This is a genomic window from Kineosphaera limosa NBRC 100340 (assembly GCF_000298215.1).
GTDB classification, from domain to species: domain Bacteria; phylum Actinomycetota; class Actinomycetes; order Actinomycetales; family Dermatophilaceae; genus Kineosphaera; species Kineosphaera limosa.
The window spans coordinates 1-51,150 of sequence record NZ_BAHD01000052.1 but is presented as its reverse complement, the minus strand read 5'-3'; the positions used below and the strand labels follow the sequence as shown (position 1 = coordinate 51,150).

At 70.4% G+C, this 51,150-nt stretch carries 48 protein-coding genes and 1 riboswitch; of the genes, 16 read left to right on the top strand and 32 right to left on the bottom strand.

Features of this window, described 5'->3' with window-relative positions:
• Positions 1-539: 539 nt before the first annotated feature.
• Positions 540-1,502 carry a methylenetetrahydrofolate reductase [NAD(P)H] gene (metF, locus tag KILIM_RS14580; RefSeq protein WP_051988807.1) on the bottom strand — a complete coding sequence of 321 codons (963 nt, stop codon included), beginning with the start codon at positions 1,500-1,502 and terminating at the stop codon, positions 540-542.
• Between the two features lie 64 nt (positions 1,503-1,566).
• On the opposite strand from metF, the gene KILIM_RS14575 reads away from it, so the two are divergent.
• Positions 1,567-2,649, top strand: a complete 1,083-nt coding sequence (locus tag KILIM_RS14575) for a polyprenyl synthetase family protein (protein ID WP_006593480.1) — start codon at positions 1,567-1,569, stop codon at positions 2,647-2,649.
• A gap of 406 nt (positions 2,650-3,055) precedes the next feature.
• Here the strand turns inward: KILIM_RS14575 and KILIM_RS14570 are convergent, their stop codons facing one another.
• Positions 3,056-3,484 (bottom strand): Rv2175c family DNA-binding protein, encoded by a 429-nt coding sequence (locus tag KILIM_RS14570; protein WP_006593479.1) that lies wholly within the window; start codon positions 3,482-3,484, stop codon positions 3,056-3,058.
• A gap of 252 nt (positions 3,485-3,736) precedes the next feature.
• On the opposite strand from KILIM_RS14570, the gene KILIM_RS14565 reads away from it, so the two are divergent.
• On the top strand, positions 3,737-4,897 hold the full coding sequence (locus KILIM_RS14565) for a LysM peptidoglycan-binding domain-containing protein (RefSeq protein WP_006593478.1): 1,161 nt from the start codon (positions 3,737-3,739) through the stop codon (positions 4,895-4,897).
• Positions 4,898-5,026: 129 nt separating this feature from the next.
• Positions 5,027-7,249, top strand: a complete 2,223-nt coding sequence (locus tag KILIM_RS14560) for a Stk1 family PASTA domain-containing Ser/Thr kinase (protein ID WP_051988805.1) — start codon at positions 5,027-5,029, stop codon at positions 7,247-7,249.
• Positions 7,250-7,313: 64 nt separating this feature from the next.
• Here KILIM_RS14560 and KILIM_RS14555 read toward each other — a convergent pair whose 3' ends face one another.
• The 5 genes from KILIM_RS14555 to KILIM_RS23380 all read right to left on the bottom strand — a co-directional run bounded on the left by KILIM_RS14555 (position 7,314) and on the right by KILIM_RS23380 (position 12,565).
• A complete protein-coding gene (locus KILIM_RS14555; protein WP_255247666.1) occupies positions 7,314-7,946 on the bottom strand; it encodes a molybdopterin-dependent oxidoreductase in 633 nt (210 codons plus the stop codon).
• A gap of 55 nt (positions 7,947-8,001) precedes the next feature.
• Positions 8,002-9,342 (bottom strand): class II 3-deoxy-7-phosphoheptulonate synthase, encoded by a 1,341-nt coding sequence (locus KILIM_RS14550; RefSeq protein WP_006593475.1) that lies wholly within the window; start codon positions 9,340-9,342, stop codon positions 8,002-8,004.
• Positions 9,343-9,475: 133 nt separating this feature from the next.
• Positions 9,476-10,165 carry a response regulator gene (locus KILIM_RS14545; RefSeq protein WP_006593474.1) on the bottom strand — a complete coding sequence of 230 codons (690 nt, stop codon included), beginning with the start codon at positions 10,163-10,165 and terminating at the stop codon, positions 9,476-9,478.
• A gap of 33 nt (positions 10,166-10,198) precedes the next feature.
• The gene (gene macS, locus KILIM_RS14540) at positions 10,199-11,389 is read right to left on the bottom strand and encodes a MacS family sensor histidine kinase (RefSeq protein WP_006593473.1); all 1,191 of its coding nucleotides are present in this window, start codon (positions 11,387-11,389) and stop codon (positions 10,199-10,201) included.
• Between the two features lie 9 nt (positions 11,390-11,398).
• Positions 11,399-12,565: a lysophospholipid acyltransferase family protein gene (locus KILIM_RS23380; RefSeq protein WP_006593472.1), complete on the bottom strand. Its 1,167-nt coding sequence runs from the start codon at positions 12,563-12,565 to the stop codon at positions 11,399-11,401.
• A 178-nt stretch (positions 12,566-12,743) separates the two neighbouring features.
• Here KILIM_RS23380 and KILIM_RS14530 point away from each other — a divergent pair, with 178 nt between their 5' ends.
• Together KILIM_RS14530 and KILIM_RS22510 are read left to right on the top strand one after the other, a co-directional pair.
• Positions 12,744-13,556 (top strand): alpha/beta hydrolase, encoded by an 813-nt coding sequence (locus tag KILIM_RS14530; RefSeq protein ID WP_006593471.1) that lies wholly within the window; start codon positions 12,744-12,746, stop codon positions 13,554-13,556.
• Entirely contained in the window at positions 13,549-14,148 is a 600-nt protein-coding gene (locus KILIM_RS22510; protein WP_006593470.1) for a hypothetical protein, read from the top strand. Before KILIM_RS14530 ends, KILIM_RS22510 begins: the two co-directional genes overlap by 8 nt.
• 57 nt (positions 14,149-14,205) lie before the next feature.
• On the opposite strand, the gene KILIM_RS14520 is transcribed toward KILIM_RS22510, so the two are convergent.
• From KILIM_RS14520 to KILIM_RS14505, 4 genes are read right to left on the bottom strand one after another with little or no spacing between them, the layout of a single operon-like run.
• Positions 14,206-15,291, bottom strand: coding sequence for an ROK family glucokinase (locus KILIM_RS14520; protein ID WP_006593469.1), 1,086 nt, complete (start codon positions 15,289-15,291; stop codon positions 14,206-14,208).
• Positions 15,291-16,241, bottom strand: a complete 951-nt coding sequence (locus KILIM_RS14515; RefSeq protein ID WP_006593468.1) for an ROK family glucokinase — start codon at positions 16,239-16,241, stop codon at positions 15,291-15,293. Before KILIM_RS14515 ends, KILIM_RS14520 begins: the two co-directional genes overlap by 1 nt.
• A gap of 7 nt (positions 16,242-16,248) precedes the next feature.
• Complete coding sequence (locus KILIM_RS14510) at positions 16,249-16,740, bottom strand: hypothetical protein (RefSeq protein WP_006593467.1); 492 nt, start codon at positions 16,738-16,740, stop codon at positions 16,249-16,251.
• Entirely contained in the window at positions 16,737-17,186 is a 450-nt protein-coding gene (locus KILIM_RS14505) for an SRPBCC family protein (protein WP_006593466.1), read from the bottom strand. The genes KILIM_RS14510 and KILIM_RS14505 overlap by 4 nt, the downstream gene beginning before the upstream one ends.
• Before the next feature lie 256 nt (positions 17,187-17,442).
• On the opposite strand from KILIM_RS14505, the gene KILIM_RS14500 reads away from it, so the two are divergent.
• Positions 17,443-19,251 carry an AMP-dependent synthetase/ligase gene (locus KILIM_RS14500; protein ID WP_006593465.1) on the top strand — a complete coding sequence of 603 codons (1,809 nt, stop codon included), beginning with the start codon at positions 17,443-17,445 and terminating at the stop codon, positions 19,249-19,251.
• Positions 19,252-19,328: 77 nt separating this feature from the next.
• On the opposite strand, the gene KILIM_RS14495 is transcribed toward KILIM_RS14500, so the two are convergent.
• Complete coding sequence (locus KILIM_RS14495) at positions 19,329-20,453, bottom strand: hypothetical protein (protein WP_006593464.1); 1,125 nt, start codon at positions 20,451-20,453, stop codon at positions 19,329-19,331.
• Between the two features lie 106 nt (positions 20,454-20,559).
• Entirely contained in the window at positions 20,560-20,796 is a 237-nt protein-coding gene (locus tag KILIM_RS14490; RefSeq protein ID WP_006593463.1) for a hypothetical protein, read from the bottom strand.
• 169 nt (positions 20,797-20,965) lie between these two features.
• On the opposite strand from KILIM_RS14490, the gene KILIM_RS14485 reads away from it, so the two are divergent.
• Positions 20,966-22,738: a DEDD exonuclease domain-containing protein gene (locus KILIM_RS14485; RefSeq protein WP_157551730.1), complete on the top strand. Its 1,773-nt coding sequence runs from the start codon at positions 20,966-20,968 to the stop codon at positions 22,736-22,738.
• A 19-nt stretch (positions 22,739-22,757) separates the two neighbouring features.
• Positions 22,758-23,036 (top strand): Lrp/AsnC family transcriptional regulator, encoded by a 279-nt coding sequence (locus KILIM_RS14480; RefSeq protein ID WP_006593461.1) that lies wholly within the window; start codon positions 22,758-22,760, stop codon positions 23,034-23,036.
• A gap of 33 nt (positions 23,037-23,069) precedes the next feature.
• Here KILIM_RS14480 and trpD read toward each other — a convergent pair whose 3' ends face one another.
• A complete protein-coding gene (gene trpD / locus KILIM_RS14475) occupies positions 23,070-24,152 on the bottom strand; it encodes an anthranilate phosphoribosyltransferase (protein ID WP_006593460.1) in 1,083 nt (360 codons plus the stop codon).
• Positions 24,153-24,165: 13 nt separating this feature from the next.
• On the bottom strand, positions 24,166-24,642 hold the full coding sequence (locus KILIM_RS14470) for a response regulator transcription factor (protein WP_006593459.1): 477 nt from the start codon (positions 24,640-24,642) through the stop codon (positions 24,166-24,168).
• A 341-nt stretch (positions 24,643-24,983) separates the two neighbouring features.
• Between KILIM_RS14470 and ctaE the strand changes: the two genes are divergently transcribed.
• From ctaE to KILIM_RS14445, 5 genes are all read left to right on the top strand, one after another.
• Positions 24,984-25,577 (top strand): aa3-type cytochrome oxidase subunit III, encoded by a 594-nt coding sequence (gene ctaE, locus KILIM_RS14465; protein WP_444542771.1) that lies wholly within the window; start codon positions 24,984-24,986, stop codon positions 25,575-25,577.
• 65 nt (positions 25,578-25,642) lie between these two features.
• Entirely contained in the window at positions 25,643-26,431 is a 789-nt protein-coding gene (gene qcrC / locus KILIM_RS14460) for a cytochrome bc1 complex diheme cytochrome c subunit (RefSeq protein ID WP_006593457.1), read from the top strand.
• 42 nt (positions 26,432-26,473) lie between these two features.
• The gene (qcrA, locus tag KILIM_RS14455) at positions 26,474-27,622 is read left to right on the top strand and encodes a cytochrome bc1 complex Rieske iron-sulfur subunit (protein ID WP_006593456.1); all 1,149 of its coding nucleotides are present in this window, start codon (positions 26,474-26,476) and stop codon (positions 27,620-27,622) included.
• Positions 27,619-29,331, top strand: coding sequence for a cytochrome bc1 complex cytochrome b subunit (qcrB, locus tag KILIM_RS14450; RefSeq protein ID WP_006593455.1), 1,713 nt, complete (start codon positions 27,619-27,621; stop codon positions 29,329-29,331). Before qcrA ends, qcrB begins: the two co-directional genes overlap by 4 nt.
• 142 nt (positions 29,332-29,473) lie before the next feature.
• Positions 29,474-29,821, top strand: coding sequence for a metallopeptidase family protein (locus tag KILIM_RS14445; protein ID WP_006593454.1), 348 nt, complete (start codon positions 29,474-29,476; stop codon positions 29,819-29,821).
• A gap of 19 nt (positions 29,822-29,840) precedes the next feature.
• On the opposite strand, the gene KILIM_RS14440 is transcribed toward KILIM_RS14445, so the two are convergent.
• The 9 genes from KILIM_RS14440 to KILIM_RS14400 form a co-directional block, all read right to left on the bottom strand.
• Positions 29,841-31,157, bottom strand: a complete 1,317-nt coding sequence (locus KILIM_RS14440) for a L,D-transpeptidase (protein WP_255247665.1) — start codon at positions 31,155-31,157, stop codon at positions 29,841-29,843.
• Between the two features lie 329 nt (positions 31,158-31,486).
• Entirely contained in the window at positions 31,487-31,909 is a 423-nt protein-coding gene (locus tag KILIM_RS14435; protein WP_006593452.1) for a cytochrome c oxidase subunit 4, read from the bottom strand.
• Positions 31,906-33,651 (bottom strand): aa3-type cytochrome oxidase subunit I, encoded by a 1,746-nt coding sequence (gene ctaD, locus KILIM_RS14430; RefSeq protein WP_006593451.1) that lies wholly within the window; start codon positions 33,649-33,651, stop codon positions 31,906-31,908. Before ctaD ends, KILIM_RS14435 begins: the two co-directional genes overlap by 4 nt.
• On the bottom strand, positions 33,651-34,547 hold the full coding sequence (gene ctaC, locus KILIM_RS14425; RefSeq protein ID WP_006593450.1) for an aa3-type cytochrome oxidase subunit II: 897 nt from the start codon (positions 34,545-34,547) through the stop codon (positions 33,651-33,653). The genes ctaD and ctaC overlap by 1 nt, the downstream gene beginning before the upstream one ends.
• Positions 34,548-34,824: 277 nt before the next feature.
• Positions 34,825-35,523 (bottom strand): leucyl/phenylalanyl-tRNA--protein transferase, encoded by a 699-nt coding sequence (gene aat, locus KILIM_RS14420; RefSeq protein ID WP_255247664.1) that lies wholly within the window; start codon positions 35,521-35,523, stop codon positions 34,825-34,827.
• A gap of 42 nt (positions 35,524-35,565) precedes the next feature.
• The gene (locus KILIM_RS14415) at positions 35,566-36,552 is read right to left on the bottom strand and encodes a carbohydrate kinase family protein (RefSeq protein ID WP_006593448.1); all 987 of its coding nucleotides are present in this window, start codon (positions 36,550-36,552) and stop codon (positions 35,566-35,568) included.
• A 99-nt stretch (positions 36,553-36,651) separates the two neighbouring features.
• Complete coding sequence (erpA, locus tag KILIM_RS14410; RefSeq protein ID WP_006593447.1) at positions 36,652-36,999, bottom strand: iron-sulfur cluster insertion protein ErpA; 348 nt, start codon at positions 36,997-36,999, stop codon at positions 36,652-36,654.
• 126 nt (positions 37,000-37,125) lie between these two features.
• The gene (locus KILIM_RS14405; protein WP_006593446.1) at positions 37,126-38,340 is read right to left on the bottom strand and encodes a glycerate kinase family protein; all 1,215 of its coding nucleotides are present in this window, start codon (positions 38,338-38,340) and stop codon (positions 37,126-37,128) included.
• Between the two features lie 102 nt (positions 38,341-38,442).
• Complete coding sequence (locus tag KILIM_RS14400) at positions 38,443-39,843, bottom strand: dipeptidase (RefSeq protein ID WP_006593445.1); 1,401 nt, start codon at positions 39,841-39,843, stop codon at positions 38,443-38,445.
• A gap of 74 nt (positions 39,844-39,917) precedes the next feature.
• Here KILIM_RS14400 and KILIM_RS14395 point away from each other — a divergent pair, with 74 nt between their 5' ends.
• Positions 39,918-40,496 carry a DUF3043 domain-containing protein gene (locus tag KILIM_RS14395; protein ID WP_006593444.1) on the top strand — a complete coding sequence of 193 codons (579 nt, stop codon included), beginning with the start codon at positions 39,918-39,920 and terminating at the stop codon, positions 40,494-40,496.
• Between the two features lie 60 nt (positions 40,497-40,556).
• On the opposite strand, the gene KILIM_RS14390 is transcribed toward KILIM_RS14395, so the two are convergent.
• The 7 genes from KILIM_RS14390 to cobO form a co-directional block, all read right to left on the bottom strand.
• Positions 40,557-40,760, bottom strand: a complete 204-nt coding sequence (locus KILIM_RS14390) for a hypothetical protein (protein ID WP_040563494.1) — start codon at positions 40,758-40,760, stop codon at positions 40,557-40,559.
• 19 nt (positions 40,761-40,779) lie between these two features.
• On the bottom strand, positions 40,780-40,986 hold the full coding sequence (locus tag KILIM_RS24065) for a hypothetical protein (RefSeq protein WP_157551729.1): 207 nt from the start codon (positions 40,984-40,986) through the stop codon (positions 40,780-40,782).
• A 138-nt stretch (positions 40,987-41,124) separates the two neighbouring features.
• Positions 41,125-42,228 (bottom strand): uroporphyrinogen-III C-methyltransferase, encoded by a 1,104-nt coding sequence (gene cobA / locus KILIM_RS14385; protein ID WP_006593442.1) that lies wholly within the window; start codon positions 42,226-42,228, stop codon positions 41,125-41,127.
• Complete coding sequence (cobT, locus tag KILIM_RS14380) at positions 42,221-43,984, bottom strand: nicotinate-nucleotide--dimethylbenzimidazole phosphoribosyltransferase (protein WP_006593441.1); 1,764 nt, start codon at positions 43,982-43,984, stop codon at positions 42,221-42,223. The genes cobA and cobT overlap by 8 nt, the downstream gene beginning before the upstream one ends.
• On the bottom strand, positions 43,981-45,522 hold the full coding sequence (gene cobC / locus KILIM_RS23375; RefSeq protein WP_006593440.1) for an Rv2231c family histidinol phosphate aminotransferase CobC: 1,542 nt from the start codon (positions 45,520-45,522) through the stop codon (positions 43,981-43,983). The genes cobT and cobC overlap by 4 nt, the downstream gene beginning before the upstream one ends.
• Positions 45,519-46,943 (bottom strand): cobyrinic acid a,c-diamide synthase CobB, encoded by a 1,425-nt coding sequence (locus tag KILIM_RS14370; protein ID WP_006593439.1) that lies wholly within the window; start codon positions 46,941-46,943, stop codon positions 45,519-45,521. Before KILIM_RS14370 ends, cobC begins: the two co-directional genes overlap by 4 nt.
• On the bottom strand, positions 46,937-47,560 hold the full coding sequence (gene cobO / locus KILIM_RS14365; RefSeq protein ID WP_006593438.1) for a cob(I)yrinic acid a,c-diamide adenosyltransferase: 624 nt from the start codon (positions 47,558-47,560) through the stop codon (positions 46,937-46,939). The genes KILIM_RS14370 and cobO overlap by 7 nt, the downstream gene beginning before the upstream one ends.
• 35 nt (positions 47,561-47,595) lie before the next feature.
• Positions 47,596-47,718: riboswitch (cobalamin riboswitch) on the bottom strand.
• A 390-nt stretch (positions 47,719-48,108) separates the two neighbouring features.
• Here cobO and KILIM_RS14360 point away from each other — a divergent pair.
• Entirely contained in the window at positions 48,109-48,498 is a 390-nt protein-coding gene (locus KILIM_RS14360; protein ID WP_157551728.1) for a hypothetical protein, read from the top strand.
• 177 nt (positions 48,499-48,675) lie between these two features.
• Here the strand turns inward: KILIM_RS14360 and KILIM_RS14355 are convergent, their stop codons facing one another.
• The gene (locus KILIM_RS14355; RefSeq protein ID WP_040563493.1) at positions 48,676-50,502 is read right to left on the bottom strand and encodes an ABC transporter ATP-binding protein; all 1,827 of its coding nucleotides are present in this window, start codon (positions 50,500-50,502) and stop codon (positions 48,676-48,678) included.
• A 75-nt stretch (positions 50,503-50,577) separates the two neighbouring features.
• Here KILIM_RS14355 and KILIM_RS14350 point away from each other — a divergent pair, with 75 nt between their 5' ends.
• Positions 50,578-51,018, top strand: a complete 441-nt coding sequence (locus tag KILIM_RS14350; protein ID WP_006593435.1) for a MarR family winged helix-turn-helix transcriptional regulator — start codon at positions 50,578-50,580, stop codon at positions 51,016-51,018.
• The last annotated feature ends 132 nt before the right edge of the window (positions 51,019-51,150 follow it).

Sequence of the window (51,150 nt, the reverse complement as noted above, 5' to 3'; positions counted from 1 at the left end):
CGGGAAACACTATCGAACATAATTTGTAGTAGCAACGCTACTAATCGCTGAATCCCGGTGCGGCACAATAAAATTCAAATTGACTCGACCGGCCATGAGTTCCATTGGGCCGCAAGCGAACCCAGGGTGCAACACAGCACCTTTGCGACATGATCTACGTCACATCTGAACGCTATTGATCCTTTTATCGATCCCCTGTCACGCGCCCCCAGACTCCCTGCCCTCGACGGGCACGACCGAGAACCACGGGAGTTGGCGAAAGCCACCGTCAATAGGGTCGGATTACCGGAGTTTGCGACGTCACGACGGTCATCGGCACTGACCCGGCAATGCGCCTGAGTTCCTTTTCAGCCTGCGCCACGTCGCTACTGACCTCCACGAGCACCGAGTTCGTTTCCTCGTCGGCGTCGACCAGGGTGACCTTTACGCCCTGCGCTGCAAGCGCCGGGATATGGTCAACGATGAGGCCGAGCAGGCCTCGCTGAGCGTCCTATCGACCGTTCCTGAACGAGGATGATCGCTCGCCGCGATCGCCCACCTCAGGCCGCGCCAACCGGGCTGGCAGCGGCGGCCACCGGGCGGCTGGCGCGGGCACCCGCGCGGATGCGCCGCTGGCAATCGGTCGGGATGCCGCCGAGCCGGCCCAGCACCTCCAGGGTCGCGGTCGAGCGGTTCATGGTGATGAAGTGCAGGCCGGGGGCGCCCTCGGCGAGCATCCGCTCCCCCAGCTCGGTGGCGATCGCGACACCCTCGGCGCGCAGCGCGGCCCGGTCGTCGGCCAGCGGCTGGAGCCGAGCGATGACCGCCGCAGGCAGCGGCGTACCCATGAGCTGCGACATGCGCGCGATCTGCGCGAAGTTGGTCACCGGCATGAGACCCGGCACGATCGGCAGCTCCCGACGGGCCGCCACCTCGTCACGTAGACGCAGGTAGGTGTCGGCGTCGAAGACCATCTGCGTCACGGCGAACTGGGCGCCGGCGTCGGCCTTGCGGACGAGCACCTCGACGTCGTGACCCAGGTCCGGCGACTCCGGGTGCACATCGGGAAAGGCCGCCACCCCGACCGTGAACGAGCCCAGCGAGCTGATCAGCCGCACGAGGTCGTCGGCGTGGCTCAGGCCCTGCGGGTGCGGCGCCCAGGTGGCGCGGGCGTCACCGGGCGGGTCGCCGCGCAACGCCAGAACGTTGTGGATGCCGGCCGCCGCGTACGCGCCGATCACCTCACGTAATTGCGCGACCGAGGCCCCGACGCAAGTCAGGTGAGCCATCGGCTCCAACGTCGTGACCTGCGCGATCTGCTCCGTGATGCGGACCGTGCGGTCCTGAGTGCTGCCCCCGGCGCCATAGGTCACCGAGACGAACGCGGGGTCGACCTGCTCGATGCGACGGATCGCCTCCCACAGCGTCGCCTCCGCGGCGTCGTCCTTGGGCGGAAAGAACTCGAAGCTGAACGCGGGGCGATCCGAGCGCAGCAGATCGGGGATGGATGGGCGATGGAGCATGCGGTCAGCGTAGGCGAGGCCGCACACCGTAGGCTGCGGGCACCAGCATCCGGAAGGACCCACCGTGAGCCGTGTACGCGACCTGCACGACCTGCGTCGTCGCGTCCAGACCGAAATCGAGACCGAGCTGGCACACCAGCGGGAGGTACTCGCCGAGCTCGGGGACGACGGACTTGGCCTGCTCGAGGTCATCACCCAACTCCTGCAAGGCGGCAAACGCCTGCGGGCCGCGTTCTGCTACTGGGGATACCGCGCGATGGGCGGGCAGCACGACGCAGCAGCCCTGCGGGCGGCCAGTGCGATGGAGTTCTTTCAGGCGGCCGCGCTGCTGCACGACGACGTCATGGACGACAGCGCCGTCCGCCGCGGCGCCCCCACCGCCCACGTGCACCTGCGCGACGCGCACGCCAAGCACGGCTGGCTCGGCGACTCCGGCCGCTTCGGCCAGGCCGGGGCGATCCTGGCCGGCGACCTGTGCCTGGTCTGGAGCGAGGAGATCATGGCAACCAGCGGGCTGGGTGGCGACGAACTCGCTCGCTCCCGGCCCGTCTTCGACCGCATGCGCACCCAGCTCATGGCGGGCCAGTACCTCGACATCCTGCATTCCGTGCGCGGCTGGTCGTCGCTGGGTCACGAGCAGCGCATCGCCGCCGCCCGGCAGGTGGTGCGCTACAAGAGCGCCAAGTACTCCGTCGAACAACCTCTGCTCATCGGTGCCGACGCGGGGGGTGTCGGCCCCGCGGACCGCGAGCACCTGTCGCGTTTCGGGCTCGACATCGGCGAGGCCTTTCAGCTGCGCGACGACATCCTCGGTGTCTACGGCGACCCGCAGGAGACCGGCAAACCGGCCGGCGACGACCTGCGCGAAGGCAAACACACGGTGCTGCTGGCGCTCACCCTGGAGCGCGCCACACCGGCCCAATCGCAGCAGCTGAGCGCCGGGCTGGGCGCGGATCTGACCGACGAGGAGGTGGCGCAGCTACGCGAGGTCATCAGTGACTCCGGCGGGCTGGACGCCCTCGAAGAGATGATCGAGGCCCGTACCACCAGGGCCCTCACAGCCCTGGATTCAGTGCGCGGCCTCAGCGACGAAGGTCGCGACGCGCTGCTGGAACTGGCCCGCCTCTCGACGGCCCGCACCACCTGACCCCTGGCGCGACCAGGGCACCGCGATGTTTCAGCGGCTTCTCCCGCATGCCGCGCGACGACACCCCGGCGCTCGAGGCGTATCCAAGTGCGCCGTCAGCGCGGCCGGGTCGTGGGTCAGGGGGCCCACCCACAGGGTCTTGGCAGACGTAGCGGCTTCTCGACGTACTCGTGACGCGACACCCATCACACCATTCGCATCGCTGCAGGTCAGCGCCCTGGCGAAATCGGTCGGCTTTCCCGGGTACGTCGAGAAGTCGCTACGACCAGACGGAAGCGCCCAGCTCGGGCCTTGTGGTGGGCTCAGGACTGGCTCAGAACACGGCCCGCCTGCGGGCCGGGCTTGTCTGGTGCATTCTCCCGCGAAGCAGCGTCGGCAGGCTCCTCGGGAGGGTGTCTGAATCCCCTTAGAAGGCGGTCTCCATGGCGCGGCGGCGGATCTCGGTCTTGTGCCCGGCCAGCAGGCAGCCGATCGGGGTGCCGTCCTCGGGCAGCGTGTCGTCCCGGGTGAACAGCCAGCGCACCAGCTCGGCGTCGCTCATGCCGCCGTCGGCGAGCACCATGACCGTGCCGCGCAGCTGGGGGCGGGGCCCCTCGTCGGTGACGAAGGCCGCCGGGATCGCCACCGCGTTGTTCGGACCGCGGCGCACCCCGACGAGTTGGCGCTCCTTGAGTTGACCGCGCACATCCGAGAGCGAGATCCCTTGCAGTTGAGCAGCCTCCGGCACGGACAGCCACTGCGACACGAGTGCGTCGAGGGAGTCGTCGGCCGCGGCGTCGGCGGCGAGAGCGGCCGGGGGGCCGGCGGGATCGGTGGCGGAGTCGTGGCTGGACACGCCCCTACAGTGCCACACCGGTCGCCAGCGACAGTCGGATCGACAGTTAGATCGACCGTTGGATCCGGGTGCGGAGCGGGAGCGGATCAGCGGTCGGACGAGGCAGGGCGGGGCGCGCCGGGCGAGGCCGACATCCCCGACCCCGACGGCGCCTTTCGCTAGATTCGCGCGCGAAGACCTCGCACCCGCAACGGCGCTCACGCCCCCCGCCCCGGCTCCTCCTACGGACCGTCCACTTCGGAAGGAACCCCCGTGCCGATCCCGTTCGCCGGCGCCGTCGTCGCCCCGACTCTGCCTTTTCCCGAGACCTACGCAGCGATGCAGCGGCCGCCGGCGGTGACCGCACCCGCCGCGACGCAGCGCTGGGGCCGCTATGTGGTGCGTCCCGGCGACACCCTGCTCGCTTTGGCCCTGTCCCGCGGCACCACCGTGGAAGAGATCGTCGCCCGCAACATGCTGGCCAACGCGGAGGCGACGCTGCGGCCCGGCCAGGTGCTCGCCCTCCCCGGCGGGACCCTGCTCGGACCGACCGGGCAACCGGCCCCCACAGGGGGCGGCAGCACCGCGACCAGTACGGCCCGCTCCGGCGACGGCAGTCACGTCGTACGCCCCGGACAGACGCTCTCGGGCATCGCCGCCCGGTACGGGCAGACAGTCGGTTCGCTACGGTCGGCCAACGGCCTGAGCTCCGACATCATTCGCCCCGGGCAGCGCCTGACCATCCCGCAGGGCCGCGCCGCGGCACGCGTGGCGGCCACCGCGTCTCGTGCGGGCGCCGCGGGCACCCGCACGATCGTCGTACAGGTGCGCCCCGGCGACGGCCTCGGGCTCATCGCGCAGCGGTACGGCGTGTCGCGCGCGAGCATTCTCAAGGCCAACAACCTCTCCGCCGACACGACCCTGCACCCGGGACAGCAACTCCGGATCGTGGGCACGCGGGTGCAGGGCACGGCTCCGGCCTCCCAACGCCTCTCCGACTCGGCGGCAGCCAATCGCGCCCACCTCAACCGCAAGGACGTGCCGAGCCGCACGCAGACTCGCCGACTCGTGGCGGCCGAGGCGCGCCGCCAGGGGGTCGACCCGGTGCTCGCGGTGGCCATCGCCTACCAGGAGTCCGGTTGGACCCAGCGGGCCGTGTCGCACAAGAACGCCATCGGGGTCATGCAATGCCTGCCGAGCACCGGCGGCTGGGTCTCCGGGCACGTCGACCGCGACCTCGACCTGCTCGACACCCACGACAACATCACCTGCGGCGTAGCCTTGCTGCGCAGCCTGGGCCGCAGCGCCCACAACCTCGACGAGGTGATCGGCGCCTACTACCAGGGCCTGACGTCGGTGCGACAGAACGGCTACTACCGCGATACCACGCGCTACATCCTCAACGTCAAGGCCCACATGGAGCGGCTCGGCTGAGTCGGCTCTCGAGTGAGGGGCCCCTGCTCCCTGGGAGCTTCCAGTGTTCTTGCTGAACAGAGCCGGGGATGCGGGTGGCTCCCGCGGGTCGCACCATGGGAGCAAGCGGAGCCCGCCTACACTGCCAAGGTGGCCCTGGCCGAGCGCACTCTCATCGACCGCGTAATCGACGGTCGATACCGTGTCGTGCGCCATATCGCCGACGGCGGCATGGGATCGGTGTACGCAGCCGTCGATCTGCGCCTCGAGCGCGACGTCGCACTCAAGGTCATGCGCGCCGACCTGAGCCGCGACCCCACCTTCGTCGAGCGATTCCGCAAGGAGGCCCGCTCGGCCGCGCGGCTGAATCACCCGCACGTCGTCTCCGTTCACGACCAGGGGGAGGACGAGGGCGTCGTCTTTCTCACGATGGAGCTCGTCGAGGGCCCCACCCTGCGGGCCTGGCTGCGGCAGGCCACCGCGCTGACCCCGCGCGAGGCGCTGGGGACGATGGAGGAGGTGCTCTCGGCGCTCGCGGCGGCCCATCGGGCCGGCATCGTGCACCGCGACATCAAACCGGAGAACGTGCTGCTCTCCACCGAGGGCGTCGTCAAGGTCGCCGACTTCGGCTTGGCTCGCGCCGTCGCCAGCACGACCGCGACCGCGCTGACCGGCACCCTCATGGGCACCGTCGCCTATCTGGCGCCCGAGCAGGTCGAACGCGGAGTCGCCGACGCCCGCAGCGACGTGTACGCCGCGGGCCTGATGCTGCACGAGATGCTGACCGGCCGGCAGGCCGTGCACGGCGACTCCCCCATCCACGTGGCCTTCCAGCATGTGCACGGCCGCCTACCCGCACCCTCCGAGCACGCCCCGGGGCTCCCGTCCGCCCTCGACGACCTCGTCGGGGTCGCTACGCGCCGCGACCCTGACGCCCGGCCCGTCGACGCCGGCGAATGGTTGGAGATGCTGCGGGCCTCCCGCGACGGCCTCACCGCCGAGCAGCTCGACACCCGACCCACCACGGCCACCAGTTCGACCTCCGATACGAAAGAGGCCGCTGCGACCAAGACGAAGGCCATGACCCGGCGAAGTGGCGGCACAAGGAGGCGCACTGCCAAGACGACCGGTGCCCCAGGTGCGGCAGGTGCGGCGGCAGGTGCGGCGGCAGCCTCCGGCGGCGCTGTCGGTGCCTCACAGAGTGGGCCGGGTCCGTCGTTGTCAGCCACGAATGACACAGACCCCGGGGGCAACCTCAACAAAACAGGGATCCTGGCGCGCGCCACGCAGGTCATCAAGGTCGACCGCGGCGACCGTCCTGCCTCGCCCACTGCGGCTGCCTCAGCTTCCCCTGACAAAACGACCGGCAAGTCCACCGACAAAGGCACCGACTCGGCCGCCTCGGCCACGTCGATCGGCGAGGCCATGGTCGCGATCGGGGCCGCGGGGCACGACCCGGGCAAGGACGGGCGCAGCGCTCGTCGCGCACCCTCTCGTCGTCGTCGGATCGCGATCGTCGCAGCGCTGATCGTCGCTTTGTCCGGCGGCGGCACCTGGTACGCGATGGCCGGCCCCGGATCAGAACGCCCGGTCCCCCCAGTCGCGGGCACGACGCAGTACGCAGCCTTGGCTGCCCTCGAGGGCGTCGACCTGCGCACGCAAATCGTCGAGGAGTACTCCGAGACGGTACCCAAGGGCGAAGTGATCTCCACCGAACCCGAGGGCGGTCAGCCGGCGTGGCGCTACTCCACGGTCACGCTCGCGATGTCGCTGGGCCCGGAGCGATATGCGGTGCCCGATGTCACCGGCAAGACCCCGGAGGAGGCCGCGCAGCTCATCAGCGACACGCGCCTGACGGTCGGCCCGACTCGGGAGGCGTACCACGACACGGTCGAGGTGGGGCGCGTCTACCAGACGACCCCGAAGATCGGCACCGAGCTCAAGCCGGGCACCGAGGTGCGGCTGGCGGTCAGCCGCGGCCCGGAGCCGATCGAGCTCGTGGACTGGCGTGGCAAGCCGGTCAGCGACGCCGAGAAGGCCCTCGAAGAGGCCGGTGTGGCGGTCGTGCGCGGCGGCGAGGAGTTCAGCAGCAGCGTCCCGGCCGGGGCCATCCTCACCCAGTCGCCCGGGCCCGGCACCGTGTACCGCGGCGACACCGTGACCTTCGTCGTGTCCAAGGGGCCAGATATGGTCGCGGTTCCGAACGTCCGTGGCGAGAACGCCAACCAGGCCCGACGCGAGCTGGAATCGGCCGGCTTCACCGTCCGCATCGAGCGCATCGCCGGCGGCCTGTTCGGCACGGCGCACTCCACCGATCCCGCCGGCGGCCAGCGCGCCCCCCGCGGCTCGACCATCACTCTCAGGATCGTCTGACGCGGCCAGACGCGGGATTCAACAGAGGCGGGATTCAGCCTCGGTCAGCCGCCGGCTCCACCGCTCACTCCTGGTGGGCGAACCGCTCCTCGCGCCACACGTCTCCGGTGAAGTGATGCCCGCGCTGCTCCCAGAAGCCGCGGCGCGGCTCGTGGTGAAACTCCAACGCCACCAACCACTTCGGCCCTTTCCAGCCGTACAGGTGCGGCAGGATGAGGCGCAGCGGCCAGCCGTGCTCGGGCGCCAACGGCTGCCCGTTCATGTGGGTCGCCAGCAGCGCCTGCGGCGCGAGGAGGTCGTCGACAGTGACATTGCTGTGATATCCGTACGAGGCGTAGGCCAACGCGTATGGCGCGGTCTGCGCCGGCGGGAAGCGCTCCAGCAGGTCGCGGCAGCCCACTCCGGCCCAGTGCACATCCGCCAAGGTGCGGCGGGAGGCGCAGTGGTGATCCGCGACGAACTCGGTGCGCGGCAACTCGCCCAACTCACCCCAGGACAAGCGGTGCTCAGCACCGTCGGCGGTGGCCCCGCTGATCGTCAGCCGCCAGGTCTGCAGATCGACCCGCGGCACCCGACCGTAGTGATTGGGCCGGCGCGCCTCGACCAGACGCTGCCCAGGTGGCAGCGGGTGCGGGTGACCGGAGTCGCTGCTCCGCTCACCCGACCCGTCACCAGGGCTGTCGTCGTGATCCACCACACTCCCAGGCTAAGCGCTGTTCGTTAAGCCGCTGTAAGCGGCCCGAACGACGCGGTCAGCGAGCGGCGAGCATCTCCGCGACGACGAACGCCAGCTCCAGGCTCTGCTGGTGGTTCAGGCGCGGGTCGCACAGCGTCTCGTAGCGACGCTCCAGGTCGGCGTCGCCGAGGTGCATCGCGCCGCCGAGGCACTCGGTGACGTCGTTGCCGGTCAGTTCGACGTGGATGCCACCGGGGATCGTCCCGAGCTGGTGGTGCACGTCGAAGAAGCCGCGCACCTCCTCCACGATGTCTTCGAACCGGCGCGTCTTGTACCCGCTGGGCGACTCGAACGTGTTGCCGTGCATCGGATCGCACACCCAGGTGACCTCGATGCCGGCGTCCGTGACGCCCTTGACGATCGCCGGTAGCGCCTCGCGGATCGTGCCGGCCCCCATGCGGGTGATGAGCGTGAGCCGACCCGGCTGCTCGTCGGGGTTGACCAGGCGGGCCAACTCCACGATCTGCGCGGGGTCGGCGGTCGGGCCCACCTTGATGCCGACGGGGTTGCTGACGCGGGAGATGAAGTCGATGTGCGCGCCGTCCAGGTCACGAGTCCGCTCGCCGACCCAGACGAAATGCCCGGAGGTTGCGTACGGCAGCCCGGTGCGCGAGTCGATGCGGGTCAGCGGCTTCTCGTAATCCAGCACCAGCGCCTCGTGGCTGGCCCACACGTCGACGCGGCGCATCTCCTCGAAGTCGACCCCGCAGGCCGCCATGAAGCGCATCGCCTTGTCGATGTCGTGCGCCGTCCGCTCGTAGCGGGCGTTCGCGGAGTTGGCGATGAACCCGCGGTTCCACTCGTGCACGAAGCGCAGGTCGGCGAAACCGCCCTGGGTGAAGGCGCGCACGAGGTTCAGCGTGGCGGAGCTCGTGTGGTAGGCCTGCAGCAGGCGCTTCGGGTCGGGCTGTCGCGCGGAGTCGGTGAACTCGAAGTCGTTGACGAGGTCGCCACGGTAGGCCGGCAGGGTCGTCGCGCCGCGGGTCTCGGTGTCCTTGCTGCGCGGCTTGGCGAACTGCCCGGCGATGCGCCCGACCTTGACCACCGGCATGCTCGCGCCGTACGTGAGCACCGCCGCCATCTGCAGGATCGTCTTGATGCGGTCGCGGATGTTGTCGGCGGTCGCTGCCGCGAACGTCTCCGCGCAGTCGCCGCCCATGAGCACGAACGCCTCGCCATTGGCGGCGTCGGCCAGCCGCTGGCGCAGAATGTCACACTCGCCGGCGAAGACCAGCGGCGGCAAGGACGCCAGGGTCTGGGAGACCTCCTCGAGAGCCTGCGGTTCGGGCCAGGTCGGCTGCTGCTTGGCTGGCAGATCGGGCCAGGTCAGCGGAGAAGATGCGGTCACGAGGGTCAAGGGTAGGCAACCCACGCGCGGTGGCCGAACTCGACCACCGTCCGGACGCCGCCACGAGCCCCGCGCGAGGGCGGCCCGTCGGTGGCGCGTCGGTGGCGCGTCGGTGGCGCGTCGGAGTCGCGGGCTCGCCCGGTCAGCCTTCGACGGGCGGCTCGTCCAACCCGTGTTCGATGGCGTAGCGCACGAGTTCGACCCGATTGTGCAGTTGCAGCTTGCCGAGGGTGTTCTGCACATGGTTCTGCACCGTGCGGTGCGAGAGCACCAGTTGGGCGGCGATCTGGCGCGCCGAGAGCCCCGTGGCGACCAGGCGCAGAATCTCGGTCTCCCGAGGGGTCAGCCGCGGGACCGGAGGGGAGTCGCGCCGGTGAGTGCCGGAGTCCTCCTCGCGGGCCATCCGTCGGTACTCCCCCAGTACCAGCCCCGCCAGACCCGGGGTGTAGACCGCGCGACCGCGGGCGGTCGCGTCGACCGCGGCAAGGAACTCCTCGCGCCGCGCCGACTTCACCAGGTAGCCGGTGGCCCCTTCGCGCACGGCGGCCAGCACGTCGGCGTGCTCGGCGCTCGCCGACAGGATGAGCACCTTTGTCTCGCACTGCGCGTCGCGCAGTCCGCGGCAGACCTGCGGGCCGTCGAGCTCAGGGAGGTTGAGGTCGAGCACGAGGACGTCGGGGCGCAAGTCCACGACGCGGGCCAGCGCCCGTCGGCCGTCCGGCGCCGTGGCGACAACCTGGTAGCCGGCCTCGGTCAGATCGCGTGCCACCGCCTCGCGCCACATCGGGTGATCGTCGGCGACGACGACGGTGATCTCGTGTGTCTGGGTCATGACCCTCCCGTCAGTCCCATCACGGACCGCTTCCTATCTTTGCTGCTCCGCGGGGTCACCGTGCGGCATCCGCAATTCCCAACTGGTGCCGGCCTCGGGGGCGCTGCGGCACGTCGCGTCGCCGCCGAGGTCGTGCAGCCGGCCGACGATGCTCGCGGCGACGCCGAGCCGACCGGCCGCCTCGGCCTCCGCCAGGCGTCCGTCGGCCATGCCGACCCCGTCGTCGCGCACCGTCACGACGACCTCCTCGTCCTCCTCCTCCACGAGGATCCAGGTACGGGCATCGGGGCCGGCGTGCGCGGCGACATTGTCCAGCGCCGCCGCCACCGCAGCCACCAGCGGATGTGCCCGCCGCGCCGGCACGACAACTGGATCCGCCGGCGCCGCGATCTGCGCGCTACTCCCCCGCTCGTCGGCCACGGCGCGTTCGTCGATCAGGGCCCGCAGCATCCCGGTGAGATCGGCAACCCCGTCCAGCGGCACCGGCTCCAGGGGGCGGCCGGTGATCAGCCCGCGCAGCCGCTGCTCCTGCCGACCGGCCAGGTCACCCAGGTCGCGGGCGGCACCACCGAGTTCGTCGCCGCGACGATGGATGAACGCCAACGCCTGCAGCACCCCGTCGTGCACGGTGCGCGCCAGCCGCTCGCGCTCGGCTTGCTCCGCGCGCAGCCGCAGCCCCTCGCGCAGTGCCTCGTCGCCGCTGCGGGCCGCGCGAGAGGTCAGCCCGGCGACCAGGGCCATGATGAACAGCAGAGAGACGTTGTGGATCGTCCCCTCGGTCGGGGTGCCGATCTCGATGACATCGGCGACCACGATGATCGCCCACGCCGCCAGCGCGGCGACCGGCCCGCGCCCCACCCCCGCCGCCAGCACGATGGCGCCGGCCCAGATGCCGGGGATCGTCGAGGCGCCGGCGTGCCGGATCTGCGGATCATCGATCCATATCGTCGACAGGATCGCCGCGACCGCCAGACACAGCTCGATGACCAGTTGCCGGTCGTTGCGTCGACGGTGCACGAGCAGCCACAGCGTCCAGGCGCCGAGGATCGCGAGCACCACCCAGCCCCCCGTCGGGCGACGCAACTCATCGAGTCGACCAGCTAGTTCGTAGCAGGCGTAGAGCAGCGCGAACAGCCGGTAGAGGTCGACCGCATCCCACAGCGAATGCACCGAGGGGCTCTGGGCGTCGGCCCCGCGGATCGGCGGCAGCAGCGTGCGCACCACCTCCCCCGCTCAGCCCGTGGCCGCCGTTCGGGGCGTCCCCGAGCCCTCTGCTGCGTCGCCGCGAGGAGTGGGCGCGGCGTCGTCATGCTCGTCGGGCGTCCGTTCCGGTCCGTGTAGGTCGTCGGGCCCGTCGTCCGGCGTGTCGTCGGGCGTGTCGTCGGGCGTGTCGTCACGGTCGCGGCGCGCGCGGGCCCGGTCGACCGCGGAGGTGACGAACTCGTCAGCCCTGGCCCACGCCTTCTCCGACTCGGCCTTTGCGGAGGCGACGAACTCATCGGCTCGCACCCGTGCCCGCTCCGACTCGGCCTTCGCCGAGGCCACGAACTCATCGGCCCGCACCATCGCACGCTCCGACTCGGCCTTGGCGGAGGCGACCAGCTCGTCGGCGCGCACCCGCGCCTTCTCGGTTTCGGCTCGGGCGGACACCACGAGCTCCTCGGCCTTGGCGCGCGCCCGCTCGGACTCGACCCGCGCGGCGGCCAAGAGTTCCTCGGCTTTCTGCGCGATCGCGGCCTTGCGCACGGCCGCATACTCGTTGACGTATTCCTGCCCGGACAGTTGCGCCAGCGAGGCCATCACCTCGTCAGTGATCTGGCGCAGCACCGCCCGGTCGTCCGACCGACCCGCGTAGGGCGATACGTCGATCGGTGTGCCGAAGCGCACCCCGATCGGCGTGATGTGCGGGATCTTCTGACCGGTGGGCTGCGCCTTGTCGGTGCCGATCATGGCGACCGGAATGATCGGAACGCCCGCCTCGATCGCCATCCGCGCGATGCCGGTCTTGCCGCGGTAGAGCCGCCCGTCCGGTGATCGCGTGCCCTCGGGGTAGATGCCGAACAGCTCGCCGCGGGCCAGCACCGCCAGGCCGGCGTCGATAGCGGCCCGCGAGGCCTGTCCGCCGGTGCGGTCGATGGGGATCTGGCCGGTGCCGCGGAAGAAGAACGCCTTGAGCCGGCCGATGAGGCTGCGGTCGGTGAAGTACTCCATCTTCGCCGGAAAGGTGATGCGCCGGTCGACGACCAGCGGCAGGAACAGCGAATCGGAGAAAGACAGGTGGTTGCTCGCCAGGATCGCTGGTCCGTACCGGGGCACGTTCGCGGCCCCTTCGACCCGGGGGCGGAACAAGACGCTCATCAGCGGCCCGAGCAGGATGTGCTTGAGCACCCAATAGAGCATGGACACCTCGCTGGGTCGGTAGAAGTCGGGCCTGCTCGCGGGCCCGGGACGAGGGCGCGCGGGGCAGGGAAAAGTTCGGTGCGTGACGGGCGCACTCTAACGCCCCCACCCGCCGGGCTTCCCGGCCTAGCGCGCCAACGTGACAGAATCGAAGTGTGCGCGTCGACGAGGAGGGGACATGACGCAGGCTGTCGGCCGGTCGGTCGATCTGAGCCCGTTCACTCACGACGGCAGTGACGTCGGGGTTCTCGTCTGTCACGGCTTCACGGGGTCGCCGCAAGGTGTGCGGCCGCTCGCGCAAGCCTTCGCAGCTGCCGGCTACTCCGTGCGGGCGCCGTTGCTGCCGGGTCACGGCACGACGTGGCAGCAGCTCAACGACACCACGTGGCGGCATTGGTACGCCGGTCTGGAGTCGGCCTTCGTCGAGTTGCACGCTCGCTGCCGGGTCGTCGTGGCGGTGGGCCTGTCGATGGGCGGCGCCTTGGTCACCCGCCTGGCCCAGCTGCATCCGGAGTCGGTGCACGGGCTCGTGCTCATCAATCCCGCGTTCCGCGTCGACGACCCCCGCATGCACGCCCTGCCGTTCCTGAGTCGGGTGCTGCCCTCGTTGCCCGGCATCGGCAACGACGTGCACCGCGCCGACGGCGAGCCGGAGTGGTCCTACGACCGGATTCCGTTGCGCGCGTTGAGCTCTCAGGTGCAGTTGTGGCGGCGAACGGTCGCTGGGCTCGGCGACGTACAGGTGCCAGTGCTGCTGGCGCACTCCCTGGAGGACCATGTGGTGCCGGCCTCCAGCTGGCGGCTGTTTCTCGGCGCGGTGGGTTCCGCAGATGTCACCGTGCTCGAACTGCCCGACAGCTATCACGTGGCCACGCTCGACAACGACGCCGAGCTGCTCGCCGCGGAGTCGCTGCGGTTCGTGGAGCGGGTGGCCGCCGCCCATCCGACGCGGGCCGCCACCGACGATCGGGAGGCTGCGGCCGATGCCTGACCGCCCCGAGGATCCCCGCGACGAGCCGGCCCTGACCGAAAGCGACTACGCCGACCGATTCGCCGACATCGTCGCCAACTGGCACCACGACCCCGGCCACCGTCGCGACCCCAACGCCCCTCCTTTCGAGCCCGTCGAGCAGCACCTCGAGCCCGGCGAGCAGGGATCCGGCGCCACCCCGGATCGGCCGAGGGACGACGCGACCGACGATCCGACCGGCCCGCTCGCCGCAGATGCCGACCCGCCCAGCTCGGCGTCGTGGCGCGAGTCCGATCGTTCGGTCTCCGCCGTGTTCGGCCAGGGGGCGGAGCAGCCCGGCTGGCGCAGCTACTCACCCCCGGAGGAACCGGACGAGGACTTCGTCCCCCCGCCACCTCGCCCGCTACCCGCGGGTGACCTGGGCTTCTGGGGAGCACTCATCGGTCTCATCGGCGGCCCCCTCTGGCTCGTCTACATCGCCGTCACCAGCGGCCCCCGCCTCTATGCGGGCCTGGCCATCGCCCTTTCCGTTGCCGGCTTCGCCATCCTCGTCGCCCGCCTCCCAAAGCGCGAGCAACGCGACGAGGACGACGACGACGGCGCCATCGTCTGAACCCCGCCCCACGTGGCAGCGATGCGAAAAGGGGCTGAGCGGTTGGCGGAAGCCGAGTCAGATGCTGTCGCGGTGCGGGGGGCAGGGCGCGGTGCCGCGTCGGGCGCTGTGAGCCGCATCGCCGGAGCTGGAGGCGTCGCCCGCCACACCACCAGCCGCCTGCACGCGGGCCAGGTCGGCGGCGCCGATGAGGCCGGCGTCGTTGCCCAGCGCGGCGGCGACGACCTGGGCCTCGGGGCGGTATCCGCGCCCGGTCAGCTTGCGGCGGAACGTGTCTCGCGCCGGGGCGATGAGCAGATCACCGGCCGCACTCACACCGCCACCGATGACAAAACGGCCCGGGTCCAAGGCGGCCGCGATATTGGCCAGCCCCACGCCGAGCCAGTGGCCGACCTCCGCCAGCAACTCCCGCGCCGTCGGGTCCCCGGCTTTGGCCGCCTCCGTGATGAGCGGGCCCGTCAGCTGGCTGGGGTCGTGGTCGACGCGCGCCGCCAGATCCTGCACGACCGGAGAGCCGGCCAGGATCATCGACCGTGCCTCCCGCACCAGCGCATTGCCCGAGGCGTACTGCTCCCAGCAGCCGCGGTTGCCGCACTCGCATCGCTGGCCGTCCGGCACCACCTGCATGTGCCCATACTCAGCCGCGATCCCCCACTTGCCACGCTGCAAGCGGTTGTCGACGATGAGGCCGCCACCGATACCCGTGCCCAACGTGATCATCACCAGATGGGATTCGCCGCGCGCCGCGCCGTAGCGCCACTCCGCCCAGGCCGCCGCGTTCGCGTCGTTCTCGACGAAGATCGGCCGCCCGATCCGGTCGCTCAGCGAACGCCGCAGCGGCTCGTTGCGCCACGATAGGTGGGGGGCGAACACGACCGTCGCGCCGTCGGCGCCGACGAAGCCCGCCGCACCGATACCGACCGCCGCCACCTCATCGGCATCCCCGCCGGGTTTGTCGGCGGCCACCCCGTCCATCAGCTCGTTGAAGACCGAGACGATCGTGTCCTCCACGATCCGCGGCGACTTCGACCGCTCCGGGGTGTCCCGCCGGGCCCGGCCGACGATGCGCCCGGACTCATCGACCAGCCCACCGGAGACCTTCGTGCCGCCGATGTCGATGCCGATGGCGAACTTCTGCCCCATCAGCGAGCGTCCGGCCTGGCCAGAGCGGCGGCGCCGATGACCCCCGCGTCGTTGCCCAGATGGGCCAGTGCCCACGTGGCCTCCGGGCGGTAGCCGCGACCGGAGAGGTTGCGCCGGTAAGCAGACTGCGCGGGCTCGAGCAGCAGGTCACCGGCTTCGGCGACCCCGCCGCCGAGCACGAACATGCTCGGGTCCAGGATCGCGGCGATCGACGCGGCCCCCTCTCCGATCCATCGGCCGAGGTCCTGCAGCAGCTCGATGCTCGCCGCGTCACCACTTTGCGCGGCCTTCGTGATGTCGGGCCCCTTGAGCTTCTTGGGGCTCCCTCCGGAGGCCTCGGCCAGGCCGGCCGCGAGCCCCGGTGCCGTGCGCATGAGTTCGCGCCCGTCGCGGACCAGGGCGTTGCCGGAGGCGTACTGCTCCCAGCAGCCGCGGTTACCGCACCCGCACAGGTGCCCGCCCGGCACGACCCGCAGGTGGCCGAGTTCACCGGCGATGCCGAACGCGCCGCGCATCAACTGACCGTCGAAGACGACCCCGCCGCCGACCCCCGTGCCGATCGTGATGAGCACCATGTCGTTGACTTCGCGCGCCGGCCCGTACAAGAACTCGCCCCAGGCCGCAGCGTTCGCGTCGTTCTCGATGACGACCGGCAGCTCGATCTGCTCCTCCAGCATCGCCTTCATCGGGGCGTCTCGCCACGCGATGTTCGGGGCGAAACGCACCATCGAGCGCTCTGCGTCGACCATGCCGGCGCAGGCCACCCCGACCGCCTCGAAGTCGTGCTGGGCTCGCAGCCGACGGACCAGCGAGCTCGCGGTCGCCACAATCGCGTCCGGCTCCTTGGCCGGCGTCTCGGAACGCTCGGAGAGCAGGATCGTGCCGTGCTCGTCGACGACGCCGGCACTGATCTTGGTGCCGCCGATGTCGATGCCCACCGTTGTCGTCATCTTGAGGTCAACTCCGATCCCGTTCGTCCATCGCGGCGACTTTGCGCGCCGCGGCGCGCAAACCCTCGGCCACCAGTTGCGCCGCGTCAGCCACCCGCTCCAACAACGCAGGGTCCAGGGCACCGGCCGCCGTCCGACAGATCGGGCAGACCGTGCAGGCGCGGGGCGCTTTGCAGCCGCATTGCCCGCACCCTACCTGTGCCTGCGCGCCCGCGGTCCTCGCAGCATCCGGGCCATCGAAGTCCGCCCCGGCGCGGGTTGACCCGGCGGTGCCGTGGGCCTCGCTCTGCCCCTCGGCCGCCTGGTCACCACCAGTCTTGGCCGTGGGCACGTAGGCACCGAAGGCCCCGGTGAGAGCCTCGATGAGCAGCCGCCGCTCCTCCTCCAACCGCGACGGACCGGACTCCTGCGATGGCGGCGAGTTGGCCTCGAAATGGCCGCCCGCCGCCTCATCGTCGGGTACGTCACCGTCGTCGGCCTCGAGTGAGGCTGAGCTCATCGGGTGGTTCCCTCCACCTGCGCCTTGAGGTCGGTCAGGGCCGTTTCGACGATGGAGCGCTCGGCCTTGCGCCGCAGCATCCCCGGCAGCGGCATCCGCAGATCCACCGCGAGCCGATAGGTGACGCGCGTTCCGCCCGGCTCGGCGACCAACGTGTACGAGCCGTCCATGGCCGTCAGGTTCTGCGCACGCACCAACTCCCAGGAGACGACGCCCGTGCTGTCCTCCTCGACATCCCAGGTGTAGCGCAACACGTAGTCGTCCTTGATGACCCCGGCGTCCAACAAGAAGCGCGCCTCGTCCGCCCACCCCTCGTCCTCGGTGAGCACCTCGACCGTCTGCAGCCCCTTGACCCACGTCGGGTAGGACTCCAGATCGGCGATGACGTCGAGCACCGCCTCGGCGGGCGCCTCGATAACTACAGCGGATTCGGTGTGCTGGGCCATGCTGGTAGACGCTACCGGGCGCGGACCGTCGCGCGTGTGCCCCGCCCGCGACGGCGCCCTCGGGGAGCCGAAGCGCCGTTGCCCACCTGTGGGGTCTCCCACCCATGAGGTGCCTGTACCACCCATCACGAGGCGCCCGTCGGGCTCCGTGGTGATGTCGATCAGCCGGTCGGTCGGTTACCGTCGAGATAACTAACGCCGTGGCCAGGCCCTTGCGCATCGGCCGCGGCACCGCAGAAGGACATGGAGTGTCGCCATGCAGGAGATCATCGTCGATCCCATCGCCCAGCCCACCACGATGAGCAACCTCGGCCAGTTGGCCAGGTACAACGCCGACGAAGGCTCCGAGGGCGTCGCCTTCTCCGTACGGGACGGCGAAAGCTGGCGCGACCTGACGTACGGACAGTTCGCGGACAAGGTCGAGGACATCGCCAAGGGACTGATCGCGGCCGGGGTTCAGACTGGCGACCGGGTCGCCCTCATGAGCCGCACCCGGTTCGAATGGACCCTGTGCGACTTCGCGATCTGGACCGCCGGCGCCGTGCCCGTGCCCGTCTACGAGACCTCCTCCGCCGAGCAGGTCTCCTGGATCCTCTCCGACTGCGAAGCCGTCGCGATCATCACCGAGCTGGAGCCGCACACCCAGCGCGTCGCCTCGGTCCGCGACGACCTGCCCGCTCTCAAGCACGTGTGGCAGATCGACGCCGGGCATCTTGAGGAGCTGGCGGAGGCCGGCGCCGAGGTCGATGAAGCGACGCTGCGGGAGCGGGCCAACGTCGCCACGCGCGACGACATCGCGACGATCATCTACACCTCCGGCACCACGGGTCGACCCAAGGGCTGCGAGCTGCGGCACGGCAATTTCCTCGATCTGTCCGAGAACACCAAGCTGGCAGTCGGTGACGTCGTGGCTCCCGGGTCCTCGACGATCCTGTTCCTGCCGCTGGCGCACGTGTTGGCGCGGCTCATCGAGGTGCTCGCGTTCTACTCCCGCGCCCGCATCGGGCACTCGCCGGACATCACCAATCTCATGGACGACCTGCAGTCCTTCCGCCCGACGTTCCTGCTGTGCGTGCCGCGGGTCTTCGAGAAGATCTACAACGCGACCGATCAGCGCCTGGCCGCCGAAGGCAAGGGCCGCCTCTTCCGGCTCGCCGCCAAGACCGCCATCTCTTACAGCCGCGCCCTCGACGAGGGCGGAGCGTCGCTGCTCCTGCGGGCGCAGCACAAGCTGTTCGACATCATCGTCTTCTCGAAGCTGCGGGCGGTCATGGGTGGCCAGGTCCGTTACGCCGTGTGCGGCGGCGCCCCGCTGGGCCCGCGCCTGGGGCACTTCTTCCGCGGCGTCGGCATCAATGTGCTCGAGGGCTACGGCCTGACCGAAACGACGGCGCCTACCAACGTGTGCGTGCCGGGTCACATCCGCATCGGCACCGTCGGCCAGCCACTGCCCGGGGTCGGCATCCGGATCGCCGAGGACGGCGAAATCCTGGCCAGCGGCGTCGGCGTGTTCCGCGGCTACTACAAGAACGAAGAGGCCACCCGAGAGACGTTCACCGAGGACGGCTGGCTCAAGACCGGCGACATCGGTGAACTCGACGACGACGGCAACCTCACGATTACCGGGCGCAAGAAGGAACTGCTGGTCACGGCCGGCGGCAAGAACGTCGCCCCGACCGTGCTCGAGGACGTCGTGCGAGCACACCCCCTCGTCTCCCAGTGTCTTGTCGTGGGCGACCGGAGACCGTACATCGCAGCCCTGGTCACCATCGACAGCGAGATGCTGCCCGCCTGGGGCAAGGCGCACGACCGGCCGAACATCACGTTGGAAGAGGCCTACGACGACCCGTACGTGCACGAACACCTGCAACAGGCCATCGACCGCGCCAACAAGTCCGTCAGTCGCGCGGAGTCGATCCGCGAGTTCCGCGTCTTGCGCACCGACTTCACCGAGGCCGGTGGGTACCTGACGCCGTCGATGAAGCTCAAGCGCCCCGCCATCTACCGGGACTTCGGCGACGAGATCGAGGCGCTGTACGCCAACAGCCCTTCCACAGTGGTCTGAGCCGGGGGTCACCGGGGTCACTGCGGTCTGAACCTGAACCTGAACCTGAACCGGGGTCACCCTGGTACCGGTCGACGTCACGACGGTCCGGACCCCGCGAGCCTGACAAGATCGGCCTGCCAGGCGCCCCGCAGTTTCGCGGTTGCCACGCCGGGGCCGCCGGGGCGATCAGGCCCGCCTGCTGCCATGGCTTCGGCGGGGGCGGTTGGACCGGCCAAGTCGGCCAGTGTGAGGCAGGCAAGCCAAGCCTGCGCGTAACCGTCGAGCCGCTGCGGCCCCTCCAGCGCCAACTGCTCGTCGGTCGGCAGCTCAACCGGCGGGCCCTCCCGCCGCACCCGGTCGAGCAGCTCCGGGGCAATCAGGTGAACGTCCGCCCCGATCTGGCCGTAGGCGACGAACTGGGCAAATCCCTCCGCCAGCCACGCCGGCGCAGAATGCCGCGCGGTCTGCGGATCGGCCCACACCGCCACATGCACCGCCTCGTGGATCAGCAACGCCCGGCGCCCGGGCGAGCTGGCAGTCGCCCACGCGTGCGGGTCGAGCACCACATACGCCGACCCGTCGGGCGCCGACACCGTCATCGCCGGAGCCACCCCGTTGCGTGCCGCCGCCGGCCCCTGTGTCGCTGCCCCCTTTCCCGTGCTCGCCCCCGCCGCCGCGCTCGAGCCCAAACCCCCGTCGGTGCCCGTTCCCGTGCCTGTGCCCGTTGTGCCCGTGCCTGGGTCTGTGCCCGCCACGGCGTGCCACTGCGCCCGATCAGCCGGGACGACGACGAGGAGGCGGTGCGACCACGGCCGATGCCACTCGCGCGCCACGGCCTGCACCGCCTCGACCCCGATCTGCCCGACTTGCGCGAGTGTGGCCGCGTCGCCGACACCCACCACCGCCACTTCGCCGCGGGCCTCGCCGGCCTCCGCAGCCTCCGGGGCACCGGCAGCGTCGCTCTCCGGCGTGATGCTCCTCGTCGCGCCCCGCGCGACCGCCGGCACCGCCTCGACCCGGACGCGCACGTCGGCGAAACTCCACACCGGTGACCCCGCCAGGGCCGCACGCACCCACGTCGGTACCGCCTGCGCGGGTGCCGTGGGTACGGGTGCCGTCTGTACGGCCGTCGCCGCAGCGTCGCCGCGTTCGGCCGCGGGCGGCCCGACCCTGCCGCCGACGGCGACAACGACCGCCACGATGACGACAACAAGCACCACGACGACTGCGGCCAGCGCCCCGGGACGGACTCGTGGGGTCGGCGACCTGCCCGAGGGCCCGGTCAAGGCCGACCCGCAGCGGCGTGGTGACCGTGCGCCATGAGCGTCAGCCGACCCGCTCGCCGGCCCACGGCTCGGGCCAGGCCCGCAACCGAACGGCCGCGCGCCCATCGAGCATGCCGGCCGCGACGAACGCGTCGATGGCCCGCTGCTCGTTGTCGTCCAGGGGTAACCCGGGAGCGGCGTCGAGCAGCACCGGAACGATGCACTCACCGCAATGCCGTTCGCGCACCGGGCAGGTCGCGCAATCCATGAGCATGCTGCCGGACCTGATGTCACGCATGGTGCCCTCCTCGTTGACTGATGCCGGATCGGCTGCTGCCGGCGGCCAGGCCACCGACACGACTCGTCGTTGTCGACGTTGCCCGAAACGCTAGATGGGACCACTGACAAGCTTGCCCGACCGGCGCGGCCCGCGAATGTTGTCGGTGCTCGCGCCTACGGTCTGGGCCATGTCGTCGACCCCCACTCCGACCCTGCCGATCCACCCCGCCCTGGCGCCCGCCGGTCGGACGGCCCAGGCCAGCCGCGCGCACGGCGTGCAAGCGACCTTCGACGACCTGGGCACCCCGCTGGCGCAGGTAACCTTCGTCGTGGTCGACCTGGAGACCACTGGCGGCAGCAGCATCGAGTGCGCCATCACCGAGATCGGCGCGGTCAAGGTGCGCGGCGGCGAGGTGCTCGGGCAGTTCCAGACGTTGGTCAACCCGGGCGAGCCGATCCCGGCCGTCATCAGCGTGCTCACCGGCATCACCGACTCGATGGTCGCCGGCGCGCCCCGCATCGCCACGGTGCTGCCGAGCTTTCTCGAGTTCGTCGGCAACAGCGTCCTCGTTGCTCACAACGCCCCGTTCGACGTCGGCTTCTTGCGGGCGGCGGCCGACCGGCTCGGCATCGACTGGCCCGGCTATCAGGTGCTCGACACCGTCAAACTGGCCCGTCAACTCGTCGGCCGCGACGAGGCACCCAACCACAAACTCGCGAGCCTGGCGCGGCTCTTCGGCGCCACGCAGACCCCCGACCATCGGGCGCTGCACGATGCGCGCGCCACCGTCGACGTGCTGCACGCCCTCATCGGGCGCGTCGGCAACCTCGGCGTGCACACTCTGGAGGAGCTTCTCGCCTACTCCGGGCGGGTCAGCGAGGCGCAGCGCCGCAAGCGTCATCTGGCTCGCGATCTGCCGAGCGCACCGGGCGTATACCAGTTTCGTGACGAACGGGGCAGGGTGCTCTACGTCGGCACGTCCGTCGACATCCGGCGGCGCGTCAGCACGTACTTCACGGCGTCGGAGCAGCGCTCGCGCATGGCCGAGATGGTCAATCTCGCCGAGTCGGTCACGCCGATCGTCTGCGCCACCCCCCTGGAGGCCGCCGTGCGGGAGTTGCGGCTCATCGCGCAGCACGAGCCGCCGTACAACCGGCGCTCCCGGCGGCCACACCGTCGGCCCTGGGTCAAGGTGACCATCGAGGCCTTCCCTCGGCTGTCCATCGTGCGCGACCTGCGCCCCGACGGCGCCTGTTACGCCGGCCCGTTTGCCTCGGTGCACGACGCGCAGGCCGCCATCGACGGGGTGCACGACGTGCTGCCCCTGCGGCAGTGCAGCAAACGGCTCTCCCGCACCCGCGCGTCACCTGCCTGCATGCTCGCCGACCTCGACCGCTGCCTGGCACCCTGCACGCTGGGTGCGGCCACGGCCGGTTACGGCTCCGTCGTCGAGCAGCTGCGCGAGGCGCTGCGTGGCAGTTCGCGCGAAGTGCTCGGGCTGCTCGGGCACCGCATGCGGCAGCTGTCGCAGGACGAGCGTTACGAAGAGGCGGCGCTCGCCCGCGACCGCCTCCGCTCCCTGTCCCGCGCGATCGACCGGGCCCAGCGAGTCGCCGCCCTGACGGGGGTCGCGCATCTCGTCGCCGCTCGCCGACACCCGCTCGGCGGGTGGGAGATCGTGTGCGCGCGGCATGGGCGCATGGCCGGGGCCACCCGCACACCCCGCGGCGCCGACCCGATGCCCTATATCGCCGCGTGCACGGCTACGGCCGAGGTGGTCGAGGCGCCCGCGGTCCCCGCGGCGACCACCCTCATCGAGGAGACCGAGCTGTTGTTGCGCTGGCTGGACACCGATGGGGTGCGCCTCGTCGAGGTCGACGGCGCCTGGACCTGCCCGCTGGGCGCATCCGCCGCGTTGCTGGAGCCCCGGCGCACGACGCGGCACCCGGTCGACTGGTGAGCACGGCTACAGTGACGAGGTGATCTCAGCCATCGTCCTCATCACCGCCGATGTCGCCCGGATTCCCGAGGTCGCCGAGGCTGTCGCCGAACTCGACGGCGTCTCCGAGGTGTACTCCGTGACCGGAGACTGCGACCTCATCGCCATGGTCCGGGTGCGCGAACACGACCAACTCGCCGACGTCATCGCCGACCACATCAACAAGGTGCCGGGCATCACGTCGACCCGCACCCACATCTCGTTCCGCACCTACAGTCGGCACGACCTCGAGGCGGCCTTCGCCATCGGGCTCGACTGAGGTCTGTTTCGCGGGGCGCTGGGCTCGGCGAGGCTAGCCGCGCCCGGCCTGCTGGGTGATCCGGCTCCACTGCTCCAATGTCTGCGTGGCTTTCCCGGAGTCGATGGCCGCGGCCGCCGCGTCGATCCCGCGCTGCAGCGCCGCGTCCAGACTCTCCTGGTCGCTGATCCGTTGCCCGTCGGCCACAGCCAGGGCCATCCCGGCGTTGAGCAGCACTGCGTCGCGAATCGGTCCGCGCACGCCGTCGAAGACCTGCCGCACCACAGCGGCGTTGTGCTCGGCGTCTCCGCCGCGCAGCGTCTCCAGCGGTGCGTTCTCCAGGCCCACGCGCGTGGGATCGACAGTCAGCCGCACGATCCGACCTTCGTCGACCCACCACAGCGCTGAGGTCGTCGTCAACGTCAACTCGTCGAGACCGTCGTCGCCCCGAAACACCGCGGTGCGCTTGCCGCGCGAGGCGAAGACGCCCGCCACGAGGGGCGCCATCCGCGCATCCGCCACGCCGACCGCAGCGAACTCGGGCTGCGCCGGATTCGTCAGGGGCCCGAGCACGTTGAACACCGTCGGCACGCCCAACTCGGCGCGCACCGGCCCGGCGTACCGCATCGACGGGTGGAACTTCTGGGCGAAGCAGAACGTGATGCCGGCCGGCTCGGCCACGGCCGCCACCTGCTCCGGCTCCAAGCTCAGGTCGACGCCGAGGGCCTCAAGACAGTCGGCGGTACCGGAGCGGGACGAGGCGGCCCGGTTGCCGTGCTTGACGACCCGCACCCCGGCGGCCGCCACGACGAGCGCCGCCATCGTCGAGATGTTCACGGTGTTCGCCCGATCGCCGCCGGTGCCGACGATGTCGATCGCCGGGCCGGGCACCTCGATGCGGTTGGCGTGGGCCAGCATGACGTCCGCCACCGCCAGAATCTCGGCGCTCGTCTCACCCTTGGCGCGCAGCGCCACCAGGAAGCCCGCGATCTGCGCCGCCGAGGCCTCCCCCGACATGATCCGCTCCATCGCCCACGTCGCCTCGTGCGGCGCCAGGTCGGCTCCGCCGAGCAGTGAATTGAGAACCTGACCCCACGTCGGAGTCACGTCGACGCCGGAGTCGTGCGTCGCCGACACGTGCGTGGGCACCTCAGTGCGCGGAGTTGTCCGAGCCCGCGCCGATCGCCTCGCGGCGGCGCGCGACTCGGGCGATGGCGTCGGCCATGGCCATCGGGTCCAGCGGCTGCGGCACCGCGTGGTCGGCGTAGGACCAGGAGGCCAACCACGCGTCCTGCGGGCGGGCGGTGAGCACGATGACCGGGGGACACTGATAGATCGAGTGCTTCAGTTCCCGACACAGACCCAGGCCACCGTAGGGGGTGGCCTCGCCGTCGAGCACGAGAATGTCGTGGTCGCCGCTCTGCGCGGCCAACATGACGGCATCGGCCGTCGCGCACTCGAGCCACGACTCGACCTCGACGTCTCGGCTGGGGCGGCGCCCGACGGCCATCCGAACTGCCTCGCGCGTCGTTCGGTCGTCGCTGTACACCAGCACGCGCACGCGATGGGTGGCCTGGTGGCTCCTGCTCTCACCGGTGTGCTCGTGAGCGCCCTCTGCTGCCGTCATGGGCCGATCCTACCCAGGAGCTGCCCCCGCCCGTGCCGCGACCCGGTCGCGGAACACCGCGTGTCCCTCGCCCGTTGGCGGGGTGAACCGGGAGACGAGCGGGAGCCCGAGCGACAAGCCCCGAGCGGCAGGCACGGGGGCGGCTCACCGACCAGACGGCGCACGAATCTGGGGGATGTCACCAACCTGCAACGCGCCCAATCGGTCCCCAACGGCACATAGCCGGGCCAGTTGTGGCCATAATGGCGCTCGTGGCGACCGTTTCCTCACCTTCATCGCACCCGCCGGCGCACTCGGGCTCTGGTCATTCGGGCTCTAGGGCGATCCCCGGGCACGGCCCTGTGACCAGACCGAACATGGCGGCCGTGGGCACCATCGTGTGGCTGTCCAGCGAGTTGATGTTCTTCGCTGGTCTGTTCGCGATCTTCTTCACGCTGCGCGCCGTGCGCCCCGATCTGTGGGCCATGGAGACCCCGAAGCTGAACGTGCCGTTCGCGACCGTCAACACCCTGATCCTCGTGATCTCCTCGGTCTGGTGCCAGATCGGTGTGCACCGCGCTGAGCAGGGCCGGGGGTCGCGCATCGGCGGCATCTTCGACCTGCGCGGGTGGGGTATGCGTGAGTGGTACGTACTCACCTACATCTTCGGCGGCATCTTCGTGGCCGGTCAGGTGTTCGAGTACGCCGAGCTGACGATGCACGGCGTCACGCTCTACTCCAACGCCTACGGGTCGGCCTTCTACATGACCACGGGCTTCCACGCGATCCACGTGGCCGGCGGTCTGGTCGCCTTCCTGCTGATCATCGGCCGAAGTTTCACAGCCCGCACCTACACCCATCGACAAGCCACCGGCGCGATCGTCACGTCGTACTACTGGCACTTCGTCGATGTCGTCTGGATCGCGCTCTGGGCCACGATCTACCTGCTCAGGTAGTACGTTCGGCGTTCCAAGTCGTCCCCTGACCCCGCTTCCGCCCGACGCTCCCAAGGACCCGCATCGTGAACTCACTCGCCGCCCGTCGCCGCCATCCAGCGGCACTTGTCGTGCTCCTGATCATCGGGCTCTTCGCCACCGGTGGGATCTACACCCTGCTGACCCCGACCGCCGGTGCGGGGACGCGGGCGATGACCCAGGCAGACATCAGCGAGGGGCAGCGCATGTTCCTCGCCAACTGCGCCACCTGCCACGGGGCGCAGGGCCAGGGCACGCCCGACGGCCCCAGCATGGTCGGGGTCGGCGCCGCCGCCGTCGACTTCCAGATGGGCACCGGCCGCATGCCGTTGGCTGCACCGACGGTCCAAGCGATGCGCACCTTCCCGGTGAAGTTCAACCAGCAGCAGATCGACCAGATCGCCGCGTACGTCCAGACCCTCGGCCCGGGCCCCGAGATCCCCGACGAGCAGTACGCCAGCGGCGTCGGCGGCGACACCGCTCGCGGCGCCCAGATCTTCCTCGTCAACTGCGCGATGTGCCACAACTTCGCGGGCTCCGGTGGCGCCTTGACCCGCGGCAAGCTGGCGCCCAAGCTGCACAACATCGAGGGCAAGCACATCTACGAGGCGATGCTGACCGGTCCTCAGTCGATGCCGGTGTTCAATGACACCAACCTCTCGCCCGAGGCCAAAGCCGACGTCATCGCCTATCTGCACGAGCTCGACAAGCAGGAGAGCCCCGGGGGCCTGGGTCTGGGCAATATCGGCCCCGTCGGCGACGCCTTCTTCTTCTGGCTGATCGGTATCCCGTTGATGATCGGTGCGGCGGTCTGGCTTGGCCGCAAGGCCGCATGAACACGCCCTCGTCCCTGCCCTGCGGATCCAGGAGAACGCACAGTGAATGACAACGCGACCCCGCCCAGCGACGCGGGTTCGGCCGTGAGTCTCGACCACGGCCACGTCGAGGGAACCGGAGAGCGGCTGCCCGCCCACTTCGAGAACCCCGGTCTACCGCCGCACCAGCCGCGCTGGTCGGATGTCGACGAGGGCGCGGCCAAGCGGGCCGAGCGCCAGGTGCTCACCTTCTTCCTCATCTCGATCCTGGGCACGCTGCTGTTCGTCTTCTCCTACTTCGCCTTCTCGATCGACCAGCTGATCTTCCTGCCCTGGTTCGGACACATCAGCATCCTGCACCTGGGGCTGGGCATGGGCATGGCGCTGAGCCTGCTCGGCATCGGCATCGGCGCCGTGCACTGGGCCAAGACATTGATGCCCGACACCGAGACAGTCGAGGAGCGTCATCCGCTGCGATCCTCCGATGAGGCTCGGCGCGGACTGGTCGACACGCTTGTCGAGGGCAACAAGACCTCTCAGCTCGGACGGCGGCCGATGATCGGCATCCTGGGCGGAACCGCCATCGGCCTGTTCGCAGTACCCCCGGTGCTGCAGGCCGTTGGTGGCCTATCCCCCGAAGGCATGCCCGGCGGAGAACTGCACCACACGTTCTGGCAGCGCGGGATGCGCCTCATGCGCGACCCGGAGATGACCCCCATCAAGGCCACCGACGTCACACTGGGCTCGGCCTTCCACATCCTGCCCGAGCACATCGACGCCTCGCTCGAGCAGCTCGAGCAGCTCGGCTACGTCACCGCGCAGGAGCGCCAGAGCGGCGACTTCCAGCACGACCAGCACCTTGGCTACCTGGAGCGCAAGGCAAAAGCCTGCGTGCTCCTCATGCGACTGCAGCCGGAAGACCTCAAGGTCGAGAAGTCCCGGGAGTGGGGCTACTACGGCATCGTCGCCTACAACAAGATCTGCACCCACGCGGGCTGCCCCGTCGGCCTCTACGAGCAGCAGACCCACCACCTGCTGTGCCCATGCCACCAGTCCACTTTCGACGTGACGCAAGACTGCAAGGTGATCTTCGGCCCGGCCAAGCGGCCGCTACCCCAGCTGAAGATCACCGTCGACGACGAGGGTTACCTCATCGCCGATCAGGGTTTCGCTGAGCCCGTCGGACCGAGCTTCTGGGGGATCCACCGATGAGCACCTCAGCTCCCGCCAAGGAGAACGCGCAGGCCGAGCGCCCCATGGGCCCGGCGACCACGCCGCCCGGCAAGGTCGCCCAGTGGTTCGACGACCGCACCGGCCTGGCCAAGCCCATCCGGTACCTCATGCACAAGGTCTTCCCCGACCACTGGTCGTTCATGCTCGGTGAAGTCGCGATGTACTCCATGATCATCTGCCTCATCACGGGCGTGATCCTGACCCTCTGGTTCGTGCCGAGCATGGGGCACATCGTCTACGACGGCTCCTACGGCCCGCTGAACGGCATCGGCATGTCCGAGGCCTACCGCTCGACTCTGGACATCTCGTTCGAGGTCAAGGGCGGCCTGCTGATGCGGCAGATCCACCACTGGGGCGCGTTGTTCTTCATCGGTGCGGTCATGCTGCACATGCTCCGCGTGTTCTTCACCGGCGCGTTCCGCAAGCCGCGCGAGATCAACTGGGTCATCGGCACCGTGCTGCTGCTGCTGGCCATGGTCGAGGGCTTCGCCGGCTACTCCCTTCCCGACGACATGCTCTCCGGTGTCGGCATCCGCGTGATGGAGGGCTTCGTCCAGTCCTCACCCGTGGTCGGTACGTGGCTCTCGTTCGCGCTGTTCGGTGGCTCGTTCCCCGGTGAGCTGATCATCCCCCGCCTCTACATGGCGCACATCCTGCTCGTGCCCGCGCTGCTGGTCGGCCTCTTCACCGCCCACATCGTGCTGGTCGCGGTGCACAAGCACACGCAGTTCCCTGGCCCCGGCCGCACGAACGAGAACGTCGTGGGCTTCCCGGTGATGCCGGTGTACGCCGCCAAGGCCGGCGGCTTCTTCTTCATCGTCTTCGGCGTCATCGCGCTGATCTCCGCTCTCGTGGCGATCAACCCGGTGTGGCTCTACGGACCGTACGACCCCTCCCCCGTGACCGCCGGTCTGCAACCCGACTGGTACATGGGCTTTGCCGACGGCGCGCTGCGCCTGCTGCCGGGTTGGTTGGAGTTCACGCTCTTCGGGTTCACCTTCTCGATGAACCTGGCGCTGGGCTCGATCATGCTGCTGCCGGTGATGTTCACGATCATCGGGGTGTACCCGTTCGTCGAAGCCTGGGTGACCGGTGACAAGCGCGAGCACCACCTGCTGGACCGTCCGCGCAACGCTCCGACCCGTACCGGCATCGGCGCGGCCGCGATCACGATGTACCTGGTCATGTACTTCGCGAACGCCAACGACCACTTGGCCGTCAAGCTCGGCCTGTCGATCAACGACATCACGATCTTCCTGCGGATCGCGTTCTTCGTCGGCCCGATCGTCGTCTTCATGATCACCAAGCGCATCTGCCTCGCCCTGCAGCGGCAGGATCGCGAACGTGTGCTGCACGGCAACGAGACCGGTCGCGTGGTGCAGACGCCCGACGGCAAGTTCTTCGAGGTCCACGAGCCGCTCGACCCGTACGAGCGTTGGGATCTGGTGGGCTACGAGGCCCAGCGACCGCTCCAACTCACCTCCGGTGAGGACGAGCACGGCGTCGCGGCCCCGTCCGCCGGCAACGACAAGCGGCGCGCGGCACTGTCGCGGTTCTACTTCTCCGACCGCGTCGAGCCCGTCACGCCGGCAGAGCTCGAGGCCGCCCACGCCAACGGGCACCACGAAGAGATCGACAGCGCAGACAGCGACCGTCGCTCGGTGACCAGCGGCTCCTCGCAACACTGAGGACCGCGCCACGCGACGAACCACGCAGAAGGGGCCGACACCACCAGCTGGTGTCGGCCCCTTCTGCGGTCCGCGGGCATGATGGTCGTCAACATCGCCGCGACGCAGAGCACCACGCACCGCACGACGGAGAGGACGACCGATGTTGCCCATGAGCCGACAGGATTTCGAGGAGCTCGTGGCCGACGCTCTCGATCAGGTGCCCGCGGAGTTTCTCGACCTACTCGACAACGTCGTTGTGCTCGTCGAGGACGAACACCCCGAGGGTGAGGAACTCCTGGGGCTCTACGAGGGCACCCCGCTGATCGACCGCAGTGAGTTCGCGCCCCCGGTGCTCCCCGACCGCATCACGATCTTCCGCGGACCGACTCTGCGGATGTGCCGCGACGCCCAGGAGGCGCGCGAGGAGATCGCCATCACGGTCGTGCACGAGATAGCTCACCACTTCGGCGTCGACGACGAGCGGCTGCACGAACTCGGTTGGGGTTAGGAACACCCCTGGGAGCCTCTCAGGCCGCCGGAGCGCTCTCCTGCGGCCGTGCGGCCGCGTCGGTGGCTGCCGGGACGCTGGGCGACGGCGTAGCGGGAGACGGAGAGCTGGGGGCGGGCGTCGCCTTGCCGGTCTTGGACGGCGACGGCTTGGCCGTGGCCTTCTTCGCCAAGGCGCTGCGCGCCTTCCACTGGTCGTAGGAGACCAGCCACACGCCGACACCCTCGTGCATCTTCATCTTGCGCGGGGAGTTCACGAAGTCGACGACATCGCCGACAACGCTCGCGTTGAACATCTCCCGAGCGGCGCGCGGACCCATGTTCACACAGCCGTGCGAGACGTTGCGCCGCCCCTGGGCCCAGACCGACCACGGAGCGGAGTGCAAGAACTCGCCGGTGTTCGTCACGCGCATCGCGTAGTCGACCTCGGTGCGGTAGTAGTTCGGGTCGTCCTTGGGCACGCCCAGGGTCGCGGCGTCCATCACCATGAACTTCTGCTTCTCGGTGATGATCTTGGTGCCCGAACGGGTCTGCCAGTTGGCGGTGGCCTGGCCGTTGCTCACCGGATAGGTGCCCACCACCTTGCCGTTCTCCCGCACGGTCATCGAATGTCCGTTGACGTCGACCGTGGAGATCCGCGCCCGCTTGGCGATCGTGAAGGCCGCACCCTTGTCCTCGGTGATCCACTTCTTCTCACCGGTCTGCACACCGCGCAGCGGCGCATTGACCGTCACCTTGGTGTTCGGCTTCCAGTACTCCTTGGGTCGCCAGAACAGCTCACGCTCGGAGTGCCAGCCCCACGAGCCCTCTTGCTTGGGCTCGGTCTTGATGCTCACCCGGCGCTCGACGTTGGCGCGCATCTCCGGAGTCATCACGGCGGAGTCGAAGGTAACCATCACGGGCATGCCCACGCCCACGGTCTGCCCGTCGGGCGTCACTCGATAGGTCGCCTCGACCTTGGGCACCAAGGTGGCGAAATCACGGGAGAACGTGCCGGGGGTACCGTCTTGCGACTCCCCCGTCGCCTTGATCGTGTACTTCGTACCCGGCGACAGCATGTCGACCAGGCCCCACGTGCCGTCGGGCTTGATCTGACCCTTGAGCTCTTTGCCCTTGGGGTCGGCGAGCACCACCGTGTGCAGGTTGCCCTGCGACGCGGAGACGGTCACGGCCGTGTCCGGCCGTACGTCCTTGGCCCCCTCCTTGACAGAGGCCTGGAAGCTCACTGGCGGTGCAGGCGGCTCCGGAGATTCTTGGCCCTGCGGCCCAGCCTGACTCTGCGCCTGGCACCCCGCAGTGGTGGCCACGAGCGCGGCCACCGCGACGAGCGACGCCACGGAGCGCACCGACCCGGGCGCGCGGAAAGAACGATTGGCAGCTGACGGCGGATTCACGTCCGACGACCCCTTCGACGGCAGTCTGTACAGACCGAGATCCGTACGACCTCGGCACCCCCGTGTCGATCACACCCCTGGTCCCAACCGGGGTGCGCCCGACTCCCCACCGAAGCCGAACACGATCGCACCACAACCAGGGTACCCGAGGCTGCGATCAGGGCGATACCGCCGAAACGGACAGAGCCCGGATCGTGACGATCCGGGCTCTGCTCACTGCTGCGTTGGCGACGGAACTGCGTTCGGGCAGTGCCGCGCTCGCGGACCTCGCCTCAGAGGACGTCGCCGCGGAAATACTCGAAGGTCCAGCCGACCAGCGACACGGCCCCGGCCACGACGGCGACCGGGAACAGCCACCAACCGGCGTAGTGCGTCAGCGCCAGAGCGAGGAACACCAACCCGGCGGAGGCGCCCAGCGCCAGCGGCCACCAGCTGTGCGGGGAGAAGAACCCGTACTCCCCCGCCGAGTCGGCGATCTCGCCCTCGGGGTTGTCCGCCGGATCGTTGTCGAGCTTCTTGATGGTGGCGCTCAAGTACAGGCCGACCATCCCCGACATGAGGCCGAGCAGGGCGATCCCGATGACGCCCACCGGCTCCCATTGGCCCATCACGCGATGCGTGAAGAAGCCGTAGATCACCGCGATCGGGAAGAAGAACACGATGCCGAGCAGGAAGAGCTTGGCGGAAGTCTTCATCGGGCGTCACTCTCCTGACGGTCGCCGGGGCGATCATCGCGCAGCGTTTGCAGCACGGCCTGGTCGGCTCCGGGGCTGGCGTAGGCCGAGACCTCGGGGTGGTGCAGGTCGAACGCGGGACGCTCGGAGCGGATCCGCGGGAGGCGGTCGAAGTTGTGCCGCGGCGGCGGGCACGAGGTGGCCCACTCCAGCGAGGCGCCGTAGCCCCACGGGTCGTCGCTGGTGACCTTCGGCGCGTAGCGCCACGTCTTCCACACGTTGTAGAAGAAGGGCAGCAGCGACAGGCCGAGCAGCAGCGCGAAGACGGTCGAGACCTGGTTCATGAATTCGAAGTTGTCTTCGACCATGTAGTCGCCGTAGCGGCGCGGCATGTGCTGCATGCCGAGCACGTGCTGGATGAGGAAGGTGCCGTGGAAGCCGATGAAGAGCATCCAGAAGTGGATCTTGCCGAGCTTCTCGTCGAGCATCCGGCCGTAGAACTTCGGCCACCAGAAGTAGAAGCCGGCGAACATCGCGAACACCACCGTGCCGAACACCGTGTAGTGGAAGTGCGCGACCACGAAGTAGGTGTCGGAGAGGTGGAAGTCGAGTGCCGGGCTCGCCAGGATGACACCGGTCAGACCACCGAAGAGGAACGTCACGAGGAAGCCGAGAGCCCAGATCATCGGGGTCTCGAAGGTCAAAGACCCGCCCCACATCGTGCCGATCCAGTTGAAGAACTTCACCCCGGTTGGCACCGCGATGAGCATCGTCATGATCGCGAAGAATGGCAACAGCACTTGGCCGGTGACGTACATGTGGTGCGCCCACACGGTGACCGACAGCGCGGCGATCGCGACGGTGGCGAAGATCAGCGTCTTGTAGCCGAAGATCGGCTTGCGGGAGAACACCGGGAAGATCTCGCTGACGATGCCGAAGAACGGCAACGCGATGATGTAGACCTCTGGGTGGCCGAAGAACCAGAACAAGTGTTGATACAGGATCGGTCCGTCGTTGGCCGGATCGAAGATGTGCATCCCGAACAGGCGGTCACCGATCAGGCCCATGAAGGCTGCAGTCAGCACGGGGAAGGCCATCAGCACGAGGATCGAGGTGACCAGCACCGTCCAGCTGAAGATCGACATCCGGAACATCGTCATGCCCGGCGCGCGCATGCAGATGATCGTCGTGATGAAGTTGACGGCACCCATGATCGTGCCGAAACCGGTGAGGCCGAAGCCGATGAGCCACAGGTCGCCACCGAGGCTGGGGGTGAACGTGGCGTTCGAGAGCGGCGCGTAGGCGAACCAGCCGAAGGAGGCAGCGCCCCCGGGCACGAAGAACCCGGAGACGGCCATCAGGCCACCGAAGAGGTACAGCCAGTAGGCCAGCATGTTCAGCCGCGGGAAGGCGACATCGGGAGCACCGATCTGCAACGGCAGCAGCGCGTTGGCGAACGCCGCGAACAGCGGCGTCGCGAAGAGCAGCAGCATGATCGAGCCGTGCATGGTGAACATCGCGTTGAACTGCTCGAGGTTGTCGAGCACCTGCAGACCAGGGGCGAACAGCTCGAGGCGGATGATCAGGGCCAGCACGCCACCGAGCGCGAAGAAGAACATCGACGTGGCGAAGTAGAGCGTTGCGATGACCTTGTGGTCGGTGGTCGTCAGGTAGCTGACGATGATCTTGCCCTTCGAGCGTTTGGGCCGCTCCGGGCCGTCCGGAGACTCCGCGGACGCGCGCGGCGAGGTCAACGTGGCCATCAGTTCACACCTGCCTGGGGGGTCGGAAGGTACTGCTGCTGCCCCGGCTCCAACGGCTGGCGCGAGAGCGAGTTGTCGAGCATGCCCGTCTGGCCTGCGGCGCGCAGCTCATTCATGTGCTGGTCGTACTCCGCCCGGCTGACGATCTTGACGTTGAACAGCATCGCCGCGTGGTAAGCGCCGCACAGCTCCGCACACTTGCCGACATAGTTGCCTTCGGTCGTCGTGGTGACCTGGAACTTGTTGACCTTGCCCGGCACCATGTCGAGCTTCTGCTGGAAGGCCGGCACCCAGAAAGAGTGGATGACGTCGCGGGCGGTCAACACGAACTCGATGCGCTCGTTGACGGGCAGTACGAGGGTGGGCAGGGTCTCTTCCACCCCGGGCTTACCGGTCAACTGCGCCTGCACGCCGGAGTCCCAGACGCCCGCGTCGATGTAGTTGAAGTCCCAGCTCCACTGCTTTCCGACGACATTGACGGTGACGCTGGGGTCTTCCGACGTATCGAGCAGGTAGGCCTCGTCGCGGTGCGTGAAGTAGAAGATGACGCCGACCATCATCACGGGGATGACCGTGTAAAGAACCTCGATGGGCACGTTGTACCGCAACTGCGGCGGCAGGCCCACGTCGTCCTTCTTGCGGCGGAACTTGATCATGCAGTAGATCGTCAGACCCCATACGAGCCCACCGACGATCCAGGCAGCGATCCACATGCCGACCCACAGCTCACTGACGCGGTCGGCACCGGTGGTCGCCCCGTAGGGCAGCCAGCCACGGGAGGCCTCACCGTACTGGGTGCTACATCCGGCCAGGGTGAGCACCGCCGCGCTGACGCCGGCCAGGAGGGGGAGGACCCGACGCCGCCGGCGATCGGGGCTCAGACGTTGCACAGGCACGAGGCACCTTTCCTGTCGTTCTGACCGGACGAAGCTGAGGTTCACACGGCACCGGCTCGCTCGCAAGGGCTACGACCCGCGACCGCTGTCCACGATCCAACCACGACCCCGGTACGGACCAGGGCTATTCGCGAAGTCAGCATAGTTGCTCGACCCCGCCCTGGGCAGGCGAGGGCCCCAACTTCGCGTTTGGGCGCGCCGCCGAGTCCGAAAGGGCGCCGACGGGCGCTGATCAGGCAGGTCCGGTGCTGCATCCAGCCGACACCCAGGTGATAAGTCACCGTGGCGGGGTGGGCGTGTCGCCGCGAGCCCGCCGCTGCCCCCAGTCGGCTTCCGGCAGCGAGAGCGCCGTCCCGAGCCGGCGTAGGTACTCGGTGCGGGCAATCGCGGCGCAGCCGAGACTGCCCAGATGCGGCGTCAGCCACTGCACGTCGATGAGGCGCCGCTCGTCGCCTCCGGCGAAGAACCGCTCGACGAGATGCATGAGGGCCACCTTGGAGGCGTCGGTCACCCGATGGAACATCGATTCGCCGGCGAACAGCCCGCCGATGCCGATGCCGTAGAGGCCGCCGACCAGCTCGTCATCCCGCCAGACCTCGACGCTGTGCGCCTGGCCGCGGCGATGCAACTCGGCGTAGACCTCGTGCACGCGGGCCGTGATCCAGCGGCCGCTACGGTCGGGATCGGCGCACCCGCGCACCACCGCGTCGAAGTCCTGATCGACCGTGGCGTGCAAACGCCCGGCCGAGCGCCGAAGCGACCGCGAGACGCGTAGCTCACCGGGCAGCAGCACCCCGCGCGGGTTGGGCGACCACCAGCCGATCGGAGGCTTGCCGTCAGGCTGGGTGCCCATGGGAAACAGCCCGTTGCGGTAGGCCGCAAACACCAGGTCGGGCTGGAGTTCGGGCCCGATGACCAGCAGCTCGGCCTCATCGGGGACGAACTGCCCGTGGAGCATCGCCCGGTACAGCGGCACCCAGTAGGTGTCTGGGTTCGGGGCTTGGGGGCCGGTCCACACTCAGCCGTGGAACGGGGGTAGGTGGGGTGCGATGTCGTCGGCCGCGTCGTCGCCGAACGCGGCGCGGAAGCGCTCGTGGAAGCCGGGCAGCGCGCCCTCGTACTCCTGAGTGCCGACAGTCTCCAACACGTGGGTGGCCAGCAGCGCTCCGACCTGGCCGCAGCGCTCGTGCGGCAGGCCCCAGGCGAGCCCGGCGAGGAACCCGGAGCGGAAGGCGTCGCCCACCCCCGTCGGGTCGGCGATCGTGCGGGGCGGCACCGCGTCGATGTGGATGGGCGCCTGCCCGCGCGTGGTGATCGTCGCGCCGTCCTTGCCGCGGGTCGTTACGCGCGTCGTGACCCGCGCGGCGATGTCGTCGACGGTCCAGCCGGTCTTCTGCTCGATGAGGTGCGACTCGTATTCGTTGGTGAACAGGTAGGTGGCGTCGTCGACGAGCTTACGGATCGCCTCCCCCTCCATGAACGCCAGCTGCTGGGAGGGGTCCGCGGCGAAGGCGTAGCCGCGCGTGCGGCATTCCTGGGTGTGGCGCACCATCGCCAGCGGGTCGTTGGGCGCGATGACGACGAGGTCGAGGGTGCCGACCCGCTGCTCGACCGGGTGCAGCTCGATGTGCCGCGCCTCGACCATCGCGCCGGGGTAGAAGGTCGCGATCTGCGCCAGGTCTTGATCGGTGGTGCACACGAAGCGCGCGGTGTGGTGGGTGTCGCTGATGCGCATGCTGGCGCAGTCGACCCCGTGTCGCTCGAGCCAGGAGCGATAGTCCCGCACGTCTTCGCCCGCGGCGCCGACGATCACCGGGCTCAGCCCCAACACCCCCAGCCCGAAGCCGATGTTGCCGGCGACTCCGCCGCGGCGGATGTCGAGCTCGTCCGCCAGGAACGACAAGGACACCTTGTCGAGTTGGCCTTCGATGAGGGAGTCGGCGAAGCGGCCGGCAAAGGTCATGAGATGGTCGGTCGCGATGGATCCGGTGACAGCGATACGCACCGCCGCAGACTATCGACGTGGCCGGACACGTCGACGGCCGGCCGACGCGAGGTGCGTCGACCGGCCGTAAACGGGTGGCTCGGCCGCCGGAGCGGTGACTCAGCTGAACGAGTCGCCGCAGGCGCAGGAGCTGCCCGCGTTGGGGTTGTCGATCGTGAAGCCCTGCTTCTCGATGGTGTCGGAGAAGTCGATCGTCGCGCCCATGAGGTAGGGGGCGCTCATGCGGTCGACAACGACCTCGACGCCGTCGAAGTCCCGCACGGCGTCACCGTCGAGGGCGCGCTCGTCGAAGTAGAGCTGGTAGATGAGGCCGGAGCAGCCGCCGGGCTGGACGCCGACGCGCAACCTCAAGTCGTCGCGGCCCTCCTGCTCCAGCAGGTTCTTGACCTTGGTGGCGGCGACGTCGGTGAGCAGTACGCCGTGGGTGGCCGAGTCCTGAACAGTCATGTGGTGTCCTTCGCACTCTGAAGCGTTCGGTGTCCTCAACGGTAGCCAACGCCCGCTTTGTTCCCCACCTGGCCGTGGGTTGAATTGGGAGTGCCCCGAAAACGCGGGGCGAACCGGGCGCCTGGGTCAGCCGCTACCGCGTCTCGGCGGGGGCGACCAGGTGCGGGCCAGCCGTTGCGCCCGAGCGGAGAGGGTGCCGACGGGATCGGCCATCGTCGCCGCGACATCGGCGGGTCGCTCGGCAACGGCGTAGGCCCCGGCGAGCCCCGTCGACATCGCCTCCCGGCGCCCCACCTGCAGCTGGCCGGCCAGCACCACCGCCGGGCGCCCGAGGGTGGCGGCGGCCCGGGCGGCGCCGGCGGCGACGCTGTCCCGCAGCGAGGCCCAGTCGAAGCAGCCCTCCCCCGTGATGACCAGGTCATGCCGCGCCACGAGCGCCTCGAAGTCCCAGGCGCGCAGCACGACGTCGACGGCGCTGGCGCGCTGCCCACCGAGCAGCATGAGGGCATATCCCATGCCGCCGCCGGCCCCGGCTCCTGGTTCGCGCTCCAGCCGCCGCGGCAGCCCGGTCAGCAAGTCCAGCGGCGGGGGCATCGTCTTGCCGACGATGTCGGTGAACCGGCCCAGGCGCAGCTCCAGTTCTTGCGCCTGCATCGGGTCGGCACCCTTGCGCGGGGCGTGGGTCGCCGACGTGCCTTGCAGGCCGAGCAGCGGCAGCGTCTCCTCGGTGGCGATGACGAGTTCGACGCCGCGCAGGCGCTGCGCGAGCTCGGGCAGGCCGGCGAGGTCGGCGGCGGTCACCTCGGCCAGGCCCCCGCCGCCCCGACTGAGGGCGGGCACCATGCCGGCGACCGGGCTGCCCCCCGTGCCGGCGCTCCGCGCGGCCAGCAGCGCGGCGAGCAGGCCCGCGCCACCGTCGTTAGTGGCCGAGCCGCCGAGTGCGACGACGATGCGGTGCGCCCCTTCGGCCAGCGCGGCGTCGATGAGCTGCCCGACTCCGTAGGAGCTGGTCAGCAGCGGGCGGCGCTCGTCGGCGTTGAGCAAGTGCAGGCCGGCGGCCTGGGCGGACTCGATGTAAGCGGTGCGGGCGGGGCCCTCGTCGACGAGCAGCACGGCGGCCGGCACGTCGCGCCCGAGCGGGTCGGAGACGGTGACGGCCACCGAGACGCCGCCCACGGCCTCCTCCAGCACGTGCAGGAAGCCGCTGTCGCCGGCCGAGAGTGGCGCCAGCGTCAGGTCGTCGTGGGGCGCGCCGCGCCGCCAGCCGGCGGCCATCGCTTCGGCGGCCTGCACGGCGGTCAGGGTGCCGGTGAAGCTCTTCGGGCAGAACAGGACGCGCACCGTTCTATCGTGCCAAACCGGCCCGCACCCGCGAAAGGCACTCCGCCGCAAGCCGCCTGCGACCCGGCCCCGAGCGGGCCGGGTCGGAACCCCCCGGGGCCGCTAGGAGGCGGTGCCTGCGTTCGAGCCCAGCTCGCCGATCCGCTCGAGCAGCACAGCCTCGGCCAGGGCGACCCGCTCGAACTCCGGCACGTGCAGGCTCTCGTTGGCGCCGTGGGCGCGAGTGTCCGGATCCTCCACGCCGGTGACCAGGATCGTGGCCTGCGGAAACGCCTCCGCGAACTGGGCGATGAACGGGATCGAGCCGCCGATGCCCATGTCGACCGGCTGCCGCTGCCAGGCGTCGGCGAAGGCGGCGCGCGCCGCGGCCACATAGGGCCCGTCGGTCGTCGTCGTAACCCCAGACCCCACGTCCGGGCCGCCGACCTCGACCTGCGCGCCCCAGGGGGCGTTCGTCTGCAGGTGCTCGGTCAGCGCCGCCAGGGCGGCCTGCGGGTCCTGGTCCGGGGCGATGCGCATCGAGACCTTGGCGCGGCAACTCGGGGTGAGCAGGTTGGCGGCCTGGTCGACGCTGGGCGCGTCGATCCCGATGACCGTCAGGGCCGGTTTGGTCCACAGCCGGGAGGTGTAGGAGCCGGAGCCGAGCAGGTCGACCCCCTCGAGCACCCCCGATTCGGCACGCACGCGGGCCTCGTCGTAATCGACGGCCGTGTCGTCACGAGCGGTGAGTCCCGCGACGGCGACCTCGCCGCGCTCGTCGTGCAGGGTGGCCAGGAGTCGACACATCGCGGTGATGGCGTCGGGCACCACACCGCCGAACATCCCCGAGTGCAGGCCGTGGTCGAGAGTGCGCACGGTGACCTCGACGCGCACGTTGCCGCGCAAGGTGGTCGTCAGCGCCGGGGTGCCGATGTCCCAGTTGCCGGAGTCGGCGATGACGAGGGCGTCGCAGGCCAGTGCGTCGTGGTGCTCGGCGAGCAGCGCGGGCAGGCTGCGCGAGCCCGCCTCCTCCTCGCCCTCGACGAAGACGATGACGTTGACCGGAGGCCGGCCCTCGAACACCCGCAGGGCGGCGACGTGCGCCATGACGCCGGCCTTGTCGTCGGCGACCCCACGGCCGAAGAACCGGTCGCCGCGGCGGGTCGGTTCGAAGGGCGGGCTGTCCCAGTCGTCGTCGCTGCCGGGGGGTTGCACGTCGTGGTGGGCGTAGAGCAGCACGGTCGGGCTGCCGGGCGGGCCGTCGACGCGGCCGATGACCGCGGGGTGGCCGTCGCCGGCGCGGACCACCTGCACGTTGGCGCCGGCTCCCGCGAGCAGCTCGGCGACCCGCTCTGCGGAGGCGGCCACGGGGGCGGGGTCGAAGGAGGGCGCCGAGACGCTGGGAATGCGGGCCAGGTCGGCGAGGTCGGTGAGCACGTCGGGCAGCAGGTCGGCGACGCGGCGGCGCAGGTCGGCCAGCCGCTGCGGGTCGAGGGCGGGGGCGGTGGGGTCGTCGGCGTTCACCCCGGCAGGCTATGGCACGTCCGCCCACGGCGCAGGCCGCTCGGGCGCTCGCGTGGCTCGATTAGGGTGTGGGCGTGTTCGGACGTAAGAAGGATCAGCAGCCCCCCATCGAGCAGACCCCGGAGCCGGAGAACCGGCCTGGGGCCAAGAACCGGCCCACGCCCACGCGGCGTGAGGCTCAGGCTGCCCGACAACGTCCGATCGTGCCGGCGGACCGCAAGGCGGCCGCTCAGGAGTCGAAGGCCAAGCAGCGGGCCGCCCGCATGCAGCAGCGGGAGGCCATGTACCGCGGCGAGGAGTGGGCGCTGCCCATGCGCGACCGCGGCAAGGAGCGCGGCTTCATCCGCGACGTCCTCGACGCCCGGCGTAGCTTCGCGGAGTTCCTGCTGCCGATCATGCTCATCGGCCTGCCGATCAGCCTCATCCCGAATCCGCGCGCGATCCTCATCGGCTACATCCTCGTGTACGGCGCCGTGCTGCTGACCGTGATCGACACGTTCGTCATGTGGCAGGGCGTCAAGCGGCGGGTGCAGGAGAAGTTCGGGCGGCCCCCCGGCAAGGGCGCGCTCTGGTATTCGATATCACGCTCCATGCAGATCCGCCCGGGGCGCATCCCGCGCCCTCGGGTCAAGCGCGGCGAATACCCCAGCTAGTTTCCGCGAGAAGGCCCGCCCGAGCACGGCTCGGGCGGGCCTTCTGGGTGCGTCGGTAGGTCAGGCGGGATCGAGCTTCATCGGGCCGTAGGCGACGACGCCGTTCTGTTCCAGGCTCACGGAGGCGACCCCCTGGTCGGCGAGCTCTTCCCACGACTCACCGAGCCAGGCCTCCGCCTCCCCCTGCGTGGGAAAGGTGCCGGTGTCGACCTCGACAGCGGCACCGGTGGAGTCGAGACAGGTCCACATCCAACGGTCGCTCATAAGGGCAGTATTGCCGACCTCAGGCCGCGCCGGCCCGGTCGACCCGGGACTGCGTGATGTCCAAACGGGAGCCCAGATGGCCGGGACGCTCGACCCGTGGACGCTGGCTGCTGTGGCCTGTTCGGGCCAACGACTGGCCCGCCAGCCCGGGAGCCAACGCCATGCTCACCCCGACGAGCGCCAATCCGGCCAGTCGCGCCGCCCGCCACCCGCTTGAACCCGTCATCGTCTTTCCCCCGTTGTCCGTCGCCGCCCCCGGCCGGCCTGAGACCGACCTGAGAAGATCTTAGCCGGACGACTGTCCAACACGAAACAGACCACAGCAGGAGAGCCGGGGTGGGCGTTGCGTCGCCCGGGGCACCACCTAGGGCACTGCGAAGGCCGCCACGTCACCGATGACGGTCACGGCCGGTGGCGCGATCCCATCCGGGGTGCCCTCGCGCGCGAGAGCACCCACCGTCGTGCTGACGACCCGCTGGCGCGCGCTGGCGGCCTCCATGACGCAGGCGACCGGGGTCTGCGCGGCGCGCCCGCCCGCGAGGAGCGTGGCGGCGATCCGCGGCAGCGTCTCCACCCCCATGAGGATGACGATCGTTACCCCGCTGGCGGCCAGCGCCGCCCAGTCGACCGTGCTGCGAGGGTCGTCGGGTGCGGCGTGCCCCGAGACCACGGCGAACCCCTGGACGACCCCGCGATGGGTGACCGGAATCCCGGCCAGCTCCGGGGCCGCGACGGCGGAGGTGACGCCCGGCACGACCTCGACCGGGATGTCGGCCTCCCGGCAGGCGATGACCTCTTCCATCCCGCGGCCGAAGACGAAGGAGTCGCCGCCCTTGAGCCGCACGACCCGCTTGCCCGCGCGGGCGTGCTCGATGAGCACCTCGTTGATGCGCTCCTGAGGGGTGAAGCGGCCGCGCGGAATCTTGGCGACGTCGATGACCTCGACGTGCGGGGGCAGGTCGCGCAGCACCTCCAGCGGGGCCAGGCGGTCGACGACCAGAACGTCGGCGCCGTGCACGGCCGCGAGTCCGGCGACCGTGATGAGGCCGGGGTCACCCGGGCCACCCCCGACGAGCGCGACGGAGCCCGGTCCACCCGCGGTCGCGGCGGCCGGCTCGCGCAGCGTTCCCGGGCGGGTCTCCAACTCGGCGATGAGGATGTCGGCGGTGTTCGCGTCGGCCGCTGCCCGCTGCAGCGAGTCGCGCAGCTCCGGTTCGTCGTCGGAGCCGGGGCACACCACGAGCAGCGCGATCCCGTCGAGGTCTGTCGCCGTGTAGGCGCGGGCGTGCCAGGTGAGCGCGTGCCGTTCGGCGAGATCCTGAATCGACGTCGCCACCTGGGGCGCGACGACGGTGACCCGGGCGCCGCGGTCGAGCAGGCGGCCCAGCAGGCCGAGCGCTCGGGCGGGACCGCCGACGACGAGCACCTGCCGGCCACCCAGTTGCAACTGGGCGCCGAGATCACTCATCGCGGCCCGCCACCCCGGCGCTCTCGAAGGTGGCTCCCTCGCGGACGACTCGAGCCGCGCCCTGCACCAGCGGGATGGCCAGCACGGCGCCGCTGCCCTCGCCCAGACGCAGGTCGAGGTCGAGCAGCGGCCGCAGCTCCAGGTCGGCGACCGCCAGCCGGCTCGCCGGTTCGGCGGAGACATGACCGGCGAACCAGTAGTCCACGGCCGGCGGGCTCAGTCGCGCGGCGACGAGGGCCGCGCTGGCGGCGATGACGCCGTCGAGCACCACCGGGGTGCGCAGGGCCGCCGCGCCGAGCAGGAAGCCGACGAGGGCGGCGTGCTCGAAGCCGCCGACCGCGGCGAGGGCGGCCAGCGGTTGGTCGGCGGTGGCGTCGTTGACCTCGATGGCGCGCTCGACGACGGAGATCTTGTGGGCCAGCATCGCGTCGTCGATGCCAGTCCCCCGCCCCGTGACGACGCGCGCCGGGGTCTGAGTGAAGACCGCGACGAGGGCCGCCGACGGGGTCGTGTTGGCGATGCCGAGGTCTCCGGTGGCGAGCAGCCGGTTGCCCTGCGCGACCAGGTCGCGGGCCACGTCGATGCCGACCTCGATCGCTTGGCGGCACTGCTCCTGCGTCATCGCCGGGCCCAGGGTCATGTCCGCGGTGCCCGCGGCGACCTTGCGGTGCATGAGCCCCGGCGTCTGCGGCAGATCCTGCGCGACCCCCACATCGATGACCGCGACCTCAGCGCCGACGCCGCGGGCCAGCACGCTGGTCATCGCTCCCCCGGCGAGCACGTTGAGCACCATCTGGGTGGTGACTGCCTGCGGCCACGGGCTGACCCCTTGGGCGTGCACGCCGTGGTCGCCGCAGAAGACGGCCAGGGCTGCCGGCTCGGGCAGCGGCGGCGGAAAGGTACCGGCGATGGCGGACAGCTTGGCCGCGACGTTCTCGAGCTCGCCGAGCGAGCCGGCCGGTTTGGTCAGGCGCAGCTGGTGCTCGTCGCACGCGGCACGGGCCGCCTCATCGACCGGGGCGACCGCCGCGATGGTCTCGTCGACGAGCAACATGGGTTCTCCTCCCGGGAGGCCGCGGGCCCCCCAGCGTTCGTGGTGGACGGCCCAGGACAGTGGCCGGCGACGGGCCCACCCGCTGAGGGCGAGCTCGGGGGCTGAAGGGAAGGCGCGGACGTGGCCGACGCACAGGTAGGCGACGACTTGGAGGTGCTCCGGCAGGTCGAGAGCGGCGCGCAGCTCGTCGGGGTCGAAGAAGCTGACCCAGCCGACTCCGATGCCTTCGGCGCGGGCTGCGAGCCACAGGTTCTGCACGGCGGTGGCGACCGAGAAGGGCGCCATCCGCGGGTCCGCGTGCCGGCCGAGGGTGTAGGGGCCGCCGCGGGTGGGATCGCAGGTGACGACGATGTTCAGGGGGGTCGACAGGATCGCCTCGACCTTCAGGCCGTCGAAGCTGCGGGCGCGGCCGCCGGGCAGGCTTGCGGCGTAGCGGTCCCGCTGGTCGGCGGCCAGGGTTTGGAGGCGGCGGCGGCGCTCCTCGTCGCGGACGATGACGAAGTCCCACGGCTGGCTCAGGCCCACGCTGGGGGCCCGATGGGCGGCGGCCAGGAGGCGGGTCAGCGTCTCGTCGTCGATCGGGTCCATCGTGAAGTCGCTGCGGATGTCGCGGCGGCTGGCGATGACGTGCTCCAGCGCCTCCCGGGTCGCCTGTGCCAGCGGCGGCTCGTGGGTGGCCGGCGTCGGCTGGGTGGGGGTCATCGCGGCTCCTGGCGTTCGCGGGTGTCCAGCGGGTCGGGCGCGGCACGCTGGTCAGGGATGCCGTCGCCAGGTGCTGTGTCGCCAGCGGCTGCGTCGCCATCGGCTGTGCCGGCAAGGGCGTGGGCGATGGCGGAGAGCACCTGATCGGTGGTTGCCTCGTCGCGCACCGCCAGACGCAGCCACTCGCGCCCCAGACCGGGAAAGGTGTCGGCGCGCCGGACTGCGATGCCGTGCGTGGCCAGACGGCGACGGATCAGCGCGGCGTGCGGGTGCTGAGCCAGGACGAACGGCGCGGCCGGGGCGGGCACGACCGTGAACCCCAGGAGGCTCAGACCGGCGACGAGGTGCTGCCGGCGTGCGGGCAGGGCGGCGGCGATGGCCGCGACGTGGTTCTGCGCGCAGGGAGTCGCGCTGGCCGTGATCGCGGCGAGGGCGAGGCTGTTGACCGACCACGCGGGTTGCAGTTGCCGCATCCGCGCGATGAGCGGCGGCGCGGCGACGACATAGCCGGCGCGGATGCCGGCCAGCCCGAACGTCTTGGTGAGGCTGCGAATGACGCACAGGCCCGCGTCGACGGCTGCCTCGCCGATGAGGGTTGCGCTCGAGCGAGAGTCGGCGGGCAGGACGTCGAGGAAGGCTTCGTCGACCACCAGCAGCCGGTCGGCCGGGCCGGCTTCCCGCACGGCCCGCAGGTCGGCGGTGTCGTGCAGCCGGGAGGTCGGATTGGTGGGATTGCCGATGACGACGAGGTCTGCGACGTCTGGCACCGCGGCGGGGTTCAAGGCGAAGTGCTCGCGCGCGTCCAGCACGTGGTGGGCCGGCGGGTGACCGGCCGCGCGCAACGCCGCGTCGGGCTCCGTGAACTGGGGGTGCACCACGAGCGGCGCCCGCCAGTCGCGGGCCTGCGCCAGCAGGGAGAACGCCTCCGCTGCCCCGTTGACGAGCAGAATCGACTCCTCCGGGAGACCGAGGTGCGCGGCCAGGACTTCGCGCGCCGGCCGCTCGTCGGGGTAGGCAGCGACGCCGAACAGCGCGTCCGACATCACAGCGAGCAGCCACGATGGCGGCGCGGAGACCGCGACATTGACGGCGAGGTCGATCGTCGCTCCGCGAGCTTCGACGTCCCCGTGGTGCAGCAGCGGATCCCACGGGCCGCCGTCGAGCACTCCGACGACGAAGGTGCAGCCGCCGGCCGTCTGTTTGTCGTGCAGCGGGCGGGCGCCAGCAGCCAGCACCGCGGCCTGGGCGACCGATCCGACAGCGCCGCCGGTGAGATCCGCGACCCGGGCGCTGCCGGGCTGCTGGGCGCGTAAGGAGGTGGCGTCGTGGCCCCGAACGGGAGCGCCCAGGGCCTTGGCGATGGCTTGGACCGCGGGATGGTCCGCTTTATCCGCCCACGTGGCCACCGCCAGAACGGGCGCCCCGGCCAGCTCTCCGGCGGTGGTGCGGGCCAGGGCCGCGGTGATCGCCGGAGCGGCGGCGACCGGGTCGCTGCTGGAACAGACGCCGAGCCCGACAATGAGGCCGGGGCCGCTCACGCGACGACCTCGGCGCCGCGCCGGTCGCCGGCGGCGGCGCGGACGAACGCGGCGGCGCTGCCGGGTCGCCCGGCCCAGTGAGTGTGCAGATAGGAGGCGTGCACGCGGCCGTGCACGAAGCCCTCGGTCTCGGGTCGGCCGGCGGAGTCGCGCCACCCCCAGGCGCGCTGGTCCGCGGCCTCGGGGTCGACCTGCACCCGGGTGCGGTGGAACTCGTGGCCGGCGACCCGGGCGCCTTCGGGGGCGATGATGCTGTCGGCCAGGGCCACCGCGCTGCGGTATCCGAGTACCAGCCGCGGGTGCATCGCGCCGGTGGCGGGCAGCACGTCGCACATCGGCACCCCGTCGAGTTCGCGCAGCAGATAGAGCATCCCGGCGCACTCGGCGAACACCGGTCCCCCGCCCTCGGCGAACGCGGCGATCTCGGTGCGCAGGCCGCGGTTGGCGCCGAGTGCTGCGGCGTGCACCTCGGGAAAGCCGCCGCCGAGCACGATGCCGTCGGTACCCGCGGGCAGCCCCTCGTCCCGCAGCGGATCGAAGGTCTGCACGCGGGCGCCGGCGGCACGCAGCAACTCGGGGGTCTCGGCGTAGCCGAACGTGAAGGCCGCGCCGGCGGCGACCGCGACGACCGGCTCGTGCCCGGCGCCCCGGCGGGTGCGGCCGACCTCGGTGGCGCCGATCGCCTCTGCCGGATCCCACGCTGATGTGTGCAGCTCGGGGGCCTGCGCGGCCAGGTCGAGCACTCCGTCGAGGTCGATATGTTCGCGGGCCATGCCTGCCAACGCCTCGACGGCACCGAGGGCCTCGGGGCGCCGCTCGGCGGCGGGGATGAGGCCGAGGTGCCGGCTCGGCACGACGACATCCGGCAGCCGCGGGATCGAACCGAGTACTCGCACTCCGGTCGCGGCGACTGCCGCCTGCGCCTCCGCCTCGTGCCGCGGGGAGGCGACGTTGTTGAGGATGACCCCGCCGACGCGAACGCCGGGCTCGAAGGTCGCGAAGCCGTGCACGACCGCCGCGACGCTGCGGGAGGCCGCGGCGCAATTGACGACGAGCAGCACGGGCGTATCGGTGGCGCGAGCGACGTGGGCGGAACTGGCGAAACCGTCCGTGCCCAACGCCCCGTCGAACAGGCCCATCACCCCCTCGATGACGGCGATGTCCGCGGGCGTCGGCACGCTGGCGCCGTGCAGCAGCAGCGGGGCCAGCAGGTACTCGCCGACGAGGTGGGCGTCGAGATTGCGCCCCGGGCGACCGGCGGCCTGCGTGTGGTAGCCGGGGTCGATGTAGTCGGGGCCCACCTTGTGCGGGCTGACCCCCAGGCCGCGGTCGCGCAGCGCGGCGATGAGACCGGTGGTGATCATCGTCTTGCCGCTGCCAGACGCCGGGGCCGCGACGAGCACCCGGGGCAGGCTCACCATTCGATGCCTCGCTGGCCCTTCTGGCCGTCGTCCATCGGGTGCCTGATCTTGGTCATCTCGGTGACCAGGGTCGCGGCCTCGATGAGGCGCGGATGGGCGTCGCGGCCGGTGATGACCACGTGCTGCTTGCCCGGGCGGTCGGCCAGGGTCGCCACGACCTCGTCGACGTCGACCCAACCCCACTTCATCGGGTAGGTGAACTCGTCGAGCACGTAGAGGTCGTGCCGCTCGTCGGCGATTCGACGCTGGATCTCGCGCCAGCCTTCGAGGGCGTCGGCGGCGTGCTGCTCCTGAGTGTTCTCACCCGTGCTGCTACGCGTCCAGCTCCAGCCCGAGCCCATCTTGTGCCACTCGACGGCGCCGCCCTCGCCGGTCTGCTCGTGCAGTTCACCGAGGCGGCGGAAGACCTCTTCTTCGCCGACCTTCCATTTGGCCGACTTCACGAACTGGAAGACCCCGATGTCGAAACCCTGGTTCCAGCCGCGCAACGCCATCCCGAAGGCGGCGGTCGACTTGCCCTTGCCGGGGCCGGTGTGCACGGCGGTGATCGGACGGTTGCGGCGTTGACGGGTGGTCAGGCCGTCGGCGGGAACGCTCTGCGGTTGGCCCTGCGGCATGCCTGCCTGCCTTCCTCGAAGGGTCCGCGCCCTCGGGAACAGATGGGTGGCCGCAGAGTTCCTGACTTCGGCCGCCCCGGGCTCGGGTCGGGCGTCACAGTGGCGGGACCGTGCCGGCGTCGCACCGGCTTCCTCGTCGCGGCCAGCCATGGTGGATGGCTGGTCACGGCCTCGCGGCCGCGTGGGGCAGCCTACCCGAGCCGCCGCGGCGTCGGACCCCAGTGTGGCCATGCCGCCCGGCACCGATGGCTCCCTGGCTCGGCGCCGGACCCTAGGGCGCGACAGAGCAACGCACAGCAGGCGCACGGCCGGGCAGTCCACAATTTGTGTTTGTGGTGAACTAATGACATGCCCACCCTGCGGATTTCACGCCGGGCCGCTGACCTGCAACAACGCGCGGAGCCTAGAGCGCTCCAGGGTGGGCATGTCATTAGTTCACCCCCACAACAACCAGTGGCGGCTCGTGGATCGGGGCTCGCGGCCCCACCGGCGGTCAGGATCGGACTCGCTGTGCCGATTCAGAGCAGGAGGCCGAGGCGAGGTGAGGGATGTACGGACGACGTGGCGCCCAGGCGACACCTTCAGCGCCCGCTGCTGCGAAGGCCGGGCCGGTGCGGGTGCCGATCGGGCCGCTGACCCACGAGGATCTGCGGATGCTGCGGGACTACTGCGGATACTCCTTCGACTGGCCGCCCAAGGACGGGCAGTCGGTGCCCAAGGCCGCTCTGTTCGTCGGCTACGCCCGGCTGCAGCAGATCGAGGACGGCGGCCTGCGCGACCTCTTCGGTGACCTGCAGCAGGTGCGGATCTCCTACCAGCGCCTCACCGGCGAGAACCCGGTCGACGACGCCTTTCTCGTGCGGGTCGCGCGCAGTTCCACCTCACCCCTGGCCCGAGCTTTTCTCGACGCGGGCGGCACCAGCCCTCGCTACGCGTAGTCCGCGAGCCACTCGAGCCCCCCGCCCCCGCGGACCACTCGAGCCCCTCGAGCCCCGGCGCCGAGTCGTCATTTCGACTGCCCAGTGGTCGGTTCTACGTGACGAGTCGCGCCCCAAATTGACGAGTCGACCAGCTGGGGGCTTCGACCAGCTGGGAGCTTCGACCAGCTGGGGGTCTCAGGCGGCCGCTAGGGCAGCGAAGCGGCCGTGGGCGTCCAGGAGGCTCGCGCGGGGGCCTTGTTCGACGACCCGTCCGTGGTCGAGCACGGCGATCTCGTCGGCGTCTTCGATGGTGGCCAGGCGGTGGGCGATGGTGATCGTCGTGCGGCCGACGCGCAGGCGGTCGAGTGCATCTTGCAGCGCGCGCTCGGTGGCGGTGTCGAGGGCCGAGGTCGCCTCGTCGAGCACGAGGATCCGCGGGTCACGCAGGATTGTGCGGGCCACGGCGATCCGCTGCTGTTCGCCGCCGGAGAAGCGGTGGCCGCGGGCGCCGACGATCGTGTCGAGCCCCTCGGGCAGGCCTGCGACGTGGTCGGCGACCTGGGCGGCGGCCAATGCCTGCCACAGTTCGGCGTCGTCTGCGCCGGGGCGGGCCAGGCGCAGGTTGTCGCGGATCGAGGCGTGCACTAGGTAGGTCTCCTGCGAGACGACCCCGACGATCGCGGCCAGGGTCTGCGCGTCGAGGTCGCGCACGTCGACGCCGTCGATGGTGACGCGGCCGGTCGTCGTGTCGTTGAGGCGCGAGACGAGGGAGGCGAGCGTCGACTTGCCGGAGCCGGTGGCTCCGACGAGCGCGAGCGAGGCGCCGGCGGGGACGCTCACGTTCACGTCGGTCAGCGCGTCGCGGTCGGCGCCGGGGTAGCGGAAGCCGACGTTCTCGAAGCGCACCTCGCCGCGCACGTGCTGGGGGTCGAGGAGGACGGGCGCTGCTGGCTCCGGGACATCGGGTTGCAGGTCGAGGTAGTCGAAGACGCGGGAGAACAGCGCCAGGGAGGCGACGACCTGGGCTCCGACGTTGAGCAGTCCCATGAGCGGGCGGAACAGGGTGGCCTGCAGGCCGGTGAAGGCGATGAGCGTGCCGATCGTCATGCCGCCGGAGGTCGCGGGGAGCCCGGCGACCAGGTAGATCAGCGCGGGGATGACCGCGAAGATGATCTGCATCGTGGCCATCCGCCAGCGCCCGGCGAGGCTGGACCTCAACTCGAGGTCGACGAGGTCGGCGGAGGTGTCGGCGAACCGGGCGGCGTTGGCCGGGCCGGCGCCGAGGGTCTTGGCGAGCCGGATGCCGCTGACCGACAGCCCCTCCTCGATCTGCACGTTGAGGTCGGCCAGTCGCGCCTGCTGTTGGGCGGTGATCGTGCGGCGCAGCAGGGCGACGCGGCGGGTCAGCCAGATGGCCGGGGGCATGACGACGAGAGAGAGCAGCGCGAGCCGCCAGGAGATGGCGACCATCGCCACGGACGTCGCGATCGTCGTCGTGACGTTGGCCGCGATGGAGGTCGCGGTCGAGGTGACGACGTCCTGCATGCCGTTGATGTCGTTGGTCAGACGCGACTGCACCTCACCCGCGCGGGTGCGGGTGAAGAAGCCGAGGGACTGGCGTTGCAGGTGGGCGAAGACGTCGGTGCGCAGCCGATGCATGACGCGCTGCCCGATGGTCGCCGATTGCCACGTCTGCACGACGCCGAACAGGGAGGTCAGGACGGCGACGCCGATCATGGCGCCGACGGCGGCCAGCAGCAGCGGCACGTCCTGGTGCGGGATGGCGACGTCGACGACCTCGCGGACGAGGAACGGTTGCGCCAACCCGATGATCGAGGTCGCGACGATGAGTGCCGTGACGAACGCCATCCGGGCGCGGTGGGGCGCGAAGAGCCTCCAGATGCGGCGGAGCGAGACCGGAGAGTCGGCCAGTTGCGCGCGGTCGCGCGGGTCGATGCGCCGGGCGCGACCGCCCGGGGCAGGGCCTCCGCGACGGTCACTCGACCTGGGTGTGTCCACCATGAGCACCACTCCTTCCACTTACTGTGGTTACCTCACAGTGAGCCGAACACACCTCCTGCCGGTATTGTTCCCGTCATGCCGGAGACGCCCGCCGATCACACCGACAACCACGTCGACAGCCTCGGCGATCGCTTTCTCGTGGTCTCTCGTCGGCTGCGTCGGCGGTACGCGTTGGCGTTGGAGCCGCTGGGGATCACGCCGCATCAGGCGCGCACGTTGCGCGTCGTCGCCCGGTGCGGCCCCCTGCGCCTGGGTGAGCTGGCCGCGCAGCTGCACATCGCCCCGCGCTCAGTGACCGACGTCGTCGACGCGCTCGAAGACCTCGGCTACGTCCGCCGCGCCCCCGACCCGCGTGATCGCCGCGCCACGGCCGTCGAGGCCACCACCCAGGGCCGACGCGAGAGCGAGGCCGTCGAGGAGCTGCGCCGCAACCAGGCCGACCAGTTCTTCGCCCGGCTCCCCGAGCCCGACCGAGCCGAGCTGGCACGACTCCTCGACGACCTCACCGACAACTAGCGATCACTCGACCTCCTCGCTCAAGACATAGCCAGTGGCGCCGATCACATATGTGTCCGTTCGCCAGCGAGAGGTACCCAGTGAAGCGTCCGACCCTGACCGCCATCACCACCGCAGCCATCCTCTTCGGGG

What these genes read in the sequence shown, in the direction of transcription:
- metF (WP_051988807.1), bottom strand. Translation starts at nt 1,502, where the DNA reads ATGCTCCATCGCCCATCCATCCCCGATCTGCTGCGCTCGGATCGCCCC.
- KILIM_RS14545 (WP_006593474.1), bottom strand. Translation starts at nt 10,165, where the DNA reads ATGACCCAGACACACGAGATCACCGTCGTCGTCGCCGACGATCACCCG.
- KILIM_RS23380 (WP_006593472.1), bottom strand. Translation starts at nt 12,565, where the DNA reads ATGCTCTATTGGGTGCTCAAGCACATCCTGCTCGGGCCGCTGATGAGC.
- KILIM_RS14530 (WP_006593471.1), top strand. Translation starts at nt 12,744, where the DNA reads ATGACGCAGGCTGTCGGCCGGTCGGTCGATCTGAGCCCGTTCACTCAC.
- KILIM_RS22510 (WP_006593470.1), top strand. Translation starts at nt 13,549, where the DNA reads ATGCCTGACCGCCCCGAGGATCCCCGCGACGAGCCGGCCCTGACCGAA.
- KILIM_RS14520 (WP_006593469.1), bottom strand. Translation starts at nt 15,291, where the DNA reads ATGGGGCAGAAGTTCGCCATCGGCATCGACATCGGCGGCACGAAGGTC.
- KILIM_RS14515 (WP_006593468.1), bottom strand. Translation starts at nt 16,241, where the DNA reads ATGACGACAACGGTGGGCATCGACATCGGCGGCACCAAGATCAGTGCC.
- KILIM_RS14510 (WP_006593467.1), bottom strand. Translation starts at nt 16,740, where the DNA reads ATGAGCTCAGCCTCACTCGAGGCCGACGACGGTGACGTACCCGACGAT.
- KILIM_RS14505 (WP_006593466.1), bottom strand. Translation starts at nt 17,186, where the DNA reads ATGGCCCAGCACACCGAATCCGCTGTAGTTATCGAGGCGCCCGCCGAG.
- KILIM_RS14500 (WP_006593465.1), top strand. Translation starts at nt 17,443, where the DNA reads ATGCAGGAGATCATCGTCGATCCCATCGCCCAGCCCACCACGATGAGC.
- KILIM_RS14490 (WP_006593463.1), bottom strand. Translation starts at nt 20,796, where the DNA reads ATGCGTGACATCAGGTCCGGCAGCATGCTCATGGATTGCGCGACCTGC.
- KILIM_RS14485 (WP_157551730.1), top strand. Translation starts at nt 20,966, where the DNA reads ATGTCGTCGACCCCCACTCCGACCCTGCCGATCCACCCCGCCCTGGCG.
- KILIM_RS14470 (WP_006593459.1), bottom strand. Translation starts at nt 24,642, where the DNA reads ATGACGGCAGCAGAGGGCGCTCACGAGCACACCGGTGAGAGCAGGAGC.
- qcrB (WP_006593455.1), top strand. Translation starts at nt 27,619, where the DNA reads ATGAGCACCTCAGCTCCCGCCAAGGAGAACGCGCAGGCCGAGCGCCCC.
- KILIM_RS14445 (WP_006593454.1), top strand. Translation starts at nt 29,474, where the DNA reads ATGTTGCCCATGAGCCGACAGGATTTCGAGGAGCTCGTGGCCGACGCT.
- KILIM_RS14435 (WP_006593452.1), bottom strand. Translation starts at nt 31,909, where the DNA reads ATGAAGACTTCCGCCAAGCTCTTCCTGCTCGGCATCGTGTTCTTCTTC.
- ctaD (WP_006593451.1), bottom strand. Translation starts at nt 33,651, where the DNA reads ATGGCCACGTTGACCTCGCCGCGCGCGTCCGCGGAGTCTCCGGACGGC.
- erpA (WP_006593447.1), bottom strand. Translation starts at nt 36,999, where the DNA reads ATGACTGTTCAGGACTCGGCCACCCACGGCGTACTGCTCACCGACGTC.
- KILIM_RS14390 (WP_040563494.1), bottom strand. Translation starts at nt 40,760, where the DNA reads ATGAGCGACCGTTGGATGTGGACCTGTCTCGACTCCACCGGTGCCGCT.
- KILIM_RS24065 (WP_157551729.1), bottom strand. Translation starts at nt 40,986, where the DNA reads ATGACGGGTTCAAGCGGGTGGCGGGCGGCGCGACTGGCCGGATTGGCG.
- cobA (WP_006593442.1), bottom strand. Translation starts at nt 42,228, where the DNA reads ATGAGTGATCTCGGCGCCCAGTTGCAACTGGGTGGCCGGCAGGTGCTC.
- cobT (WP_006593441.1), bottom strand. Translation starts at nt 43,984, where the DNA reads ATGACCCCCACCCAGCCGACGCCGGCCACCCACGAGCCGCCGCTGGCA.
- KILIM_RS14370 (WP_006593439.1), bottom strand. Translation starts at nt 46,943, where the DNA reads ATGGTGAGCCTGCCCCGGGTGCTCGTCGCGGCCCCGGCGTCTGGCAGC.
- cobO (WP_006593438.1), bottom strand. Translation starts at nt 47,560, where the DNA reads ATGCCGCAGGGCCAACCGCAGAGCGTTCCCGCCGACGGCCTGACCACC.
- KILIM_RS14360 (WP_157551728.1), top strand. Translation starts at nt 48,109, where the DNA reads ATGTACGGACGACGTGGCGCCCAGGCGACACCTTCAGCGCCCGCTGCT.
- KILIM_RS14355 (WP_040563493.1), bottom strand. Translation starts at nt 50,502, where the DNA reads ATGGTGGACACACCCAGGTCGAGTGACCGTCGCGGAGGCCCTGCCCCG.
- KILIM_RS14350 (WP_006593435.1), top strand. Translation starts at nt 50,578, where the DNA reads ATGCCGGAGACGCCCGCCGATCACACCGACAACCACGTCGACAGCCTC.